We start from the raw sequence: 41373 nt of genomic DNA, 5'->3' as shown, positions 1-41373 counted from the left end.
ATAATCTAGCCTAAATGGTGGGGCAGTCATGCCTCACCATTTCAGGTCTTGTTTGGTTACATTGCCAATGAGCACCCAATCCTCATACTTTCAAATTAGTCTCATTTAACATCACAAATTTTATGCGCACTAATAAAAATATACTGCCTTCCATGTGAAATTTAATTAACTTATACATGTTCTCAGTCTAAATTTAGAAAATGTATTGTTCTCATTAAGTATTTCATCTAATAATTTTTGAGTCATCTTTAGATTAACCGGATACGAATTACCGTTAAGCATAAAAGTAATCTTAACGTTTTTTCCTATTATTAATGAGTTAAGATCTAAACCAATAAAATTCTTTTGTAAGATGCTTTTATTGGTTGCTAATTTAAATAACTCTGTAATCGGAAATTCATAAGATTCTCCTGCAATTAACCCTCTTTCAAATAGTGTTGAAAAAATATCATTATAACCATACCCTTTATGCAACTGACTGTTTAAATTATATAATTTTGTTAAAGAGTGAGTTTTCCTCTGGAAAAAATTTTTTCGTACAGTAATCAAAATCTCATGGGCAATTAATCGCTCTGTGGTGGAAGTTGCCGTAATAATCAAGTTATTCGGATGTACACTAAAAAATAAATTACATCTTTTCGCTAAGTTTTTAGCTAACTCATAAGTTTTTCTGGCGTGATATGCGCTTATTACAGCTACAAATACACTAACAACATTAATCGCATCAAATATTTCTTTATATGACACTTCAACTTCCTTTTTCTTAATTTGTCTATTAATCCTTGTATACGTCAACTGCATTTATACAATTAGACATATTTATTGCAGCACCCATCAAATTATAATTATTAGAGTTATTACAGTAAGGACATGAAGCTCTATATCTAACACCAACCTGACAGATCTCATTTATCATTCCAGTGTATTTTTCCTTACAACTTTCACAATAAAACTCTAAAACTGAACGTTCCATACTAAACACCTTAAATTATTTCGATATAATTAGTATATCTCTGAGCTATTTATTATCAAGAGATAATTTCATTAAGTGTATGATATATAATGGTTTATACTGAAAAAATCGCACCATAATACAATGCAAAATATCACTTATAAAGTTGAAATTATTAAAAAATAGCCTGAATAACAATATCGTTAATTTAGTGCTATTTTTGATTAAATTTTTTTCAAAAAAAACGTCCAGAGACAACAAAGGTCGCCATTAGCGACCTTATGCCTTAGATTTAAAATAAATCTAAATTTAGGCAAAACCCCTCGAAATAGATTTATTTTAAATCTGCCATTTTTCATCAATCCATCTCGCCATAAATCGCTTATCAGTCTGACATGACCCAAATACCCGTCAAATCACCCCTAGAAACGATTTTAAGACCATAAATACCGATCATTCAGCTCGTAGTATGACTTTGCGCTAAAAACGGCTGTATTTAACATATGGCATCTATCGCGCACTACGAGATCCGAGTTCACCTCAAACATTACATAAACCGCTTATTTTTCGACTTGTTGTCATTAACATACGATAAAAAAGTGACGTTGTTATTTTGTTAAACATGTTGCCTTATTCACAAACCATTACTTCAAGACAATAAACGTCCCAATAGGTATTCCCTTAAAAATACGTATGCTTTTAATCGTAATCCTTCAACAGTTCAACGGGCTAAAAAGATAGGTTTATTTTATGTACATATAAAATGAACTGTTTGAATGAATCATTTCACCCCTGAAACGATTCAAGATTGAGTAACCCAATATCGACCCCTTGATACGATTTGAGAATGAACTTGATTAGCAATCATTGGATGGCGGCAGTTAGCTTGATAATGACGTACACAAAAAAATGTGCCTTTTGGTACGAATTGGTAAATGATTTACCAATTCGTACCAAAACAAATAACCATTACCTAAAATACATATAAAAACGCCTGGTACTTATTGCTTGAATCCAGTTTTACGAGGCATTTTTATTATTAGTTGTGGTGATTAAGGCGCTTTACCTTGGTGGCTACAATAGAAGTAGATATAACAGATGTTATGTAAAATTGGTGGCTAAATTCATTGAAATCGCATGAAACTGACGAGGTTGGAGTGAGGTAACGTATTGTAATTGCACATTTGGATATTCAACCACAACACGTTAATTCCAGCTTAATCGAAATGTTAATTAAAACCAACTACCAGTGCATTATCATTAACGGTATCAATTAATCTAATTACATTCGTTACTTGAGAATCATCAAATATACCAAATAAGCCTTGATCATGAATATTGGTAAAGGGTGGTTCAAACAGCATTTTCTTTTCTATCATCCCATTCTTTGTGAGATAACGAATAATAGTATCAATGAAGGTCATTTGGTCAGCACGAAGGGTTCCCGATTGAATGAATTGAGCAAACACATCTTGTGCAGCACCCAAATCTAAACCAACAATACTACGTATAAACTCACCTAATGGCTTTTCTCCATAAGTATCAATGTAGTTCTGTTTAGTACCTATCGTCTTACCATCAAACAATATCTGCTCTAATTCATTAATTTCAGTTTCAGTAATCGGTCTATTTGTTTTTAGCTTTCTAATAACTAGATGATCATTATTTTTACGTACATAAGACTCAACTCGGTCTTTATAGCTTTGTAATGCAGTATAAGCTGGTATTAAGTCATGCTCGGTTATTGCACCGTGATCTAAAGTATCTTTAAAGGTGGTCACAACTTGTACCTGACTTTCTTTGTCTAAATATTTCAATAAATCACGCAATGATATTCTGACGTTATCTAAGTGGTTTACATTAATCACTTTCCAAAAATCAATCGTTTGAATTTTATTCAGCAGATCAACTTGCAACCCAATGGCTGGGATATGTTGTTTCTTCAATAAGTCGCGAGAAATCCCACTGATTTTATTCACATAACGATCTGTACTATGGGCGGCTGTTAATAACGCTAATTGGAAATTCAGAATTAAAATATCAAAACGTTTTGCAAACTCATCATCCTTTTTCTGCGGTAAAATCAGCTCAGAAATAGTCGTATTAATGCTTAACATGTCATTCTTACTAAGAGTTTCCCATCGCTTCTTATTACTAAACTCAGTCACCGAACATAATTGTGCTTTAACCACAAATCGGTCTGTATCTAATGAGGCAATAGCAACATTTAACTCGTCAATATAAGACTCTGCTAACACTCTTTCTTTATGATTACTGGTCGCTTCTTCCCTTATAATCAACGCTATTTCTAACTTAGCCTCAAATATCTGTTGGGTAAGACCTCTGACTATATTACCTGTTGTACCATTTGGATTAACATCAAAAAATTCAAAGTTTTGACAATAGTCGAATATAAAAAATTCCGTCTTATCCTTCGTTGAACCATCTTCATTTAAACCGAACAACCCTTCACATAAACGGGTGCCGCGGCCAATCATCTGCCAGAACTTCGTTGCAGACTTCACTTGTTTAAAGAAAACTAAATTAACGACTCTAGGCGCATCAACACCAGTGTCCATCATATCGACTGATACCGCTATTTGAGGATCGTTCTCTGCATATTCATCGACAAACACATCAAGTAAATCCTGGGCTTTAGTTTCGTAATTGTCGATAACACGCAAGAACTTACCTGCATATTCAGGGTAATTCTTGTTAAAACGCTCTTCTATAAAAATGGCATGAGCATGGTTTTTGGCAAAGATAATGGTTTTACCTAATTTATCACCACCTTCTACTTTTATGCCATTTGTCATCAAATGATGAAGCACTTGATCCACCGTATGCGTATTGAATAACCAACTATTAATGGCAGCACTGGATATTTCATCAGGAACTTCATTTTCAGTAGGATCACCAAACTTTTCTTCATATTGCTCTTGTTCTTCTTTGCTAAGATCTTTGTATTTAATCCCTTCTCGAACAAACTTAAGCGGTACAGACATCGCTCTAGGTGGCACAAGAAAACCTTGAGCTACTGCTTTGTCGAGCTCATAAGCAAAAGTGGGGTTGTTATCTTCAATGCCGAATAAACCATACGTATCATGGCCTACTTCATTTTTAGGCGTAGCTGTTAAACCAAGAAGCATTGCATCAAAATAACTAAAAATAGCTTTATATTTCTGGTAAACACTACGATGAGCTTCATCAATAATAATAAGATCAAAGTGACCTACACCATAAAAACGTTCTTCTACTTCGCGTCGTCCATCAATACGATTCATGATGGTTGGATAAGTAGAAAATACCAATCGAGTATCGTTATCTTCTTTTTCTTTTGTTAAATCAATAGCTGATAAATGTGGAAGATATTCATTAAATTTATTCTTAGCTTGAGTAACTAAAGCGTTACGATCAGCTAGAAACAAAATGCGTTTAGCCCAATTACACTTAGTCATCATATCCGTAATGGCAGCAGATACCCTTGTTTTACCACTCCCCGTTGCCATCACCAATAAACTTTGTCTTGAACCACTACGTAATGTTTCTACCACATTACCATTTACATCTGTTTTCCTTACTGCTTTAACACTATTTTCAGCCACACGAGCAATGGCCTCTAACTGATAGGGACGACCTGCAATCTCTTGATTTACTTTAAATTTACATAAATCTTGTCGCCCACTCAAAGGATCTCTACGCTCTATCATCAACGCTAATTCATTTTTGGTGAAAAAGCCTTGTACTTCTCGCTCGGGGCTAAACTGATCGTCCCATAGGTAGGTTTCAAAGCCATTACTATAAAATATAATAGGTCGCTGACCTTTCATTGCTTCTAAACAATCAGCGTATAACTCAGCTTGATGCTTGCCTTTCTTTGGACTAGACATGGTACGTTTTGCTTCAACAACCGCTAACGGTAATCCATTATCACCCCATAGCACGTAATCAATGTTACCTAAGCCACTTGGATTAGTATTTTTAGGCATACCTTTCACTTCAAACTCTAAATCATAGCCATCTTGAAGATTAGTCCAACCAGCTTCTTTCAATGACACGTCGATATACCGCAATCGAGTTTCAGCTTCACTGATCTCTAGTGGTATCGCTGTATCAATGTTAACGGTTTTTTCTCGTTCAACTTTACGACTAGACAGTTCAGCTTGTTGTTGCTCAAGTTGCCGCTTTAATAACGTATTTTCTTGAGCTTGATCCTGAATTTTCTTTTCGGCTTTACGATTTGCTTCGTTCTTAACATCAATGTCGTTTAATAATTGAGTTAACTGAGCTTGCTCTTGATCTTTAGTAAACTTTTGCGCTGTGTCAGGGTGAGGAATTAATGTTTCATCAAATACTTGAGTTTTAGGTATTGTTTTACCGTAATAGATAGCAAGAAAACGTAAAAAACGAAATAGATACTTGAGTGAAGCAAGTGCATCTTTTGCACTTACTTTCTGACCATTTTTGTTTGCGTGTGCCGCCAAATTACCTATTTTACGAATTAAATTTAACTCACCAAACATCTTGTCATTAAACAGGGCTTTAAACTCATCATCGTGCATTAATGTACTTAAATCAGTACGCCAAGGACGATCTAATTTTCGTTCATGTTCATACAACCAGTTGACGGCATTTTCTAAGACGCTTCGAGACAATACGGCAGAAGCTTTTGACGAGATAAAAACCAATTGCTCTGCTTCAATCACATCGGTATACAGCTCAGGGAAATCAGCGTTTATAAACGTAAAATTACTCATGTGTTGGAGCTTCCTTCGTATTGTTCGTCATATTAACGGTTCGTCAACTCGCCTTTGAATGCTTTTTGTAAAAGACTATTAAATAAATCTTCTGATTTTAGCAGTGCTTGCTGGGCTAAAGTTTTTTGGTTTTCAATTTCTTTAATTGTTTTCTCAAATTGGTTTTGAAGCTCTATCGGCGGTATTAGCACCTTAATATTTTGTAATTCTTGAGCATTAATATTTGCCATTCCAACAATACTTTTGCACATATGAGCCAATACTTTTTTACAATAATTAGAATTCATAAACCGCCATAAATAATATGGATTCGCTTTTTCATTTGCTCTAACTCGTATTAAATAACCAGCAATTGCCATACTTATATCTTTATCAAATAATCCCGTTTTACCTACTAACTCTTTGCTATTTGTTCGATTAAATAGTATGTCGCCTTTTTTGACTAAATACTTATCTTGATCCTTTTCTGACAAATCTATGAATTTTAATGATTCAAAGTTCATATAGCCTTGGTAAGTAATATTATTCATACGCAAATAAGTATACTCACCTTCCATTTGAGCTTTTGCGCTAGTACCATAATTAACGGTATTAACTAGATCTCTAATTGTCCCTATTTCAAAATCATAAATATTATTATTAGGCACACCGAACATATCCAAAAACAATGACTGACTGAGTCGGTCGTAATGTTCTACAAGTTGCTTGTCTTTTTGTCTTAAGCTATCTGCCGCATCTAAAATCTCAGCTATCTTTTTTTGCTCTTCTAATACTAAATTGGGGATTTTTAACTTTTTAATTAAGCCAGCAGATATATTAGGCTGCGCACCACCTACTCCTAGTCTTACTAAAGAAGGTTTTATATAACAAAAATAATAATATAAATATTTTTCATTATAATTTTCATTCGGAAGAATTGCAGCACAAGCTTGGTTTGTTGCAGCTTCAAAAGATAATATGGAACAAGCACCAATAGTCGCCCCGTACATTGCTAACAAGACCGTTGAAGGTGGGAATAATTTAGCCGATGAATTATCCAACCCTAATTGGGTGATAAATTCTGTTGGTTGATTTGCATATACACCTTTCAAATCACCTGTTTTAACCCAAGGAATATCACCATTAAAATATTCGCTTTTTTTTCTACTTGGTGTTCCCCCCGAAGATACTTTAAAAATATCACCTAAAGAAATAGACTTATGGCAACTTTCGTTCATCGAATTCAACTTAATAACTCCTTTAAAAGAGCTAATGCTTTATTTCTTTCTACATCTAACGTCTCAATATCTGCAATAATCTGGCTAGGAGCATCATATTTAACTTCTTCGTACACAATCTCTTTGTAACTGTTAATGCTCAAATCCCAATCATTATTTTTGATGTCATCAAATGGCACTAAGAAACTCTTATCTGTACGGGTTCTATCCGTTTCAGCATCTAGTGATTGGTAGCGAGAAATAATATCTTGAATATCACTGTCTTTAATTTCACTGCGCTTATCATCCAAACTATAGCCATCAGCTTGCATGTCATAAAACCATACATTATCAGTACCGCCACTGTTCGTTTTAGTAAAAATAAGGATGGCAGTACTTACTCCAGCATAAGGCTTAAATACACCACTTGGCATAGAGATAACGGCATCAAGTTTATGTCCTTCAACAATTGTTTGTCTTAGTTGCTTGTGCGCATTCGATGAGCCAAATAACACACCATCAGGAACAATCACAGCACAACGACCACCGATCTTCATCATACGAAGCATTAGTGATAAAAAGAGTAATTCTGTTTTTTTAGTCTTAACCGTTTTAAGTAATGAGCTTTCAACACCATCGTAATCTAATGAGCCTTTAAATGGCGGATTAGCAAGGATAAGATCAAACTGGTCACGTATTTCTTTATTTGACTCACTCAGCGCATCACGACCAATAAGTTGAGGATTATCGATACCATGCAATTGTAAGTTCATTGCACCAATACGTAACATGGTGCTGTCAAACTCGATACCAGTAAACATAGTGCTATTGTAGTGTTCACGAAACGCTTGCTCATGAAACCAATCTTCATGATTTTCATGTACATATTCACCAGCCGCAACTAAGAAACCCGCAGTACCACAAGATGGGTCACAAATGGTATCGCCCTTTTTAGGCTGCATAATGTCAACCATCATTTTAATGATATGGCGAGGCGTTCTAAATTGACCGTTAGTACCTGCTGTCGCTATTTTCGATAATAGGTATTCGTATAAATCACCTTTGGTATCTCGGTCATCCATTTTAATTTTATCTATCATTTGGATAACTTGGTCGAGTAACTTTGGTGTTTGGATCATGAAAGTTGCACCTTTCATGTATTGTGAAAATACACCCGCAGAATTACCTAACTGTTTCATGTGTTCAAATACAGTTAAATTGTCACTATCAGCTTGTGGCATGGTGAATAGGTTATAAATAACTTCTGGATCTTTATCTTTAAAATTGTTCCAACGAAACTTTTTATGCTCTTCTTTATATAATGGGTTAGCCACTGAGGTTCCCATCATATTGGCTTTCTTTTCTTCTAATAATTGGCTTTCATCGATACGACGTAAGAAAAGTAAAAAGGTAAATTGCTCAATAACCGTAAGAGGATTACTGATACCACCCGTCCAAAACGAGTTCCATATTTTATCAACTTGACTCTTAAGTTCGCCTGTCATCATAATTTTTCTAATTTATACCGTTGGATGCTTCAAATATTTTAAAATAGAGCTAATCACGTTAACCCTGCATTAAGGGGATTATCGCATATTTGAATCTTTTTCCATTAAATTAAAAGATTAAACAATGACGAATTTAGGGTATACCCCAACGAAACCAGTTCACTAGACCTCTCAACCCGCATTACCGCCTTTAAGAAACTACCTATAACAAACCATTCAAAGAAACCAACTCATACGAAACCACTTTGATAAACAATCCTCTAACGATCGATAAAATCAAAATGGTATAATATGCGCTCTATTAATTTTGGTTAAGAAGGCTATCTCTTTGTCTAAAACTCAATACTATCAACAACTATCATCAGTCATAGATAATGCACTGCTTCATTTATATTGCCAGATAGCAATCACAGAACGATTTGTACCTATCGCACAACGGAACACGATCCTCAGTCACTTTTTAAAACCTAAGATTAAAAATACACACTATAAAATAATCAAAGGTGATATAAAAAGAATGGTCTTGATTGGTCAACGACCAGGAGGCAATATTGAGGCTAAATTAAATGAACTTAGAAAAATGGCAATGGAGTCCAAAGATAAAATGAATGGAGCACAACACCTTTATGATTTATTAAGTCATTTATTTAATGATCATGGCTTTGATTCACGATTATTTGATAATGGTGAAATAACCGAAAAAGAAGTCATCTATATCATCAAAGATCATATAGAGAATTGTTTTGAACTTGACGGCCAACAAATTGCTCCTATCTCGCTGTGTATTCAATTTGAAAAAAACACGCCTGACATGTTATTAGCGTTGATTAATCACACGTCGTTATTCATTGCAGAAGTAAAAGAATACAACGCTGATAATCAACAAACACACATTTTATTACATCCAACAGACAAAAATAACACGCATAGGCTGTAACCGTGCATTACAGCCTTGAAATGAGGTTACTCATGACATTTAGTGTTTTTTAGACAGCAAGAACAGCAACCTGCGGTTGCGACTAACTCGCTGTAAGCCTTCATGTTTAATAACCTCACTTTAGTCACGTTAATTCCTTGTTTATCTTATTCATAAAATACGGTATTTTTTATACTTATTTCCTTCTAAAAAGTCATATTGAAATGAGTAATAAACCTCGAAAAAAGAAAAAAACCACCATCCCGCATTCTGGTCCTACTGACTACTTTCCCTTTGATAACTATAAGCAATTCGAAAAATCGATGGATGACATCATTCTTTTGCTCAATACACTTCCCGTTAATCGTATTCATGATGACGAGTTAGATATTATAGAGAATTATGTTATTCAGCATTTTGGTATGACAAAATATACAGAAGGAAAAATAAGAGAAATTCTTGTTACGTTAGAAGCAGTTGCTATAGCGGAATTAGATAATAATAAATAACTTTAATCATGTATAACCCTAATAGTATCAATACCTTATTTACATTAGATAAATGCTTTCATCGAGCATTAAAAAATGGTCATGTTTTCCGCTATGCTGAAATTGAAGCGGTAACAAAAGTTTTATCATGTAAAACGCATAAATTAGGAGCTAGAAAATATTCATGCTCAAACAAAAATTGCTCTCATAAAAAGCACGTCTTTAATACCTGCAAAAGCAAACTATGCACATCGTGCGGGCAGAAAGCCACTGAGCGGTGGATTGCCACTCAAAATGAGATATTACCTGATTGTAAATATCGTCATATTACTTTCACGATGCCAGAGCAGTTTTGGGATATCTTCAAATATAACAGAGCGTTATTAAATCATCTGTTTTCACTTGCTGCTGGTACGCTACTTAATATTGCAACAAAAAAGTCTTTAATTATTGGTATTTTTGCCGCCTTGCACACCTATGGTCGCCAATTAAATTTCAATTGTCATATCCATTTATCCTTGGCTGAATACGCGCTTAATAAGCAGGGAGACTTAAAGATATTTTCATTTAAATTCAGTGGATTAATGAAACAATGGCGATATAGTGTTATTCATTTATTAAGAACATTTTATCCCGTTATTATCTTACCGCCAGAACTCGCCAAAGAAGGCTATAGTCCTCAATCATGGAATAGTTTTCTTAATAAACACTACAATACCCATTGGAATGTTGATATAGCGAAAACGACAAACCATATTATCTCGACCATAACAGTAAAAAGTATAAAGATTTAACGTTAGATCAAACAGAGATGATGTTGAGAGTACTGAGTCATGTGCCAGAAAAGCACTTTAAAATGATCCGTTATTTTGGTTTTTTATCGAATCGTTTACGAGGAAGTTTACTACCATTAATCTATGAAAAATTAGAACAAAACATTAGTCCAATCAAAACCTTTGGTTTTGCTACAATGATGAAAGCGTTCTTAAAAGTAGATCCCTTTAAGTGTATTTTGTGTGGTGCTCGAATGGTCTATACCGGCTTTATAGTTGGATTGAAGATAGGTCAGCTTGTTTCTGCTATAGAAAATATCGTGCTACAAAGGCCGATTTAAACCTATCGCAGGATAGATCTATTTAAAATCGATACTTATGGTCAAAACACCCCTAATTACCTCCGTATTTTCCCATTTGTAGAATCATTCATAATAAAAAAGGTAAGAATGACATTTTACATTGACTTAATCTTGATGGATAGAAATCTTTCAGATTCCTATCCATTGAAATCAATTTTAAGCTGTCAAAATCGACCGCTGAGAGCTTTATCACTAAAAAGCCATACAACGGCAAGCCTTGACTCGTCTTGAGTGTATAGAGAGCAGTACAGTAAAGAAAAAGAAAAATTAAAAAAATCATTGTTGATCGCGGAGCGAAAACTTAACGCGTCAACTATTCGTAACTGTCGATTGTGGTCAATGTGTTGATAACGCGCTCTATCGTTATCAAAACTTGTCCACATGAGACTGATCGAAAACTTATCCACAACACGAGCTGAATAAAGAAATAATAATAAAGATATAAGAATATAATAAAAGAACAATAAAAGATCTATAAAGGGGTGCTTTAATTTATTGATAAACAATGTTTTTTAGAAATGTATGTACACTCATCGTCACCTTTCTGTACACTCATCGTCACCTACATGTACACTCATCGTCACCTACATGTACACTCATCGTCACCTACATGTACACTCATCGTCACCTACATGTACACTCATCGTCACTTTTTCAGTAAGTTATCCTCATTGAATTTTTTAAATTGTTTACAATGTTTAGATTCTGGACATTGTTATTTGTTTTGATTAATTAAGCACTAAATCTATCATGTTTTGATGTACACTTTTGTTTATGAAAATGTTTACATGTGATGATGATAAGTGTACACTTAAATTAGAATAAATAAGGAGATCTATTTTAGTGAAAAAAGGTAATGTAGTTAAACCGCATGTGGTTATAACGGCTCGTATGGATCTATCAGCGAGGGAGCAAGATTTATTAACATTGTTGATGTTATCAATTAAAAAAAAATATGATGAATTAGTTTTTAACACTAAGGATGGAGATTATGACCTTACAAAAATACCTCAAAAATACACATATACTAAATCTGAATTAGCTGAAATATTTGATGTTACACCGAACTCATTAGCAAAAAAAGAAAAAGACCAAGATGGTCAAAGTAATTATTTGTTTGAGAATGCATGTAAAGCTCTATGGAATAAAGGAATTGAGATAAAAGGAAAGAATGGGAGTTTTATGCTGATTCGTTTATTGTCTTACGCAGAATACGACGGTCGAACATTAACATTAGAAACACCATCAATTATTGTGTCAGAAATGCTAGATTATAGTCGGCATGGTATGGGTATTATAGATTATAAATTATTATTTAAACTCAAAGGACAATATGAGAAAAGAATTTTAGAGTTAATCAGTAGGTTTAAAAACAAAAGAGATTTTGAGTGTACGATCGGTGAGTTTTGCTTAATGGTAGGTACGAATCTTGAAAATTATGTATCGTGGAGAGCGTTTTCTAATACAGTTTTAATAAAATCTTTATCTAATATTGAAAAATCATCTGGCGGAATGTGGAAGATAAAATCTGGAAAAGGTTTTGAAATAAAAAAAACATCAAATAAAAAGAGTTATGGCGCTAATGATATTATCATTTTGAAGATGAAATATAATGATTTAGGGAATAAAGCTGATGAATTTAAAAAAGAATATCAATCAGTTTTAAAGGGAAAAATGGATTCTTCTCATAAGTTAAATAATATTTTATCGGACATAGATAAATATAATTTAGATGGATACAAAGCAACGTCAGAATTTATAAAAATGTGGGCTGCTTGTATGGCCGCTGTAAATAATAGTAATTAATTATTAGCGAGAGAGATTATTGTTTGCAGCAAAAATCTCTCTCTAAACATCTAAAAAACATAGGAGTGCATTAAATGTCTACTACAGAGCCTAACAATATTTTTAATCTAAGTCTAATTAACTATAAAACGCTGTTCCCAGAACTAACGACTAAGCAGTATAGAGTCGTGATGGCTCATTCTTTAGGTATATCTATGAAAGTGTTATGTATTCATGATGAATCATCATTAGCTTCATGTAATAACCTTCTAAACAGAGCATGCCATAAATTAAGTGTATCTTTAGTAGAGTTAAGAGGCTTAGTTATGCTACGGCTTTTTGTGCATGTTAACTTCCTGTAATAGTTTTAATAAGCATTACAAAGTGACTTGAAACAAAGAAGGCTGCTTTTAAATGTACGGTATCCGCATGGATGCCGTTTTTTTTTGTCTTTTTTGTGCAAAAAATAACCTGTTTGTATTGTTTTTCTATTGTATGTGTCTGAATTTCTTTTAAGGTACTGTTTTTAAAAAGTTATTTTTGCTTATTTTGTGTGCTAGGTGGTAAATGAAAAGATATGTATTATTCTCAATAAAGAATAATTAGGTAACTATTTTGAAAAAGAAAAAATTATTTAACCTATCTTCTCATGGAGAAAATAAGCTGAAAAAGGCTGCTTTTGATATGGGATATTTAGAATATGGAAACGGAGGTCTGACACGGTTTGTTGATGACTTTATGAATTATTGTGTTGAAGTTGATCTTGAAGTTTTAAGTAAATTTAAATCACAAAGATAATTAAATTTTTAAAGATCATTTATTGGTCTCGCTCTTTAACAATCTATGCCATAAATGGTTATCTCGACTATTCGTAACCCTTTTAAATTACTCTTGTGATAAGACCAGTTTAAAAGCAACACGATACTACGCCTTGTGATAAGGCCGATTCATTAGTCATACGAGATCAGCAATGAAGCCAACTGTCGCATGACAAAAAAGTTCATTAATCATATCTAGGGATAAAGATCGTAGGTTCTAATATCGTAGGTCGCATCTTGGCAGATTTAATTTGTTAACTGAGCAAATTATTAATATGTGTATTCAGTTAATTCTTTTAGACAGGTAATTTTATGAATAACTTTCAACAAAAACGCATTAATAGTGCAGTACGTAGTGCTGAGAACAAGCAACACGCTGTGTGTAATTTAATTAGTAATATTTTAACCAATACTTTTTTACAAACTGAATCAATAACAACGCTACAAACAAATATTAAATACTCCTGTAAAGACGGTGTTTTTACAAAAGTAAGAGTAAATAGACGTAATCACCTATATTTCGGTTATGACCGTTAATGATTATACCTATCGCTATTAAATAATAATGCCGATAAATATGATTATTATCGAATTCACACTAGCTTGCTAAATAGCATCATTTGATGCCGCACGTATTACACATCTTTATTCGTGCGTTTTTTATTTCGTTTTTTTATGCCTGAAATAAGGTCAACTTCACAATTTAAGAGATAACAAGATGAATTTTCGCAATAATATGAAAGAAACACTACAGAAAAACATATCTATTAAGGCTTCACTGTTAGCTTTAATGTTAGGGTCAAAATCCGCAATGGCAGGCGGTCTTCAAACGGTACAATCAAATATACAAACAGTTACTGATGCTTTTGTTGCTGCTGCTCCTGTCACGATCACGCTCGCGATCATATTAGTTGGCTACCTTATTTTATTTACTGAAGTACAGCCTAAATATATTTTAAGGGTTGCCGTTGGCGGATTCCTAATCGGTGGTGCACCATTGATTGCTGAAATGTTCCGCTAATGGATGTGGTATATAAAGCATTAACACGTCCAGCGATGTTTCTGGGCGTTCCTCTTATTCCATTACTCTTAGTTTCAGCCCCTATTGTTATTATTAGTTTTTGGTTTAATCGCTTTGGATTGGGTTTATGGGCGTTATTGGCCTTATTTCCAGCTTATATTGTCATGGCGATGATCTCTCATAATGATGATCACTATTTAAGTTTATATATCTTACGGCTTAAATACCGTCCTAAAAATAACGTTAATGGGGTCGTTGTTTATTATCCTCATTCTTTTTCTGTGAAATCATAGGAGTTTATTGTGGCGCAAACTAAGCATGTAGAAGCAATGAAAAAAGCAAATACGTCTGCGCCATTTATTCCCTTCTCGACACATATCAGTGATGAATTACTCATGAGTCGAGACGGGCATTATTTGGCCGTATTTGAATTACAAGGATCAGCCTTTGAAACAAAAGGCATTGATGATTTACAACAAGAACAGCAATCATTAAATACGTTATTAAAAGGATTTTCAGAGCAAGGATTATCGTTTTGGATACATTTAGTCCGTAAAAAAGAATCGATGATAATGGATCACAATTATTCTCAATCTATCTGCCAACAGATAGATAGAGATTACACAACATTATTTGATTCTGATGTACTGATTAATAAGTATTACTTAACTGTGGTGTGGAAACCGCCGATTGGCAATCTTGGACAAACAGGGATAGCAAAGTGGTTAGGGCTTGGCTCTGTGATGAATAAAGCTGAGATAGAACAAGCTAAAACACGCGTGATTAAAAACATTGAGGTAATGACGACATTCATGACGCAATTGCAACACCGCTTATCCCTTTATTCACCACGATTATTACGCTGTTATCCATCATCACACAGTACACATCGATTATCTGAGCCATTGCAGCTTTATCATTATTTAATGACAGGGGTGTGGAAAACGATCCCTGTTTTTAATGATGTGATTAGCAATGGTCTTTCCGCTAGTTTGATTGATATTGAAATAGCAATTGGACGAGAAACTATTGAATTACGGGGCCATGAAAAATCACGATATTTACAGGGGATAGAAATTAATGATTACCCTAATTTTAGCAATGCAGGCATGTTTAATGGCTTATTGTATGCGCCTTATGAATTGATTGTGACGCAATCACTGCGTTTAATGCCTAAAAAATTAGGGATTGGATTATTAAAAAAACATAGACGCCATTTAAGCAATGTTAAAGATGACGGTGCAACACAGGTTGCAGGTATCTTTAATGCGATTGAAGAAGTGGTGAATGGTGATTATGCCGTTGCTGAGTACCATTTTAGTTGTTTTGTTTTTGGGGACTCGATGGTTGAGGCTAAACAACATCGAATACACGCTCAAGGGGTTCTTGAAGAACAAGATCTTACAGTAACAACTATTTCTATTGCGCTTGATGCTGCATTTTATGCACAACTCCCGTCTAATTTTGTTTATCGTCCTCGTGTTGTTGTTATTACTACTCGTAACTTTTCAGCATTTTGTTCTATGAATAATTTTGTTATTGGAAAAGCAAAGAATAATGATTGGGGATCGGCTGTTATTCCTTTTACTACATTAGGGGGCTGTCCTTTTTATTTTAGTTTTCATGCGTCTAGATTACAGGATGATGCACGAGATAAACGGAATTTAGGCAATACAACCATCATCGGTAAATCAGGAACAGGTAAATCGGTTTTAATGTCATTATTAATGGCACAAGCTCAAAAATTTGGCGCGAATGAGCCGTTGAACATGGTTGTGTTTGATAAAGATCGCGGACTTGAAGCGATGGTTCGCGCTTTAGGGGGCAGTTATTCTCAAGTCAAAAATGGGGTATCTACAGGGTTTAATCCATTTGCAATGGAGCCGACACCAAGCAATCTTGTTTTTTTAAAATCGTTATCTCGTTTTATATTGCGCCCAAAAACAGATCTCGATATAGAAAAAATAGATAAAGCGGTTGAGGACGTCATGGCAATGCCTGTTTCTATTCGACGTATTTCAAAATTGAACGATTTCTTAACGGCTGGACATAGCCAAGAGGAAAAAACAGACTCATTGCGTCGTCGTTTAGCGCGATGGTGTCAAGGGGGCGAGTTTGGTTGGGTCTTTGATAACCATAATGATATTGTGAACTTTGGTGAACGTTGGATTGTTGGGATTGATGGTACTGAATTGCTAGAAATGGACGATGACATTAAAACACCCATTAGTTTGTATTTATTGCATCGGATGGATGACATTATTGATGGCCGTCGATTCATTTACTGGATGGACGAGGCATGGAAATGGGTTAATGATGCGGCCTTTAGTGAATTTGTCGGTAATAAACAAGTCACTATCCGTAAACAAAATGGCTTAGGGGTGTTTTCTACCCAAATGCCTGAGCAATTAATCCGATCTAAAGTCGGCATGGAATTAACGCATTCTTGTGCAACTGAAGTGTATTTACCTAATAAGAAAGGTACACGAAAAGAATATATTGATCATTTTAAACTCACTGAGAAAGAGTTTTCACTGCTGAAAGATATGGATGAAAAATCTCGCCTCTGCTTGATTAAACAAGGTGAAACCTCGGTGATTTGTCAGTTGAACTTACCGCCAGCAATGGCGAAATGGTTTCCTATTCTGTCTATCTCTACTGATCAATTACCGTTACTGGATAAGGCACTTGAACTTCATGGGGATCATCCCGAGGTGTGGATACCTGCTTATTTAGCATTAATTAATGAAGGTCATCATTATGAATAAACTCTTTTTTTTACTGTTGGCATTCAGCCTTGTGGGATGTTCGTCAGCCCCCACGTTACCAAGCTATCATCATGCATCTATTGAGGCAGTCAATCATGGTCAAATCAACCCGCAATAAAGAGGCTGAACAAGCCATTGAATTTGAAGTCATTAAAGAGGTTATGTATGTTAAATCTGAGCGTAAAGCATGGCGTATTACCGCAGGATTGTTTGTTTTACTCTTATTATCTATTTTAGCGAATGTCTTCCTTATTCCGTTAAAATCTGTTCAACCCTATGTGGTGCAAGTAGATAAGCAAACAGGATATTCACAATTATTAACGGTCTTAAAATCAAAGGATGTGACAGATAATCAAGTGTTGAATAATTACTGGTTAGTGAATTATCTACGTTGGCATGAAAATTACAATTGGCAAACGATTCAACACGATTACAACATGACAATATTGTTTTCATCGTTAGCTGTCGCTGATCCCTATATTGCATTGTTTAATGGTAAAGATGCGCCTGATAAAAAATGGGGTGAAAGTACCGTTGTTACAGTTAAAGTATTATCAGAGCCTATTATTAGTGACGGTAATGAAGGTACGTCTATTGCAACGGTTCGATTTGCGAAAACAATAAAAAGTACCTATAGCTCTATTGAAGGTACGACAACAAATTTTGTCGCGACTATTGCGTTTAAATATTTACCTATCAGCACCATGACAGCAGCTCAACGCCTAAAAAACCCATTAGGGTTCACTGTTATGAGTTATCAAATTAATCCTGAATTATAGGTGGTTCTCATGAAACCCAATAAAATACTCATTTTATTGTTCTCTGCGTGTATTTCTGCTCCTACATTTGCGTTATCTATACCTGATCATTCTTCTGTTTCACATCATATGCAGACCGTTAATTATAATGCGAATAATGTTGTTCAAGTCACGGCCTATCGTGGCAGAGTGACTGAAATTACATTTTCTGCGGATGAAAAAGTTGAACAGGTGGTTACAGGATTTAGTGAGGGCTGGGAAATTATTCCACATGGTAATCGTGTTTATCTGAAAGCTCGGTCTATTGAAGGAGAAACAATAACGACTTCGACAGATACGAACGGGCAGGTTCAAACACAAAAAAACAGTGTTACGGTACAACCCACCCCAAATCGGTGGCACACCAATTTATTAGTGAATACAAATTTACACAGTTATGCGTTTAATTTGAAATTAGGATGGGGAAAATCAGGATTTCGACAAAGTACCTATCAATTAGTGTTTCAATATCCGCAGCAAATAGCAGCATTACAATTAGCGCAAAGAAAGGCACAGCAAGAAAAAGAAAAACAAGCATTAGCATTAAAAACTATCGCTAATACTCATCTTTCGAGTATGAATCCCAACTATACGATGCAGATTGGCGAAAATTCGCGTGATATTGCTCCTATACAAGCCTATGACAATGGACGGTTTACATATTTTACGTTTGCGCCTAATAGTCCTATTCCTGCCATTTTTACAGAAACCGGAACAGGTCAGGAAGAATTGGTTAACCAAGTCGTTAATCCTCAACACCCCTCAACGGTTATTGTTCACCGTGTCGCTAAACAATGGGTTCTACGGTTAGGTCAAGAAGTCGTGGGTATTCACAATAAAGCTTATGGTGTACTGACAGTTAATCAACATTCAGGAACAAGTTTACCGAATACAGTAAGGGTGATGAAGTGAGTGATGACAGTAATAAAAACGACGAATTAAATGATGATATTCATGTTGGGGGATTAAATGAAAGTGGGGGGGATTGGGTACAAGATAATAAACCATTATTAAAGAAAGTATTTCTTGTCGTTGTGGCCATTATCTTTATCAGTTGGGGGTGGCATTATTTTCATCAAGATAAAAAAGAAGTGAAGGCGGATAAACAACAAATCACAACTAATACTTACCAACATCAAGGAAAAATCTTTTCATTTAATAAACCGCCCCCTCCTGAAACTAAAGTGACTCCAATTTCTCCACCTCCTCCGAAAGAAACCAAAGAAGCACCACCGCCTCCTCCTGTAAGTCATGTTAATCAAACGGTGCAACCAACAAAAACAAGGGTTTCAGCACCAATGATTAATACCTCGGCAAGCTCTATGGTGCCTAATGGGGTATCAAATAGTGATACGTCAACATCAAGTAGCACTGGACTATCTGCACATGAACAGGCTCAAATTGTGACGTTACAAGCACAGCAATCACAATTACGTTCAGAAAGGACAGAGCCACCTAAAACAGAGTTAGGTAGCCTGTTACAAGGGACTGAAACCGCTAAAGTGAGTGCAAAACGTTTGACTGATCTTGATTATCTATTAACGAAAGGCACATTCATCAATGCAGTATTGGATAGTAAAATTGATAGTACGGTTGCTGGATTAACCAAAGGAACGGTGACACACAATATTTATAGTGTGAACGGTGCAACGTTATTGATCCCGAAAGGTTCGATTGTGACAGGGGAATATCAATCAGGGGTTATGCAAGGTCAAGCGCGTTTATTTGTGGTGTGGCAACGATTATTAACACCGTCAGGTATTTCTATTGATCTCTCGTCACCATCAACAGGATCATTAGGTGGGTCAGGGATTGAAGGGGCGGTCATTACGCATTTCTGGAAACGTTTTGGGGGCGCTATCATGTTGTCCTTCATGAATGATTTCGGTAATTATTTATCCAATATGGGGAATTCAAGTACCTATTCATCAACACAAGAAGCAGCGCAACAAATGGCAACCGAATCACTCAAAAATACGATTAATATTCCGCCCACAATCATTGTTAACCAAGGTGCAAGGATTGGAATTTTTGTCGCAAGGGATATTAACTTTTCTAATGTCTATCAACTGATTCAAATGAAGTAACGACTATTGGCCTCGTGTTTTTCGAGGCCAATATAATTAATAGGATAGGTATGAAAAAAGATGACAGTTCATTACGGTATTATTTACAGCCACTGACTCGGTACTTAACGTTAGAGGGCGTGACTGAAATTGTTATTAATCGTGAGTGTGAGGTTTTTACTGAAGTTAACGGGCAATGGCAATGCGATAAAAACGATGAACTAACCTTTTCCTTTTTATCATCATTATGTCGAGCCATTGCCGCTTACAGTGATAATGATTTTGGTGATCATGCGCCTATTTTATCCGCTCAATTACCCGATGGTGAGCGTATTCAATGTGTGTGTGCGCCTGTTGTAAAAGCAGGCCAATTGAGCCTCACGATCCGAAAACCATCAACTTATGTGTTATCGCTGGCTGATTTTGAGCAACAAGGTTTCTTTGATTATGTACCTTACGATGCGGATTTTTTCAGGCGCGCTATTTTAGAGAAAAAAACGATAGTCATTGCAGGGGGAACAGGGAGCGGAAAAACAACATTTGATCGAGCATTAATGGAAATTATCCCATTAGATGAACGTTTAATTACTATTGAGGATGTATCAGAGTTAATTTCATCTCATGCTAACCAAATCAATCTTTTTTATCCCAGTGAAGCTAAAGCAGGGGATTTAATTACCGCAGCGTCATTATTGAAAAGCTGCCTACGAATGAAACCTGATCGTATTTTGTTGGCTGAATTACGTGGGGCTGAAGCATTTGATTTTATTAATGTTGCATCGTCAGGGCATCGAGGATCACTTACAACGTGTCATGCAGATAACTGCGCAATGACCTTTGAACGACTCGCTATGATGATAATGCAAAATCCTGCGGCACAAACATTACATTATGATGTAATTCAACGGTTATTGCATGATGTGATTGATATTGTTGTGCATGTTGATAATGAAAAAATAGGTAAAAATGGACGGCCAGCAAAAGGCCGACATATCACAGAGATATGGGTGAGAGAGAATGAAAAATAAAGGGTTAATAGGAGGTGTTACTGTTTTAATTTGTTTATTTATTGGGAGTTACTTATCTGGCATTATTTATTATCTTTCCTTCTCTACATCCTCAAAATCCGTCACTGTCTTTACATTCTTTGAACAGTTTTACTATTACCATGACATTGTATTTTATCGTAAGCATTTAATACTTTCTGGCCTTGTTGGTTTTGGGGTGAGTATTAGTCTGCCGTTAATTGCTCTGTATTTTCACTTAAAACCACCCACTGAAAAGTTACACGGTGACGCACGATGGGCGACGGATGCCGAGATAAGGAGTAAAGGCTGGTTTACAACGGCACCAAAAGGGATCGTGCTGGGTAAGTTAGGTAAGAAGTTCTTAATTTATGCAGGTGATTGTTTTATCTTGTTAATGTCACCCACTCGGGGCGGGAAAGGCATCAGCCTTATTATCACTAATTTACTGTCGTGGCGTGATTCAGTGGTTGTGACGGATTTTAAGCGCGAGAATTATTACATTACGTCAAAATGGCGACAGACTATTTTACGTCAAGCTGTTTATATGTTTGATCCCTTCGCTGAGGATGGACGTACACACCGTTATAATCCGTTATCGTATGTGAGCCGAGGCAGTTTGGCGGTGGCTGATATTAACAATATCTCTGCGGCGTTCTACCCAAACAAAAGCGGCAACGAGGGATTTTGGAATGGTCAAGCGCGAAAGCTCTTTTTAGGGTTAGCGTTAATGATCTTAGAACGTGGTGATTTACCCTTTACCATTGGTGAAGTTTTACGACAATCAACAGGTAAAGGTAAGCCTCTCAAAGAGTATTTACAGGAGCAAGTTGATACTAAAAAATCCTCGGGTATCCCTTTTTCTGATGCGTGTTTAACGCAATTATATTCTGTGATAGGCATGTCTGATAATACGTTATCGAATGCCATTAATACCTTTGATGCGCCTCTCGGTAATTGGTCAAATCCTATCTTTGATGCTGCCACTTCTGAAACCGATTTTGATTTTAGGGAGCTAAGAAAAAAAAGAATCGCTATTTATATCGGTATTACCCCCGATTACTTACCCGTTGCTCAAGTCATTCTTAATCTCTTTTTCAGTCAGTTAATTAACCTCAATGTAAAGGTCTTACCTGAACATGACCGCAGCTTGAAATACACCTGTTTATTGTTAATGGATGAATTCCCTTTGATGGGGAAAATTCCCGAACTGGCTAAAGGGGTGGGCTTTGTGGCGGGTTATGGCTTGAAAATTATGACTATCGCACAAAGTCGTTGGCAAATTTTAGGCGCAGATTGTTACGGTAAAGAAGGGGGAACGAACTATTTGTCTAATCACCATGTTCAAGTGATGCATACGGTTGCTAAAGATGATGATGAAACCGCTAAAAAAATATCGGCGCAGTTAGGGAATAAAACCGTCACCGTTCGTTCTCGACAACGTGCAGCAGGATTTTGGGGGAAATCATCGCCAACGGATACGTTTAGTGATGTGGCTCGACCGTTAATGCTTCCTCAAGAACTCACGACAATGGATTTTTGGACAGAGATTATTGATGTTGGTGGTGAACGACCGATTAAGTGCGAAAAGATCGGTTACTTCAAAGAGCCTGTTTTTCTTGATCGTTTAAAGCAAGTTTCACCCATGTTACGTAATTTCAAAAAACAGATACCCAATAAAGAACAATTTCAGTTAATCATCGCCTCTGGCGAAATGATGATGCCTCTTCCCTTACCTGTTACTGACAAATTAATCGCTATCCCTTTGCCAACAGAAGCACAAGTTGCTGCATTTGAACATGGGGCGGTGATTGGTGTTGATGATGCCCCTTATCCTGATAGTGATACGGCTCAATCTGAACTAAATAACGCAACAGCTACCGCTTTTGTAGCACAGGCAGAATCATTGAATACGTTGGGTGATATGCCTGATTTTTAATGACCGTCTCTTTTGCCATCAATATTATTCACCGGTTGCGCGTGTAATCTCTTCAAAAGCAGCCAAAAGGTTAAAAACAGACAGTGACCAGCATTAAATCTGACAGCAAAAAAACAGACCAATCCACCTTATTAGGTGGATTTTTACTTTATATCCACATAAGAAAAATATAATGAAAATTAAACGTTTATTTATTGCCGAAAAACCGAGTTTAGGCCGCGCCATTGCCAAAGAATTAGGAAAAGGAGTCACGCGCACATTACCTGATAAAACCGCAGACGATGGGAGTGTGGTTAAAGGCGCACCCTCTTATATTGAATGTGGGGATGGTGATGTGGTGACATGGTGTTTTGGTCATATGTTAGAGCAAGCTGAACCAGAGCAATATGATAAGAAATACGAGAAATGGAATATTGATGATTTACCTATCGCTCCTGGTAAAGATGAATGGCAATTACTGCCACTGACCAAAAGTGCGGAACAATTAGAAACCATTGTTGATTTAGTCACTGAGGCTGAAATTTTAGTATCAGCAGGTGACGATGATCGTGAAGGCGATTTGTTGATAGAAGAAGTCTTTGCTCATGCCAGTGCGACTCCCGAACAACGCAAAACTGCATTACGTATTCTTATCAGTGATTTAAACCCGATAAAGGTACAAGAAGCCTTAGCCAGTATGCGCCCTTATCATGAGTTTATTCCGCGTATGCAATCGGCGTTAGCCCGTTCACGGGCTGACTGGTTATTAGGCATGAATTTATCTCGTATCTGCACTTGTCTTGCCAAGATAAAGGGGTATGGCGAGATTATGCGCGTAGGCCGAGTACAAACACCTTTATTAACCTTAGTTGTCATGCGTGATCTTGAAATTTTGTCGTTTGAGCCGACCACGTTTTTTAATGTCATTGGTGAGTTTGAAAAAGACGGTATCCCGTTTCAGGCTAAATGGGTCACAGAGCAACGGTGTTTACAAAAACAAGCAGCGGATAATGTCATTGAATGTTTGGCGCAAGGTAATGCGCAAGTGACACAATGTGAAACCAAACGGGCAAAAGCGCAACCACCGTTACCTTTTTCATTATTAACACTGCAAAAATTAACATCAAAAAAATACGGTATGTCTGCTGATACCACATTAAATATTGTTCAAAAGCTCTATGAGGCGAAGTTAGTCTCTTACCCTCGAACCGAAATGACGTACCTTTTTACTGAGAAAAAAGCAGAAACCGCTGCGATTTTTGACGCTATCCGAACAACACCGTTGATGCCCGAAATGGTTGATTGGGTCAATGGTGCTGACATGTCGTTAACCAGTGGTGCGTGGAACGATAAAAAAATGGCAGGGCAAGCGCATACCGCTATTGTGCCATTAATCACTTGTGGTCAAGAATCTGACTTTTTAATGAAAAGTAATGATGCCAAGAAAGTGTTTTTTGAAATCATTGCGCGGTATGTGGCGCAGTTTTATCCGCCCGCTGAGGATGATAATACGGTAATTGAATTGACCCACTCAACTCACCTTTTCCGTACTACGGGTAAGATTGAGCGTGTTGCTGGGTGGCGAACTCTGTTAGGCCACGACAAAGAAGAAAAGGACAAAGACAGCACCGATCAAACATTACCTGCTTTAGAGATGGGTTCGACGTTATCCTGTTTAAACTCAAGCATCAAAGAAGGCAAAACAACCCCGCCCAAGTCCTATACCGATGGAACATTACTCGATGCCATGAGTAATATTGCGGCGATTGTTGATGATCCCGCTTACAAGGCAAAATTAAAAGAAACCGCAGGACTGGGAACGGCAGCAACTCGGGCGGGTATTATTAAAGGACTGAAAGAAAACGGATATATTGAAGAAGTACCTTCTGGAAAAATGACGAATTTAGTCAGTACCCCAACAGGGAAAATGTTAGCCCTTGCGTTACCTGCCAATGTTAGAGATCCCGTGATGACCGCCATGTGGGAACAACAACTTGAAAAAATAGAAAGTGGTGAATACCCGTTTGATACGTATATGGAAAAAGTCGCAGGACAAATTATCACGCACATTGATGCGTTTAAAACGGGTAAATACCCGTTTACATTACCTGAATCGACCGCTACCCGTTGTGAGTGTCAGGGTTATATCTTACGGGCTGCTAATGCGAAAAAACCGTTCTGGATATGTACTCAATGCAATAAGAAATATAAGGACGTTAACGGCGTATTGGGTGCGGCCTTTAGCAATAAGAAAAAAATGGAGACAGGAATGAAAGACGCATTAAAGCTGGCAGCTCAACAAGCTAAAGCAAAATAACCCTGTTTATGGCCATCAAAACCGTCACGGCTTTTTTGTGCCGGTATTGATGGTCTTTTCCCGTTAACGGAAAGTTGATCAAGGTAACTCTGATGAAATGGAAACGTCTTATATTAAGTACGATGCTAGCGGTATCAATGATCCCTACAAGTTATGCCGCTTCACAAGATGAGTGTGCTATTTGGCTCTGTTTACCAACAGGCTTTCCGAGTGGTTGTGACGGTGCAAAAAAAGCATTCCGACACCGTATGAGGCACTTTAAACCGCCATTACCTGCATTCTCTAGTTGTAACGTGGGAAGTAAGACCTATGATTTTACAGCTCAAGCCCCTTGTACACATTGGCATCGAGAGCGACATGGTTTTCATCATCGTAATGTCTGCGACCGTTGGCAAGTTCAAATTTATCAGAAAAATCAAGCCTACGGACAACCGTATATTTTTAGTTATTAAGCTAAATTGATTAAATAAAAGGAAATAACATGATCACGTCGATTGAAGTTGAAACAATACCTACCCCGAAAGAATGCGACCCTGCTTCCCATTTTGTGATTGAAAATAATCATTCACAAACGACATTAACGCTTGATGTTATATTACAATGTCTACGTCTTGCTGAGACACAAGGTGATATTCCCCCATTACCGAAAGAATGGTGGTACCCACTTATTAACCGTTATCAAATTAAAATGGATATATATGAAGATATTCAAATTACGGGTCAGTGATAATCAATGTTTTGAACTGACAAAAGAAATTTTTGAAACAGAAACAAATTTACAAGCACCTTGGTATAATCAAAGTAGCGGTAAAGAAAAACACTATGCTGTTTGTCCAGCCTGCAACAACTCAACTCAAATCGTGTACTTATATAATCCGTCTAAGACACCTTATGCAAAGCATTTTCTTGGGGTATCTGTTGGAGAACAAAATATAGGCACATTAAAATACTGCCCTTATTATTCTAATAAACCCAGCCTTAAACCTGAAAACAAACGAAACAAAGAAGACGAAATATCTATTGAAATTAAAAGATTACTTATCGAAAACTTTGATCGTGTTATCTATTTTATTAATAAAACAATAGGAATTAGATTACCCTACAATACAGATAAACTTATTCGGATATTAGAAACATATAAAAGTAGTAGAGGTTGGATGTATGTTGGCGCTAATCTTATCAATATACCTTGGGTTTTTTTATATCAATGTCGCTCTCAATCTCTTGCTGGAATGGTAATAAATAAAGCCGAAATAAAAGAGGCTATAATCCAATATGACAAAGATATTACATTTAATAACTACAACCAATTAATTTATCCCGAAGGACGATTTTCAAATATTAACCTCTGTTTCATCGCACATAAACAATCAATTGAAAATGATGAACTAAATGAAACGATTTTATTAAAAATAACGGGGGATAATGACATTGAAATATATAAAGAAATAATTGAATTTGACCATAGTTACTTTATCAATCTTATCAATTCAACAAATAATGACTATCGAAAAAATGAACTGATTCAACTAGCAAAAGATGTTCTTAATTAGATACTTATTTAGGCACTGAATAAGTGCCTAATCACAACGTCAATTTATCAAAAAGTTCACATATATGGATACCGATACCCCTTTAACTCATAAAACAAAAACAATCGGATGCAAAGTAACAGAAGAGGAATACGATAAGTTTGTTAAATTAGCGGATTCAGCCAATTTAACCATCTCTGAATATTTCAGAGCCGCCATCATGAATAATGAAACCTTTGTGGTACAAAAAGAAATCATGAGTAAAGATAAGCGCAATCTCATTTACCTATTCAATAAAACCTCTAACAACATGAATCAATTAGCAAAATCCGTCAATATTGCTCATAACTCTGGCAATATGAATGAAAAATTGAGTTTACAAGTATTACGCGAATTACAGTTGATCCGTATTGCATTACATACCTATATTGAGTCGTGTTAGCGCGTGTATCAGGGGGAAATAGTGGCGTTGAGGATTATCTAGAGTTTGGGGAAAAGAAAGACCGTGAACAAACACGCGATGAACTCGATGAACGCGTCATATTAGACGGTGATTTAGATCAAACACGACAAGTTATTGCAGGTATCCATACTCAAGCAGAACGTTACCTACACATCACGTTAGCCTTTAAAGAAGACCACATTCCCCCCGAAGTGTTACAAGCTATCAGTGATGAATACAAAGCCTTTGCTATGACGGCCTATGACAATGATGAATATCATTTTTATAGTGAAGCACATTTACCCAAAATTAAAACACTTCAGGATAAACGTACTGGCGAATTGATTGAGCGTAAACCACATATTCATATTGTTATTCCGAAAGTTAATTTACTTACTGGCGAACGATTAGACCCCTTTGAGTTAGTAGAACGACAAAAAGATTTTACTGACGCATTCAATGAAGTCATTAATGAAAAATATGGGCTAGCAAGTCCTAAAGTCAATTTAAGAACCTCGTTTAATACATCCAGTGAGATAGTCAGTCGTCATAAAGGTGATACGTTTGAAGGACAAGGAAAGACACTAAAAGAAACTGCGTTTAAGACGGTTATGGCATCGAATATACAATCTCTAACGGCATTAACCAAAACACTCACACAACAAGGGTTCGATGTTCGTGTTCGTAACGCTAAAACTGATAACCCGTATCTAAATATCAAACTCAAGGACAACAAAGGTAAAGGGGTCAATTTAAAAGAAGCCGTCTTTCGTACTGATTTTTTAGCTCAATCACTCACGGATAAACACGCTCAATTATCCATCCATCAACCACAACAGTATGTTAAGCCGCAATCTCACGCTCATTATCGAGCAACGCCAAAACAGCATCAAAATTTAAAGCAATGGCATCAACACGGTGCGGCAGAGGTTCGATACATAGGTAGACGTAATCGTGACCATTTTAAAACCTTAACACCAACAGATAAGTTAAATTATTTAGTACAAAAAAAAGAAGATAACCATGAGCGAAACCAACGAATTAGAGCTGAACTTCCCTCTCGACAACCCTCAAGAACAATTAACCATTATCTTCAAGAATCAGAAAACTATACTCGACAATCAGCTTATTATATTGAGCGCATTAAGCAGCATAGTGGAAACATTGGATCAGGAGCACGAGAGCACCTTGCTCGACGACATCTCCGAACTATTATTACCAATTTACAGCAACACCGAACAGATCAAGGGGATGTTGTCATTCCAGTCGTCCGACAACGAGAACGACGAAACGACCGAACCAGTCAAGCCCTTGTTGATGTAATAGATCTTAATGAACCTGATTTTTATCAATTAAAAAAATCACTTGATGCAAAGACGCTATTAAAAAGCTTACAAGATACCCACGGTATTATTGTTGAAAAATACCCAATTACTTCAACACCTCAAGGTGATCGTGTTCTCTGTGGCTCTCGACAATTAAACGTTTCTGATTTTATGACTAAAGAAATGAATTTATCGTGGAAGGAAACACGGCAATATTTATTAGATGAACATCAACGCCAACAGCATTTAGAAATCAAACCCGCCATTGCTCCACAATGGCAACAACAATTACAATCTGAACAATTTCGACGTACTCAAAATAAGATTGAATTAAATAAGACAAAACGTTTTGTCTATAACGATAAATCATTATCCGCTCAAGAACGTAAAACCCTCATTTCTATTTCAACACTCAATAAAGTGCTGGAAGATATGAAGTTAAAAGTACAAATCCAACAAGAACGATTTTCATTGGCGAATACGGTCAATATATATAAAGAGGAAATAACGATGCCAAGTATAAAAGGACAATTCATTGAAGCAGGTGAAGATATTTACACACAAAAAGGTCAATCACCGCAACCTAATAAAAAGCCGACACCTTATATGAAAATTAATACAGGTGATAAAGAAGAAAAAGTATATGGCGCAGATTTAAAACGTATACTGAAAGAAAACCCAACGTTAAAACCTAATGATGATATTAATTTGTCTTATGAAATGAAGCCATTTTCATTTAAAGACAGTAAAACGAATAAATTGGTCACTGGGAATAAAAAAGAATTTTCTTTATCAAGAGAAAAAAACCTTACAGGTAAAGTCATTGAGCATGGAAAAGGTGAATTAACTGTAAACGGTAAAATACGGAAAAGTTATTTTGTCACCTTAGAAAAAGAAGGTATACAAACAAAAGAGTGGGGATTGAATTTAGAAAATACGTTAAAATTAAAAGATATTAAGCAAGGTGACAACATTCAATTAAACAAACGGACAGACACCATTATTCATGAAGGGAAAGAGCGAAAAATCAACCTCTATACTGTAGATAAACAAATTAATGAAACATCCGTTGAATTATCAACCATTAACCCTGTTGTTGATCCACAAGCACCGACATTAGCTGAATTAAATCGACATCTAAAAGCGATCAATATTATTAATGCTATTCCAGAATTGAAAGACAAAGGTATTACCACTGATAATATTGTACAAACTAAAAATGGTGAGAAAATAGTTATCGAGGGAAAAGAGAAAGCCCTCCAAACAGTAATAAAAGAAAATACCGACATGAAGATGCCCGAGGTATTTAAAGCAATGAAAAAACTGTATTTTGAACAAGAAGGGATTAAGCCAGAGCCAACGTTAACAATTGAACCAGCAAAAACAAAAGAAATAAAGCAAGATACAAGTAATGAAAAACCACAATCACCTCCTATTAATAACAAACCAATACAACCAGAAACACCAATAAACAATGAACGTAAATATCCGCCGATTAAGCGTGACTTTAATCATCAAGGATTTGGTGATATTCATTATAAAGAAAATGATAAGAATAAACACATTACTTATTTTGAAAAGACGGTTACTGATAATGGCAAAGATAAATTTAACAAATTAATCATTGATCGTGGTGATAATATTAAAGTTATTGATAAATCTGAAAAGTCGATTGAAATGGCTTTACTGCTTTCTATTGAAAAATACGGTAAGGAATTAGATATTAAAGGCAGTGAACAATATAAAGATCAAGTGATTAATATTATTGCTAAAAATGGTCTTGATATTCAGTTAACTGATAAAGCTATGATGGATAAACTCATTGAACGTCAACATGACTATCAACGTGTTGATAATATTATTCAAGCAAAAAAAGAGGTTCATGAGCCACAACAACCGCAGCAACAAACAATAAAAGAGACACCAAATATGGAACGCTAACTTTTCAGCGTTCATCAGGGTTTCAAAGGGTTTACCCTTTGGCACATGGGATGTTGAGCAGGTACGGAGTACCGTCGCGTTAACGTCCCTGTTGTGCCTGTCTTTTTACACTCGATTCCTTGCAACCTCTTACAACGCGTTGCAACTCTTTACAACCTATTGCAACGCGTTACAACTCATTACAACGCTTAAAAAAGGAAAAAGAGGCAACCAGAGAAACAATCTAAAGGAAAATAACAAATGGCCAGTAAAAGTAACATTGAAAATGCAAAATCCAATTTAAATGCATTAAAAAAAATTCATGCTACTGACCAAATTAATGAAACCATCATAAACACGATTAGAACATTATTTGATGACATTGAAAGCATAAGAAAATCCAAAGTAAAAGTTGAATATATTTACGAATCCATTAAAAATGATATTGGTAACATTTCTTATAATGTATTTACTGCAACATTATCTAAAATACGAAAAGAAAAAGGTATTCAATTAAGGAACAGAGCCAATAATAATAAAATAAAGTCATCTGTAAAACCCATAATAAAGTCAGTCCATAATCAGAACGAGATTAAACAATCTACTGTAGCTGATAATGGGAAATTATTCGATGTTACACTGTCACCATTGCAAAGAAATGATATAGATAAATCTCATTATACGCCTGATGATTGGGCTAATGAATGGGAGCTAATCATGGACATATACAAATCAAATAAAGATGTGAAATGGGAATTTCAAGTAATGGGTGGTGATATTAATGAGATTAAACATTTAACCAATTCAATACAAGATATTCGAGTTATTTCAAATAAAACATCAATACTATTTAGACAACATCACAATGAATATAAAATCAGGAGTAAGAAGAAATGAAAATTGCTATCGTAAACAATTCAGGTAATGTGGGTAAGTCAATCATTGCTAATCAATTATTAAAGCCACGTATTGCTGATTGTGAAATCATTGCAGTAGAAAGCATTAATGATGATGGTACAGATAATGAAAAATTAAAAGGTAATCAATTTGACAAGATAATTGATAAAATATTTGATTTTGATAATGCCGTATTAGATATAGGTTCATCAAATATTGAATCATTTCTGGCTAAAATGAAAAAATTCAAAGGAACCGAGGATGATATAGATTTATTCATTGTTCCTACTGTTAATGAAATTAAACAGATAAACGATACTATCTCTATTATTAGTCAGCTATCTGATATGAACATACCCAAAGATCGTATTTGTATTATTTTCAATAAAATATCTGATGATGATATTATTAGTGACTGTTTTTATGAATTATTTCGTATGGAAAAAAAGGTTACTATTAATGAACATGCCGTTATTTATCTTAATGAACTTTTCTCTCGATTAACTGAATTAAATGTATCAATTAGCGACTTAGCTGATGATCCTACTGATTATCGACAGCTTGCACGAGCAGAAAAAGATCGTGTAAATCGCTCTTTACTTACTCAAAAATATGCAACTAAAGCATTAGCGAGAGGTGTTAAAGAAAATTTAGACAATGTGTTTACACTTATTTTTCCTAATGGTGTAACTAATAATGAATAACACTGGATATGATGATGAATCAGATTTCATTGATGAATCAGAACCCGACGATAATAATCTTGATATTTATTCAAACTCACCACGTTCATATAAGGAAGCATATTGGCATGGTGCATATGATGAAACTCTAAAAATAGCAGATATTGTTCGTCAACTTCAAAAAGAAGTCAGTAATAATCTACGTGAATTAAATTTAAGTATTCTACTTATTAAAGAAGATTCAGATAGTTTAATTAAATCATCTGAATCAGCTTATTGTGATCGCGTTGAACGACTATATCAACATTACACTCAACAGACACATTCAATAACGGAACAAACAACAAAAGAATTACGTCATATCGCCAGTGTTGAACTACAAAACATCATCACACAATCACTTGATGATGCGCATCGAAAAGCAGCACTTATTCCTGTAATTACAACTCGTAGTACATGGATACAATTAAGTGCTATAGCAGCGAGTATTGGCGCAATAGTTGGAGCCACAGCCGCTTATCTTGTCTTAATTTCTCACTAAATCCAAGTGGGCCAAAAATACCAAGACGTGCTTTTTGTCCTGGTATTTTTGGCCCCACGAACAACAAGTAAATTATTATGAAAAAATCAAAAAAAACAGTCATAGCTTTAGCTATGTTGTGCAGTAGTACCTTTAGTTTATCGGCTTTTGCTGGTTTTCCTGTTTTAATTGATGCTGATATTCCAGCTCAAATTAACCAAGTTATTAATCATGCTCAAGATATTAAAAATTACGCTCAATTACTGAAAAATTGGACACAACTTAAAAATCAATACGAACAGCAGTTACGAATGTATGCAGCGCAAACAGGTAACGCGATGCTAGGCAATATCTTCAATGATCCACAGTTACACAATTTTTTACCCTTAAATTGGGAGCAAACATTCAAAGACTTAAATAATCAGGGATTAGCGGCCTTATCCCCTACTGCGAACCAAGCATTACAACAATTTGGACTAACAACATCGCCTGTTCTTTCTCAAGTACAACGAATTAATTATCAAGCTCGTATTGGCTCAATTGCTCAATCACAAACTGATAGCCAACAGGCTTATGTGAAATCTCAAAAACGAACACAGCAAATTCAAGGCTTAATGAATCAAATTAATAAAACTCAAAATCCTAAAGAAATAGCAGAAGTAAATGCGCGTATCGCAGCAGAAAATGGCTTAATTCAAAATGAAGCCAATAAACTTAAACTTGCACAACAGATACAAGCAAGAAATACCGAATTATTGGAATACCAAGCTGCTCAACAAGCTAACGCTATATTCAACTCTCGTAAGTATTCAAATCCCACTCCAAATATCACTATTCAATTTTAAGGCATAACAATGAATTCTAATGGCGTTATCATTTTTCAATGGCTCGGTAAGCAACTCTCGATTGTTATGGATCAAGTCATTTTACAGTCAATAAATGGGTTTATTAATGTCTTCACTGTTCCTGTTTATAGTCTTATTACTATTTATTTACTTTGGAAAGGATATTTAATACTTATAGGACAAACGGAACAATATTTTAGAGACTATTTAATGACTGTACTGAAAATCACAGTTATCACTTACTTTGCTTTAAATGTTGTGCATTTCACAACATATATTCAAGGAGGAATCGAAGCATTAAATGTTGCTCTTATCTCTAGTGTTCAAGGTGGTGTATCAAGTAATAGTGCTGGTATTTATCAATTACTCGATGAAACCTTAACAACGGCTATTGAACAAATGTCCTACTGTAATGATCAATGGCAATTTTTCCATGGCAGTACATGGGGATGGTTGTTAGCTCTTATTTCTATCCTAGTTGCTTATTTACCCTTACTTATTCAGGCAGCCACATTGATCATTGGTACACAATTTTTAGTTACAATGCTTTTTGTTATCGCTCCTATTTGTTTCATTTTTGCGATGTTTCCGGCATCAAAAAAAGTTTTTGATGCATGGGTAAGTAAAATGTTAGAAATGAGTTTTAAACTTGTTTTAGCCTTTGCCGTTGTTACCTTTATGACAACTATCTTTTCAACATGGGTTGGTAATAATCCCTTAGACAATACATTAAATCCTTATGGACTATCGGCACAATTACTTATTTTAGGTTGGATATTATGGTGGGTACTTGGACAAGTCAGTGGAATGGCGGGAAGTTTAGCAGGAGGATTTGCAACAGGAGTTTTACAATTATCAGACATTACACAAAATGCAGCGGCTAGTTTAAAACATGCCGTATTAACAGCAAAAGCAGGAAAAATTGCAGCAACACCAATTACCGCCCCGACAAGTTGGGCGGCAAAAAGTATTACACAATCATTAATTGCAAAATATAACGCACGAGGTGATCAAGTTGCTAATCCAAACAGTACCCATTCAACATCAAAAAAACCGAAACCTATTGATGCAACAACAAGTCGTATTGCAGAAATTAATAAACAAAGACAAAAAAACAAAGATAATCATTAAGATGCAGTATTAGAATTAATTTGAATTTTATTACCGCCACAATGATTACGAACATTAGCTGTTAATCGTATGCCAGCATTAAATCTTTCACTTTCTGTTAAATTAGGGATAGGTAAAAGCCACGGCATCATTGTCGCATTAATGGCATTACGGCATAGGTTGACAGCAATATGATTACTCGGCTTCATTTCAGAGACAGGAATAGCTAATACTTTATTGCTAATAATAACGGCATACTCACCATCTAATTTTTCAGATAATGAACCAAACTGAAATTTAGTAAATACGTGAGTTTCAGACACGGCCAATAAGCCCTCTAATGTTGTTGGAATTTTATTGTTATCTGCATCAGAGGAGAACCATGAAGCATTAGCTGCAATTGAAAAGCATGACAAGGATGTTAATGCGCTTATGATAAGTAAATTTTTTAATTTCATTTTGATTACCTACATTGGAAGATATATATCAAGATTATATGGTGCGATTTTTAATAAAAATGCATCATAACCAAGTAAAATAGCTGAAAATAATATACCAACAATTAAGAACAGTGACCAACCAAATGCATGAAGTATATTTGTTTGTTGATAATAAATAACAAAAGGCATAACTAAACCAGCTAATAAGCACCCCGTTGAAAGTAACTGTAAAATAAAACGGAAAACAGGACGCAATAAATAAAACGTCATAAATAAACAATATCTTCCAACTGAAATTATAAATCGCATTGTATTCCCTTAACGTTATATTTATTAATTTTAGGAGCTTGTCGAGTAAAATTAAACGGTGGTAGATATCGCTTATTTACTTACCCACAATCGGACGCTCCGATCGTTTTAATGTCTCCACTTTCCTCATGTGGATAAGTAAACAAGCTCGGTAACTCATTCGTAAAACTTAGTCCATGGTTTATCACCATCAGCCGTAATTAACCGATTAGTTTGAACTACACGGCCATCAAGAATCAATAACATGCGCCATGCACTATAGGGAATTTCAGATTCTTCACTAATCCAACGATTAATAGTTTGTGTTGGATTCGTTTTACTTTTAATCCCCAACATTTTACAAACAACACTCTTACTATGTAATGAAGCTAAATGTTCGAACACCTCTTTAATTTCATTTCCTGTTGGTTGTCTATATTTTGGATCATCTATAGAACGATAAGAATCAGGAGATTTAAACAGTTCCGACATAAAATGAACATAAGAACAATGACGACGACTAAGTTCATTTTCATACTCAAAATGTTCTAAAATTTCTTTTTGAGTTGCTGTATCTTCATCAAATAATCGAGGATTAATACGCATAATTAATAGCTCCTATAAAACAAAAAATGGGGCATCCCTGCCCCTGATTAGTTATCCTAAATTGTTAAGGTATTCAGTCGTCCAAATAATATCTTTTGGGTTAGATTCTAAAATCATCTTAATAAGTAAATCAGAACGATTTTTAGGGTCTAAAACAACACAACCAATAAGATCCTTATGATATTTCATAGAAATAGAACCTTGTTTAGTTATCCAAAAACTCGCATTAGGACAATTACCATCAACAAAAAGAAAACCTTTCATACATACTCCTTGTACCTAAAATGATCTAATACCATTTTTCCTTGGTACGAACACATTATACTACCAAAATGATTGATTTAATACTTAAAACAATCATTTTGATTGATTAATATTCTAATAAGGTCACTTGTGACCGAGGCACAAGCCACCCACTAACATAACAAATAATCACAATAATCAATCTGGCGCGTAGTTTTCCCATATATAAATTGAATTCTCCCCTCACCCCTACTAGGCTCGCTTTTTGCTGAGGTTGGAAATAAACACCGGCTTTTCCTGTCGAATGACAAAAGAAAGAATCAAAGTGCGTCTACATTCGATTTTAGGAGCTTGCCGAGTAAAATCGAAAGCGGAATAATTCGAGGTAATTAAATCACCTCGAATTATTCTTATTTTTTCAGTAAAAATTGATGTGCTTTACTAGCAAGACTTGCCGCTTTAAATATGTATTTTTTATCGTTATTAAGTGCTTTAAGCCATGACGCTATATAACTCTCATGTTGAATATTACCGAACACGTTTAAATCAGCACAACAAAACGCAGCCCCTAACTCTGCTACCAGCTCCTCAAAGGCGTAATCTTTAGTGCCAAAGCTACCCGTTAGCTTACGATCTAAACGGCTCTTATGAGCTGTCCAGTGAGTTAATTCATGTAGCAAAGTAGCGTAATAATCACTTGATGAAGTAAAGCGATCTTGTGTTGGCATTGTGATTGTATCTTGACCTGGTGCGTAGAACGCTCGAATACCTAAATGATTAATCACTGCACCTGTATTTAAAATTGCATTATCAACATAAGGAAGAATTTCAAACTCGTCATTTTTGATGCGTTCTTCACTGACTGTTACTACGGGTTTTTCGATATTTTCAATTTGATCTAGGTTAAAAACGACAAAAGATCTTAACATTGGAATTTTTTCTTCTTCTCCTTGCTCGTTCTTCTTTTCCCACATTTTATAGAAAATAATCTCCGTTCCTTTTTGCCCTTTAATCACATTACCACCAAGCTCTACCGCTTGTTTATAAGTTAACCAATACGGGCTAGAGTAACCTTTTATGACGGTTTCAGACCAAAGTAACAATATATTTACGCCAGAATATTGTGCCTTGGTCTTAAAATTCATAGGTAACATGTCACATTGCTGTGTTCTATCCCACGGACACGCCCAAGGCTTCACCCCACTTTCTAAGGCTTTAATAATACGATCAGTGACTATTTGATACATATCTCTAGACACTTTAGCGACACGTTTTTTACCCTTGCTTTTGCTCTTAGAAGATTCATTTTTGTTGGAGTCCTTCGACTCCAAGGGCGAAACCTTGGTCGCTTTTAACTGATTAGTGATTGTTGAGTGATTAGCTGTTGAGTTTGTCATGGTCGTGAGTCCTTTTGGTTTAAGTTTTCATCTTCGTCATCGCCTGACTGACCAAGCACACACCATCGTTCTAATTAGCAAGGGCGCGTAGCGTTTATATACCCTTGATAATTAGGTTGTGGTGGGTGACGGTCAAAGGAAGAAAGCGATTGAAGATGGAAACGCCCAAAATGATGAACAATGACTAACGAGGCAGATAAACGCGATTACAAGCACTTATCAGATAGAAGTGAAAGCTCTGCTTTGTGTTTCGACGGCAGGAGAATAAATGCTGTTAATGAAAATAGACCAAGAATAATTTGTCCTCGCTTGCGAGGAAAAACAAATTACTCCTGGTCCATTTGAATGCTGTTGCTGTTTAGCCCTGACCTGACCTTTGGTGAAGACAGCTTGCTGGCTGAGTTTCACTAGCAATACGAGCATGGAACATGTGATGGGGCGCGTGTGAAATAGGGCAAGCGTAGCGTGGTTGCCCCGTAGGGGTGCTGCAAAGGCATTAATCTGTAAAAACAGTATCAATAGCGGCTAAAAATCGAGTGGCACTTTCATCTTTCAAATGAATAGGCTCAAATACAAAGCCTTTTACATAGCATTTTCTTGAGCTATCATAGCGCATATTCGTTGGCCTCCCCTCCCTATATATAGTGAAAACACGACTTGCTTTAGCTCGACAAATATCAAATTTTTGCATCATCACATGCGTATTAATCTCACCAAAAATCAGTAAATACGCATCAATATATTTAAGTAAAACATTATTTAACATAGAGTTACCGTTATATCTACAAATAAAAACATACGTCTACAACTAAGACAGTGACTATTTTATACACACATAGCCATTTCATACACTATATATTTTTAATTGCTGCCTCTTTTAATTTTTCCAGCTCATAAATAGCATTATTAATGACTTCTTTCACTTCCATCGTTTGGCCTTTTTTATCTTCATGTAATTGAGCAACTCTAGAATTAATGTAAAAAATTAGATCAAAAGTCATTATTTATATCTCCTTTGATTATTCAGTAAATTAAGAATGTGACTCTACCCTATTATGCAAACGCATAGCCTTTACGATAATTTTTCAGAAAACCTGTTTCATGCAAATCAGTAAGAACATTAGCAATCAGGCCACGACTCACGCCTTTAAATTGTTGCGTCACACCACGAAAAGACGGTTTTACGCCCTTCGCAAGAATTGCATCACGAATATCAAAATATAACTGTGAATCACACTTAGCTTTTTCACACTCATTATTAAAATAACCATCATTAACTGCGATCAACTGTGTATCGAGTGTGAACGACTGTGTTTGTGTTTGACTGTGTTCAGTTGTTAAATCAGTATGTTGCACACGCATATTTTGCTGACTGTGTACGACTGTACTTAACTGTGAACAACTGTGTTTCACTTTATTTAGAGCAAATGACACACACACAAAGAGCCACGATAGTAATTCAAGAGCTAATGCCGTCACGTAAGAAATCATCATGCCGTATTTAGATACAACAGACTCACTACCTGTAAAGTTAGCTTGTTGGTTAGATAGCTCGTCAATACGAGTTAATAGGGTAGGTATTTGAGATAAAGTATTTTGAGATTTAGTAATTTGTTTTGCCGCTTGTTGGCGTTTAGCCAACTGGCGCAACTCAATCACTTGATCACGGTAATCTGTAATTTGAGATTCAATACGTTGGTAGCTTACTGAGTTTTGAGCATTAGCCACTACACCTGACTCTAAGGCCGCCACTGACGCTGAAAATGAAACCGCGCTTAATGTCATACTAAGAACTAAAGCAAACACCGAAGCAAGGCGCATTTTTTGTGACCAAAGGAACAGTACAAAAAGGGGAGTAGCACATTTAGCGAGATCGAGTAAAAGCCCCAAAGCTGCCATTAATATAGGTGAACCCATATCAGTACCAATACTGAACATGAATTTTGTTGTTAACGTAGCTGACAGGCAAGCGGTAGCGACTGATAGCACTATGCAAATCAGCTTAATAATAGTATGGTTCATTTGTGAGTTTTTCCTATAATTAGATTCACACTAAGCCTCAAGGTTCCCTGCAACGTGATCTTGAGGCTTTTTACTATTTTACTATTTTTCTAAATTCATCTAATAAATCAATGTAATTTTCTTTTTCTAATAATGCTTCAATTGCTTTTTCAAGAGTAATCGTGTCATAACAATTCATACGAGTACTAGCTTCTTGAAAAAGAACTTTAACTGCTGGACGACATTTCCCACCGAATTGAGCAGTATATGGCGAAACACGTCTTCTACGTTGGACTGTCGGCTCTCGACTAACAAATCCATGCTTAGCCCCTTCAGATAATAGAATATCTTTTTGCTGTTGAGTCATTGGACTTGTTTTCTCATTATACTTAGGGATTAACTCTGATAAATCAATATCATCATCTAAGCCTAGTGATACTCTTTTATTCATCATTTACCCTTTTTAAGTATATTTTTAATTTCAGACACTAACGAATTAACATTAACTTGTGCTTTCTCAAAATTTTTAAATTTATCAATCGTTCCGCCAAAAGAAAAAATAGATCTAAATACTTCTCGATCTATAAGTGATGTACTGAAAACATTTACATTAGCGGCCTTAAAATCAGAAAGAAGACTGCGGCTAGTTTTAGTAACAATCGCAGCACTTAATCGTGTAAATAATATCCATGACGGAATATTTTTACTGATCAATCGAGAACTATTTTTTACCATTTTAAGAGTTTTAACAGCTTCTTTCGCATCATTTTGAGATGGTTGGCAAGGAATAATAACTAAGTCTGCCTGTGAAATAGCAAATGTTACGGTGTTACTTGATACGCCCTCTAAATCAATTAAAACAAAAGGACATGTTTTTTTTGCTAAATCGATAGCATCAAGAATATTATTCTCATTCAAATTATTCATTATTTCTATATTCCGAGGACAACCATCAAGTATCGCCCAGCCAGAACTATGACTATTTGGATCAGCGTCCAATAAAGCAACTCTGATATTTTTATCTAACCCTTGCCTTGCTAATTCAGATCCAACTAGAACACAAGCAGTAGATTTACCTGCCCCACCTTTACTAGAAGCAAAAACAATAACTGGCATATTTAGACCTCAATAGATAACCAATAGATAGCTAAATATTAACTATTAGTTATCAGTATAATATGTATATGTTTTAGATAACCAACAGTTAACTTATAGTTACCATTTATTGGTGCAATATAAAGATAACTAAGTTCTATCTAACAGGTAACTATTATATATCAATATCCAATAGTTACCTAACAGTTATCTACTATATTAGATAGCTAACAGTTATCCAATAACGTCTTAATTTAAAGATAACAAAATAGAAAACACGAACTTTCAATACTTAGGTAGCTATTTTAGGCTGAAAGTAGATCGTTAGTTTTGGTTAACAACTTAGTCACAAAAAATATAGACAGTTTTTGGAGGGTAAAGGTGTGTTTTTGGAGGTTAGGGGTGGTAATTTCAATTGAACAGTGTTCACGGGTGCGCGATATACCTATTATGTTTAATAGAGGCCAAAAAGCAAAAATTTACTTAATTTATGGGTTTAGAACGAAATGACAAAAAAATGATAGGGGATAGGCGAGTTAATGTATAATCAGCGCGGGTGCTC

General features: G+C 35.5%; 39 protein-coding genes and 1 pseudogene. 25 read left to right on the top strand and 15 right to left on the bottom strand.

Annotated elements, in window-relative coordinates; genetic code table 11:
- Nucleotides 1–165: 165 nt before the first annotated feature.
- The 5 genes from CIK00_RS19490 to CIK00_RS19475 form a co-directional block, all read right to left on the bottom strand.
- A complete protein-coding gene (locus CIK00_RS19490) occupies nt 166–747 on the bottom strand; it encodes a hypothetical protein (protein WP_144043189.1) in 582 nt (193 codons plus the stop codon).
- 28 nt (nt 748–775) lie between these two features.
- Complete coding sequence (locus CIK00_RS21200) at nt 776–973, bottom strand: hypothetical protein (RefSeq protein WP_144043188.1); 198 nt, start codon at nt 971–973, stop codon at nt 776–778.
- A gap of 1208 nt (nt 974–2181) precedes the next feature.
- Nucleotides 2182–5709, bottom strand: a complete 3528-nt coding sequence (locus CIK00_RS19485) for a DEAD/DEAH box helicase family protein (protein ID WP_101770227.1) — start codon at nt 5707–5709, stop codon at nt 2182–2184.
- 32 nt (nt 5710–5741) lie between these two features.
- A complete protein-coding gene (locus CIK00_RS19480; RefSeq protein WP_101770226.1) occupies nt 5742–6926 on the bottom strand; it encodes a restriction endonuclease subunit S in 1185 nt (394 codons plus the stop codon).
- A gap of 5 nt (nt 6927–6931) precedes the next feature.
- Nucleotides 6932–8413, bottom strand: a complete 1482-nt coding sequence (locus CIK00_RS19475; protein WP_101770225.1) for a type I restriction-modification system subunit M — start codon at nt 8411–8413, stop codon at nt 6932–6934.
- A gap of 328 nt (nt 8414–8741) precedes the next feature.
- Here CIK00_RS19475 and CIK00_RS19470 point away from each other — a divergent pair, with 328 nt between their 5' ends.
- The 25 genes and pseudogenes from CIK00_RS19470 to CIK00_RS19350 all read left to right on the top strand — a co-directional run bounded on the left by CIK00_RS19470 (nt 8742) and on the right by CIK00_RS19350 (nt 34762).
- A complete protein-coding gene (locus CIK00_RS19470; RefSeq protein WP_082960782.1) occupies nt 8742–9350 on the top strand; it encodes a DUF2913 family protein in 609 nt (202 codons plus the stop codon).
- 203 nt (nt 9351–9553) lie between these two features.
- Entirely contained in the window at nt 9554–9838 is a 285-nt protein-coding gene (locus CIK00_RS19465; RefSeq protein ID WP_065208434.1) for a hypothetical protein, read from the top strand.
- An 8-nt stretch (nt 9839–9846) separates the two neighbouring features.
- Nucleotides 9847–10931, top strand: a pseudogene (locus CIK00_RS19460) (IS91 family transposase).
- Between the two features lie 864 nt (nt 10932–11795).
- A complete protein-coding gene (locus CIK00_RS19455) occupies nt 11796–12758 on the top strand; it encodes a replication initiation protein (protein WP_101770224.1) in 963 nt (320 codons plus the stop codon).
- Nucleotides 12759–13352: 594 nt separating this feature from the next.
- Nucleotides 13353–13535 carry a hypothetical protein gene (locus tag CIK00_RS19450; RefSeq protein ID WP_065208439.1) on the top strand — a complete coding sequence of 61 codons (183 nt, stop codon included), beginning with the start codon at nt 13353–13355 and terminating at the stop codon, nt 13533–13535.
- A gap of 332 nt (nt 13536–13867) precedes the next feature.
- Nucleotides 13868–14092, top strand: coding sequence for a hypothetical protein (locus CIK00_RS19445; RefSeq protein ID WP_065208440.1), 225 nt, complete (start codon nt 13868–13870; stop codon nt 14090–14092).
- Nucleotides 14093–14273: 181 nt separating this feature from the next.
- Nucleotides 14274–14576 carry a TrbC/VirB2 family protein gene (locus CIK00_RS19440; RefSeq protein ID WP_065208441.1) on the top strand — a complete coding sequence of 101 codons (303 nt, stop codon included), beginning with the start codon at nt 14274–14276 and terminating at the stop codon, nt 14574–14576.
- A complete protein-coding gene (locus tag CIK00_RS19435) occupies nt 14576–14869 on the top strand; it encodes a VirB3 family type IV secretion system protein (RefSeq protein WP_065208442.1) in 294 nt (97 codons plus the stop codon). The genes CIK00_RS19440 and CIK00_RS19435 overlap by 1 nt, the downstream gene beginning before the upstream one ends.
- Nucleotides 14870–14878: 9 nt before the next feature.
- Nucleotides 14879–17344: a VirB4 family type IV secretion/conjugal transfer ATPase gene (locus tag CIK00_RS19430; protein ID WP_082960784.1), complete on the top strand. Its 2466-nt coding sequence runs from the start codon at nt 14879–14881 to the stop codon at nt 17342–17344.
- A 95-nt stretch (nt 17345–17439) separates the two neighbouring features.
- A complete protein-coding gene (locus CIK00_RS19425) occupies nt 17440–18123 on the top strand; it encodes a VirB8 family type IV secretion system protein (protein WP_065208444.1) in 684 nt (227 codons plus the stop codon).
- Between the two features lie 9 nt (nt 18124–18132).
- Complete coding sequence (virB9, locus tag CIK00_RS19420) at nt 18133–19053, top strand: P-type conjugative transfer protein VirB9 (RefSeq protein ID WP_065208445.1); 921 nt, start codon at nt 18133–18135, stop codon at nt 19051–19053.
- Nucleotides 19050–20228 carry a type IV secretion system protein VirB10 gene (virB10, locus tag CIK00_RS19415; protein ID WP_065208446.1) on the top strand — a complete coding sequence of 393 codons (1179 nt, stop codon included), beginning with the start codon at nt 19050–19052 and terminating at the stop codon, nt 20226–20228. Before virB9 ends, virB10 begins: the two co-directional genes overlap by 4 nt.
- Nucleotides 20229–20278: 50 nt before the next feature.
- Nucleotides 20279–21235 (top strand): P-type DNA transfer ATPase VirB11, encoded by a 957-nt coding sequence (gene virB11, locus CIK00_RS19410; RefSeq protein ID WP_065208447.1) that lies wholly within the window; start codon nt 20279–20281, stop codon nt 21233–21235.
- Nucleotides 21225–23171, top strand: a complete 1947-nt coding sequence (locus tag CIK00_RS19405; RefSeq protein WP_065208448.1) for a type IV secretory system conjugative DNA transfer family protein — start codon at nt 21225–21227, stop codon at nt 23169–23171. The genes virB11 and CIK00_RS19405 overlap by 11 nt, the downstream gene beginning before the upstream one ends.
- A 172-nt stretch (nt 23172–23343) precedes the next feature.
- The gene (locus CIK00_RS19400) at nt 23344–25467 is read left to right on the top strand and encodes a DNA topoisomerase 3 (RefSeq protein WP_082960786.1); all 2124 of its coding nucleotides are present in this window, start codon (nt 23344–23346) and stop codon (nt 25465–25467) included.
- 92 nt (nt 25468–25559) lie between these two features.
- Nucleotides 25560–25919, top strand: coding sequence for a hypothetical protein (locus CIK00_RS21455; protein WP_065208449.1), 360 nt, complete (start codon nt 25560–25562; stop codon nt 25917–25919).
- A gap of 29 nt (nt 25920–25948) precedes the next feature.
- Nucleotides 25949–26194: a hypothetical protein gene (locus tag CIK00_RS19390; protein WP_065208450.1), complete on the top strand. Its 246-nt coding sequence runs from the start codon at nt 25949–25951 to the stop codon at nt 26192–26194.
- Nucleotides 26166–27020, top strand: coding sequence for a hypothetical protein (locus CIK00_RS19385; RefSeq protein WP_065208451.1), 855 nt, complete (start codon nt 26166–26168; stop codon nt 27018–27020). Before CIK00_RS19390 ends, CIK00_RS19385 begins: the two co-directional genes overlap by 29 nt.
- A gap of 64 nt (nt 27021–27084) precedes the next feature.
- The gene (locus CIK00_RS19380) at nt 27085–27441 is read left to right on the top strand and encodes a plasmid mobilization protein (protein WP_065208452.1); all 357 of its coding nucleotides are present in this window, start codon (nt 27085–27087) and stop codon (nt 27439–27441) included.
- A complete protein-coding gene (locus tag CIK00_RS19375; RefSeq protein ID WP_065208453.1) occupies nt 27435–30707 on the top strand; it encodes an LPD7 domain-containing protein in 3273 nt (1090 codons plus the stop codon). The genes CIK00_RS19380 and CIK00_RS19375 overlap by 7 nt, the downstream gene beginning before the upstream one ends.
- A gap of 240 nt (nt 30708–30947) precedes the next feature.
- Entirely contained in the window at nt 30948–31583 is a 636-nt protein-coding gene (locus CIK00_RS19370; protein ID WP_101770223.1) for a hypothetical protein, read from the top strand.
- Entirely contained in the window at nt 31580–32287 is a 708-nt protein-coding gene (gene stbB, locus CIK00_RS19365; RefSeq protein WP_065208455.1) for a StbB family protein, read from the top strand. Before CIK00_RS19370 ends, stbB begins: the two co-directional genes overlap by 4 nt.
- On the top strand, nt 32280–32807 hold the full coding sequence (locus CIK00_RS19360; protein WP_065208456.1) for a hypothetical protein: 528 nt from the start codon (nt 32280–32282) through the stop codon (nt 32805–32807). The genes stbB and CIK00_RS19360 overlap by 8 nt, the downstream gene beginning before the upstream one ends.
- Before the next feature lie 77 nt (nt 32808–32884).
- Nucleotides 32885–33631, top strand: coding sequence for a type IV secretion system protein (locus CIK00_RS19355; protein WP_065208457.1), 747 nt, complete (start codon nt 32885–32887; stop codon nt 33629–33631).
- A gap of 9 nt (nt 33632–33640) precedes the next feature.
- Entirely contained in the window at nt 33641–34762 is a 1122-nt protein-coding gene (locus CIK00_RS19350; protein WP_065208458.1) for a TrbL/VirB6 family protein, read from the top strand.
- Here the strand turns inward: CIK00_RS19350 and CIK00_RS19345 are convergent.
- The 10 genes from CIK00_RS19345 to CIK00_RS19305 all read right to left on the bottom strand — a co-directional run bounded on the left by CIK00_RS19345 (nt 34759) and on the right by CIK00_RS19305 (nt 40832).
- Complete coding sequence (locus CIK00_RS19345; RefSeq protein WP_065208459.1) at nt 34759–35199, bottom strand: hypothetical protein; 441 nt, start codon at nt 35197–35199, stop codon at nt 34759–34761. The genes CIK00_RS19350 and CIK00_RS19345 overlap by 4 nt on opposite strands.
- 9 nt (nt 35200–35208) lie before the next feature.
- Nucleotides 35209–35490 carry a hypothetical protein gene (locus tag CIK00_RS19340; protein ID WP_167388586.1) on the bottom strand — a complete coding sequence of 94 codons (282 nt, stop codon included), beginning with the start codon at nt 35488–35490 and terminating at the stop codon, nt 35209–35211.
- A gap of 156 nt (nt 35491–35646) precedes the next feature.
- The gene (locus tag CIK00_RS19335; RefSeq protein WP_065208461.1) at nt 35647–36075 is read right to left on the bottom strand and encodes a hypothetical protein; all 429 of its coding nucleotides are present in this window, start codon (nt 36073–36075) and stop codon (nt 35647–35649) included.
- Between the two features lie 51 nt (nt 36076–36126).
- Complete coding sequence (locus CIK00_RS19330) at nt 36127–36339, bottom strand: hypothetical protein (RefSeq protein WP_065208462.1); 213 nt, start codon at nt 36337–36339, stop codon at nt 36127–36129.
- A gap of 389 nt (nt 36340–36728) precedes the next feature.
- Nucleotides 36729–37715, bottom strand: a complete 987-nt coding sequence (locus CIK00_RS19325; protein ID WP_101770222.1) for an ArdC family protein — start codon at nt 37713–37715, stop codon at nt 36729–36731.
- A gap of 496 nt (nt 37716–38211) precedes the next feature.
- Complete coding sequence (locus CIK00_RS19320; RefSeq protein WP_065208428.1) at nt 38212–38481, bottom strand: hypothetical protein; 270 nt, start codon at nt 38479–38481, stop codon at nt 38212–38214.
- Nucleotides 38482–38566: 85 nt separating this feature from the next.
- A complete protein-coding gene (locus tag CIK00_RS21370; RefSeq protein ID WP_156731387.1) occupies nt 38567–38716 on the bottom strand; it encodes a hypothetical protein in 150 nt (49 codons plus the stop codon).
- A 52-nt stretch (nt 38717–38768) separates the two neighbouring features.
- Entirely contained in the window at nt 38769–39737 is a 969-nt protein-coding gene (locus CIK00_RS19315; protein ID WP_065208429.1) for a hypothetical protein, read from the bottom strand.
- A gap of 73 nt (nt 39738–39810) precedes the next feature.
- Nucleotides 39811–40167, bottom strand: a complete 357-nt coding sequence (locus CIK00_RS19310; protein ID WP_065208430.1) for a hypothetical protein — start codon at nt 40165–40167, stop codon at nt 39811–39813.
- On the bottom strand, nt 40167–40832 hold the full coding sequence (locus tag CIK00_RS19305) for a ParA family protein (RefSeq protein ID WP_065208431.1): 666 nt from the start codon (nt 40830–40832) through the stop codon (nt 40167–40169). The genes CIK00_RS19310 and CIK00_RS19305 overlap by 1 nt, the downstream gene beginning before the upstream one ends.
- Nucleotides 40833–41373: the final 541 nt, after the last annotated feature.

Source organism: Photobacterium carnosum (genome assembly GCF_002849605.1).
In the GTDB taxonomy this organism is placed as follows: Bacteria; Pseudomonadota; Gammaproteobacteria; order Enterobacterales; family Vibrionaceae; genus Photobacterium; species Photobacterium carnosum.
Note: the sequence above shows the minus strand (reverse complement) of the source record. Positions and strands in the feature narration are given on the sequence as shown.

Coding starts and splice junctions, on each gene's coding strand:
- CIK00_RS21200 (WP_144043188.1), bottom strand. CDS start 973: ATGGAACGTTCAGTTTTAGAGTTTTATTGTGAAAGTTGTAAGGAAAAA.
- CIK00_RS19485 (WP_101770227.1), bottom strand. CDS start 5,709: ATGAGTAATTTTACGTTTATAAACGCTGATTTCCCTGAGCTGTATACC.
- CIK00_RS19480 (WP_101770226.1), bottom strand. CDS start 6,926: ATGAACGAAAGTTGCCATAAGTCTATTTCTTTAGGTGATATTTTTAAA.
- CIK00_RS19475 (WP_101770225.1), bottom strand. CDS start 8,413: ATGATGACAGGCGAACTTAAGAGTCAAGTTGATAAAATATGGAACTCG.
- CIK00_RS19465 (WP_065208434.1), top strand. CDS start 9,554: ATGAGTAATAAACCTCGAAAAAAGAAAAAAACCACCATCCCGCATTCT.
- CIK00_RS19445 (WP_065208440.1), top strand. CDS start 13,868: ATGAATAACTTTCAACAAAAACGCATTAATAGTGCAGTACGTAGTGCT.
- CIK00_RS19440 (WP_065208441.1), top strand. CDS start 14,274: ATGAATTTTCGCAATAATATGAAAGAAACACTACAGAAAAACATATCT.
- CIK00_RS19435 (WP_065208442.1), top strand. CDS start 14,576: ATGGATGTGGTATATAAAGCATTAACACGTCCAGCGATGTTTCTGGGC.
- CIK00_RS19425 (WP_065208444.1), top strand. CDS start 17,440: ATGGTCAAATCAACCCGCAATAAAGAGGCTGAACAAGCCATTGAATTT.
- virB9 (WP_065208445.1), top strand. CDS start 18,133: ATGAAACCCAATAAAATACTCATTTTATTGTTCTCTGCGTGTATTTCT.
- virB11 (WP_065208447.1), top strand. CDS start 20,279: ATGAAAAAAGATGACAGTTCATTACGGTATTATTTACAGCCACTGACT.
- CIK00_RS19405 (WP_065208448.1), top strand. CDS start 21,225: ATGAAAAATAAAGGGTTAATAGGAGGTGTTACTGTTTTAATTTGTTTA.
- CIK00_RS19400 (WP_082960786.1), top strand. CDS start 23,344: ATGAAAATTAAACGTTTATTTATTGCCGAAAAACCGAGTTTAGGCCGC.
- CIK00_RS21455 (WP_065208449.1), top strand. CDS start 25,560: ATGAAATGGAAACGTCTTATATTAAGTACGATGCTAGCGGTATCAATG.
- CIK00_RS19390 (WP_065208450.1), top strand. CDS start 25,949: ATGATCACGTCGATTGAAGTTGAAACAATACCTACCCCGAAAGAATGC.
- CIK00_RS19385 (WP_065208451.1), top strand. CDS start 26,166: ATGAAGATATTCAAATTACGGGTCAGTGATAATCAATGTTTTGAACTG.
- CIK00_RS19380 (WP_065208452.1), top strand. CDS start 27,085: ATGGATACCGATACCCCTTTAACTCATAAAACAAAAACAATCGGATGC.
- CIK00_RS19370 (WP_101770223.1), top strand. CDS start 30,948: ATGGCCAGTAAAAGTAACATTGAAAATGCAAAATCCAATTTAAATGCA.
- stbB (WP_065208455.1), top strand. CDS start 31,580: ATGAAAATTGCTATCGTAAACAATTCAGGTAATGTGGGTAAGTCAATC.
- CIK00_RS19360 (WP_065208456.1), top strand. CDS start 32,280: ATGAATAACACTGGATATGATGATGAATCAGATTTCATTGATGAATCA.
- CIK00_RS19355 (WP_065208457.1), top strand. CDS start 32,885: ATGAAAAAATCAAAAAAAACAGTCATAGCTTTAGCTATGTTGTGCAGT.
- CIK00_RS19350 (WP_065208458.1), top strand. CDS start 33,641: ATGAATTCTAATGGCGTTATCATTTTTCAATGGCTCGGTAAGCAACTC.
- CIK00_RS19345 (WP_065208459.1), bottom strand. CDS start 35,199: ATGAAATTAAAAAATTTACTTATCATAAGCGCATTAACATCCTTGTCA.
- CIK00_RS19340 (WP_167388586.1), bottom strand. CDS start 35,490: ATGCGATTTATAATTTCAGTTGGAAGATATTGTTTATTTATGACGTTT.
- CIK00_RS19335 (WP_065208461.1), bottom strand. CDS start 36,075: ATGCGTATTAATCCTCGATTATTTGATGAAGATACAGCAACTCAAAAA.
- CIK00_RS19330 (WP_065208462.1), bottom strand. CDS start 36,339: ATGAAAGGTTTTCTTTTTGTTGATGGTAATTGTCCTAATGCGAGTTTT.
- CIK00_RS19325 (WP_101770222.1), bottom strand. CDS start 37,715: ATGACAAACTCAACAGCTAATCACTCAACAATCACTAATCAGTTAAAA.
- CIK00_RS19320 (WP_065208428.1), bottom strand. CDS start 38,481: ATGTTAAATAATGTTTTACTTAAATATATTGATGCGTATTTACTGATT.
- CIK00_RS21370 (WP_156731387.1), bottom strand. CDS start 38,716: ATGACTTTTGATCTAATTTTTTACATTAATTCTAGAGTTGCTCAATTA.
- CIK00_RS19315 (WP_065208429.1), bottom strand. CDS start 39,737: ATGAACCATACTATTATTAAGCTGATTTGCATAGTGCTATCAGTCGCT.
- CIK00_RS19310 (WP_065208430.1), bottom strand. CDS start 40,167: ATGAATAAAAGAGTATCACTAGGCTTAGATGATGATATTGATTTATCA.
- CIK00_RS19305 (WP_065208431.1), bottom strand. CDS start 40,832: ATGCCAGTTATTGTTTTTGCTTCTAGTAAAGGTGGGGCAGGTAAATCT.